Origin of the sequence: Campylobacter sp. BCW_6460, assembly GCF_001762705.1 — a bacterium.
GTDB classification, from domain to species: domain Bacteria; phylum Campylobacterota; class Campylobacteria; order Campylobacterales; family Campylobacteraceae; genus Campylobacter_D; species Campylobacter_D jejuni.
Genome location: NZ_MJXI01000002.1, coordinates 57,672 through 114,243 on the forward strand (window position 1 = coordinate 57,672; position 56,572 = coordinate 114,243).

Below are 56,572 nucleotides of genomic sequence, written 5' to 3' on the forward strand. Positions count from 1 at the left end.
CTCATAATATTTTCAAGACGCGCTGTGCTTGTAGGATCAAAATAATGCAAGTCAATATACTCACTAGAAATATTTAAGTTATTTTTTTCACTATTTTGACACACTACTGTAAAAAAGTAACCTAAGCCTTTTTCAAAACAAAGCCTTTCTAAGAAATGCTTTGCTAAAATACCGTCTATTATAATTAAAATATTATTCATTTTAAACTCCAAAAAGGAAATTATAACAAATGGAATTTAAATTAAAGCATAAAGATGGAATGGCAAGGGTTTGTGAAATCACTACCGCACACAGCACTTTTTTAACCCCTGTTTTTATGCCTGTTGGCACAGTAGGAGCGGTTAAAAGTCTTGATGCTAATGATATAAAAAACGAGCTTGATGCAAAAATTATTTTAGCAAATACCTACCACATGTACTTGCGTCCAACTTCCAAAGTGGTAAAAGATTTTGGAGGTTTGCATGGTTTTACGAAATTTGATAGAAGTTTTTTAACCGATAGTGGTGGTTTTCAAGCTTTTTCTTTAAGTAAAAATTCCAAACATTTTAATGAAGGCATAGAATTTAAAAGTCACATCGATGGGAGTCGTCATCTTTTTACTCCAAAAAGTGTTTTAGATACTCAATATGATTTTAACTCTGATATTATGATGATTTTAGATGATTTAGTAGCTCTACCCGCAACCAAAGAAAGGGTTAAAATTTCTGTTGATCGTACTATATTTTGGGCAAAAGAGGCTATTGCTTATCATAAAAGTATGCAAAATAAAGGTATAGGTATAGGGCAAAATATTTTTGGTATTATCCAAGGTGGTACAAATTATGAAGAAAGAAAGCGTTGTGCTTTAAGTTTAAACGAAATGCCATTTGATGGTTTAGCTATAGGTGGGCTTAGCGTGGGCGAAGAAAACGCCTTGATGTATGAAACAGTACAAAACTTAAACCCTTATCTAGATGAAAATCGTCCAAGATATTTAATGGGTGTAGGAACGCCTGAAGATTTGGTGGAAAATGTTGAGCGAGGAGTAGATATGTTTGACTGTGTGATGCCAACTAGAAATGCAAGAAATGGAACATTTTTCACAAGTTTTGGAAAATTTAATATCAAAAAAGCAGAATTTATCAACGATCATGAAGCCATAGATCCTACTTGCTCATGTTATACTTGTCGTAATTTTTCAAGGGGTTATTTAAACCATCTTTTTAAAGCTAAAGAACTTACTTTTTTTCGTTTGGCAAGTTTACACAATCTACATTATTATCTTGAACTTGCAAGAAAGATGCGTGAGGCAATTTTAAACAATTCTTTTACGCAATTTAAAAGAAATTTTTATCACTTAAGAGGCAAATAAAATGCTAGAGCTACACGAAAATCTAAAAAAAATCCTGCAAGCAAAGAATTTAGAAACTTTCTATAGCGAAATTTATGGACAAAAAATTTTTGTTTACGTGGGATTAAATTTGGAAACTTGGCTTTTTAACGATGAAAAAATTTATAAACTTCAAAATGAAGAATTTAAGCTTTCTAGCATAGAAGAATTTTCAAATTTTATTAAATCCATTTTAGAAGATTTTAAAGTACAAAATACTCATTTTCAAAACCTTTTAGAACACAAAGAAGGTATTATCTTAAAAGGTGGTTTTGTTAAAAATTTTTACAAAAAATCCTTTGTGTTAAGACAAAAAATCAACAAAAATCTAAAGCAAATTAATCTTCTAAGCGAAGCTTTCAATCTTTTGCTTAGTGAACAAGCACAATACAAAAAACATTTAAAAATTTTAAATTTATCCATCAGCATCTTAAGTAAAAACACCAAAGAACATCTAACAAGAGTTGATACTCTTTATACATTAACAAGTGCAATTAAAAATGAAAAAATGAATAAAAGTATTTATCTTTTAAGTATACTTTCTTCTATTTTCTTACCTTTAAATTTGATCGTAGGATTTTTTGGAATGAATACTAATAATCTTTTTTTTAAAGATAGCCCTTATGGTACACTTTATATTTTTTCTTTGATTTGCTGTATTTTGATTGTGGGTTTTATATTTTATCATTCAAAAAAGACTAAAGAATTTGATTTAGATGAAGGTAAAAAAGCTAAAAAACAAACAAAATAAGCAAAATTTTGCTTATTTTAAGAATATTTATATATAATTTTAACTTATTTTTGCGCTCATAGCTCAGCTGGATAGAGCATTTGATTGCGGTTCAAAAGGCCAGAGGTTCGAATCCTCTTGAGCGCACCATATTATTTATCTTCTTTAATTTTTCTTTTAGCTAATCCCATATGCTCGTAAGCATCAATTTCTTTTTTGTAAGATCCAGAAATTTTCTTAAGTTCTTTATTTAAGTAACTGACTGTTTGTGCACTTGCATTAATATTTGCAGCCAAAGCAGAAACAAATTCTAGTTTCTTTTTTGTTGCTTCATCTAATTCTTTAGAAGTTTTTGAACCAAGTTTATGTGTCTGCACATAAAGTTTGGCAAGTTCTTTTAATTCAACATCTGTTAGCTTAACATCGGAAGCAGCAATTATCATTTTATCTAAGTCTGTATCAAATTTTTTAGTCTTTTCAGCTACATGCTGCTTTTGGCTAGTTTTTTGCTTTTTAACTGTTTTTTTGCCATCACTTGTAATAAGATAAGCAATTATGCCTAAAAACAATAAAAGCGCTAAAGCAGCACAAAAAATAACCAAAAAAATATGGCTCATTTAAAGTTTGCCCACAAAATTTCGATTCCTTCTTGCAAAAAGAGCTAAAACCACCATCAACGCAAATCCCCAATAAACATAATTAGGAATTTGAGCCGCTTCGCCTGCAGCGTAAGAATGAAGTCCTGTTAAAAAGTAATTTACTCCAAAATAAGTCATAATAATAACCCAATAAGCAAACATACTCCATAAAGCAAACACAAATTGATTACAATATTTTGGAATCATTCTAAGATGCAAAATTGCTGCATAAACCAAAATGCTAACCAAAGCCCAAGTTTCCTTAGAATCCCAACTCCAATATCTCCCCCAACTTTCATTTGCCCAAATTGCACCTAAAAAATTTCCTACAGTAAGCAAACAAAGTCCAAAAATCATTGCCATTTCATTAATTCTTGTAGCCTCTGTAATATTTCTCAAAATATTAAGATTATATTTTCCATCTTTCTTAAGAAAACACATTAAGAACAGTGTAAAGATACCAAGTAAGGCACAAAGTCCTAAAAATCCATAACTAGCAGTAATAACAGATACATGAATACTAAGCCAATAAGAATTGAGCACAGGAACAAGATTTGTAATTTGCGGATTCATTTCGCTTAAATGTGCAACCATTAATACAACACCGGATAAAATAGAAGTTAATGACAAGGCTATAGGACTTTTTCTAGAGAAAAATATACCCGACAAAGACAATGCCCAAGCTATATACACCATACTTTCATAGCCATTACTCCATGGAGCATGACCTGATAAATAAGCACGAAGTCCAAGACCTAATGTATGAATTACAAAAGCTAAAACATTTAAAACATATACCACTTTAAATATAAAAGAGATTTTTAAATTCGGTATGACCATTTTAGAAAAAACAAGAATCAAAAGTAAAAAACCCGCAATTAAATATACAGGAGCGAGTTTAACGAAAATTTCAGCCTTATTAGAAAAAATTTCCATTTCAACCTTGGTTTTACTAGGCATGACTTTATATCCTATTTTTTCTTGATATTCTTTGATAAATTTCAAGCCTTCATCAGCTCTAGTCCAATTGCCATCTTTAAAAGCATTTTCCACGGCACTAAAATAATTCTGTATTAAAGCCCAAACAATATGCCCTTCATCCCCCTTAAGAGTAGTTACAGCAGAAAAAGGTGCAAGCCAAACATTATTTGGATTATTTTGAACAGGAATAAATTTAAATAATTCACCACTAAAAACTAAATTTACAACATTAGCTCTTTCATCTAGTTTTATAATTTCCTTATCAAAAACTCCTCTTGCATTTGGGTTTTTACGATTTGCATTTTCAACATATTTTTGAAGTTTATAGCGATTATTCTCATCAAAGAAATCTTTATAAGAAATATATTTAGCGCTAGGAATTTCTAAAATATTTGCAATAGCATCACGAACTGCTTGATTTTGTGGCATTAAAATAAAAGGTTCCATTTGCCATTTATTTACATCAACAAGCATGGAAAGCATAACAGCGTTAGAATTTTGACCCTTATAGCTATCGCTTTGATGAATTTTTTCTAAAATTTCTCTTGATAGCGTATCAAAAGGCACCATTCTTCCATCTGCTGATTTTTGAACTATTAAAGTAGCAAGAGCTTTAGCATGATTAGTATTTACCACAGGTAAGGTTGAATTTAAATCTTGAGCAAAAGTCTTTTCAGAACCAAAAGATAGCAATAAAATAAAAATAATCACACTTGTATGTTTTAAAGTGTCTTTATTGATTAATCTTGCCAAAGTTCTAAATCTAGAATGAGGATTTAAAAAATTCATAAACATTCCAAGACAAAGCAAAAAATAACCTATATAAGTTGGTATTTTGCCTGGATCTTTATTTACAGATAAAACAGTCCCTTTTTCATCTTGATCATAAGAACTTTGATAAAATCTATAGCCATCATAATCTAAAACATTATTCATAAAAATTCTATAATCAAAATTTTCATTATTATTTTTTACAGTAATTTCACTTGCATAAGAAGCTGGAGACATAGAACCTGGATAACGATCTAATACAAAATCTCTTAAATAAATATCAAAAGGCAATTGTTCATAAGAAAGTGCCCAAGAAATAAAGAATTTTTGACCTGCAAGTTCTATCATAATAGGTTTATTATATTCAAAAATATAAAATTCTTTACTTTCATTTTTATAGCTTAATTCTAATTTTAAAGCATTAGAGCCAGTTAATTCTAAGTTTTTATTCTCATTGCTTAAAGCAAAATCTTTAAAATGTAATAATAAAGAATTTTTCCAATTTTGAGGCTCGCCAAAAGTAGAAATCAACATAGTTCTACCCACTTCTAACCAAGCAGATTTAAACCATAACCAAAAACTTTCATCTTGAGGTCTATTGGAGCCTTCTAAAGCTTCTTGCGCATGCAAAGAAGCAGCTTTAACTACAAAACTAATATCATTAATTTCATAAAGCCTTCTTTCCTTAGCATTTGCCTTTTCTCCAATTTTAAGGTCTAAATTTTGTCCATCTAACATACTTAAAAAATGTAAGTTTTCACTTGAACTTAAAGTTAAATTTTCATCAATTTTTACAAAAGGTGCTTTAACATTATCATTCATAAAAGCAAAGTTAACCCCTTCTATATTCTTAACTTCACCTTTTTCAAATTTAACATCAACACCTTGAGATCCTTTTTGAGAAAGCATCAAAACCAATAAAGGATCAGAATTATTATTTTCTTTATAAGTATAATGAGCATTTAAAATTAAATCTTTATATTTTAATACAGCTTGATCATCACCTAAATTAAGTTTTAGTTTAAAAGAATTAGCAAAAGGCAAATTTCCTATATAACGATCATTAACCGCACTATAGCGTTCTCCATCTTTTATAGCAGCAATACGCAAAGAAGTCTTAGAACTTTCTATAAGTGAATTTTGAGTATGCTCTCTAATAGGTAAAATACCTTCAAAACCAGCATATCTTGTCATTGCAGAACCCACTAAAATAAATAAAAAAGAAATATGAAAAATCATTAAAGGCAATTTTTTAAGCCCAAACATTTTATAACGAAACATCCCGCATAGTAAATTAATACCAAGTAAAAGTTGTATATATTCAAACCAAAAAGTATCATAAACCATTGCCCAAGCCGTAGGAGTTCCATAAGCACTTTCAATAAAAGTTGCCAAAGCACAAAAAAGCGCGAAAAGCAAAAACAATACAACCGAAACTCTTAAATCCCCTATGCTTTTTATTATATTTTTCATTCTTTTTCCTTTAAATTTTAAAGCCCTAAATATTTCTTTCTAATCTCATCATCACCTATTAAATTTTTAGCCTCGTTTTCCATTACAATGCGACCATTTTCCAAAACATAAGCATAATCACTTATTTTTAATGCAGAATAAGCATTTTGCTCTACCAAAAGAATAGTTATACCCTCTTCTTTTAAACGCACAATAATATCAAAAACTTCGCCCACAATCTTTGGAGCAAGTCCCAAAGAAGGCTCATCCAACATCAAAAGTTTTGGTTCGCTCATTAAAGCCCTTGAAATCGCAAGCATTTGCGCTTCCCCTCCACTCAATGTTCCAGCTAAAGCATGCTTTTTGCTTGCAAGTCTTGGAAAAAGTTTATACATTTGCTCTCTTAAATGCTCATAATTTTCAGCATTATTAAAAGCACCTATTTTTAAATTTTCCTCTACGCTTAAATTGATAAAAACACGCCTTCCTTCAGGAACTAAAGCTATACCTTTTTGAACTAAAGTATGAGTTAAATGTCTTTTAGTATCATAACCTAAGAAATTAACCTCACCAGTTCTTTTAACTGAATTTAAAAGCGCATTTAAAGTTGAAGTTTTACCTGCTCCATTTGAACCTATAAGAGAAACAATATGACCTGTTTCCACTTTAAAATCAATCCCTTTAACAGCTTCAATTAATCCATAATAAACATGCAAATCTTTAACTATTAGCATCAAAATCCCCTAAATACGCAGCAATTACTTCTTTATGATTTACAGCATCGCAAAGTTTACCTTCAAAAATTGTTTTTCCATAATCAAGCACCAATACGCGATCACACAATTTATTTACAAATTTCATATCATGCTCTATAAGTAAAACGCTAATTTTATAATCTTTTCGTAATTTAAAAATGAGCTCAGCAAGTTCATCGCTCTCAGAGCTATTCATCCCAGCGGCTGGCTCATCAAGCAATAATAATCTTGGCCGAGTAGCCATTGCTCTTGCAATCTCAACTTTTCTTTGTTGTCCATAACTTAAGCTAGTAGCCTTTTCATGAGCAAATTCTGCAATACCAAGTTCTTCTAATATTGCATAAGCCTTCTCTTTAAATACTTGTTCTATTTTTCCAAAACGTCCTAAATGCAAAAAGGCTTCAAAAATATTATATTTCATTTGTTTATTAAAACCAATAAGAACATTTTCAAGCACATTCATACTTGAAAAAAGTCTAATATTTTGAAATGTTCTAGCTATTCCTAAATGCACAATTTTATGAGGTTTTAAGTGATCAATTCTTTCTCCTAGAAATTCAACCGAACCTGAACTAGGTTTATAGTTACCTGTTATAATATTAAAAAGAGTTGTTTTACCAGCCCCGTTAGGTCCAATTAAAGCAAAAATTTCACCCTCATTGATTTTAAAAGAAGTTTCATTGATAGCCCTAACACTACCAAAACTTTTTGAAATTTGTTTTAGTTCCAAAATCATTTTTTACTCCTTTTAAAACGCTTTTTAATCCCTCTAATCACATCACTCAACTCGTAATAACCCATTATGCCTTTTCTTGCAAAAAGCATTACTAAAATCAGAACAATAGAAAAAACAACCATTCTAAGTCCTGGCGTTGATTGGATATCAATATTTAAAGAATCTATTTTTATATTTAACTCATCTAAAAATCTAAGCCACTCACTTCCACCAATAACCAATATCGCACCTATAATAGCACCTGTAGTAGAACCAAGTCCACCCAAAACAATAATAATCAAAAGCTGAAAAGTAAGTAAAAAATCAAATTGAGTTGGAGATACAGTAGTCAACAGACAAGCTAAAAGTCCTCCACCTACACCTTCTAAAAATGCTGAAGTGCTAAAAGCTAAAGTTTTTATCCAAAAAGTATTTATTCCCATAGCACTTGCAGCATCTTCATCATCTCTTATAGCCTTCATTGCACGACCATATTTAGAATAAACTATATTTAAAATTAAAATAACCGCTACAATAGCAATACCGCCTGTCCAATAGATCGTGGAAAATTGTGGAATATCTACCAGTCCTCTTGAGCCATTAGTAATAGAAGGAAAATTAATAGCAGCTATTTTAATAATTATTCCAAAGCCTAAAGTTACAATAGCTAAATAATCCCCTCTCACGCGAAATACAGCAAAAGCTAAAATCAGGGCAAGCAAAGATGAACAAATTCCAGCTACGATTAAAGCTAGAATAAAGGAATTTGATTGGATAGCTAAAATAAAAGAACTAGGACCATCTAAAAAAAACTGATCATTTTTTGCATCAGCACTTAAAAGAACTAAAGCAGCCGCATAAGCTCCAATCGCAACAAATCCATTGGGTTCTAGTGAAAATTGTCCAGTTACACCATTAATAAGGTTGTAACTCACAGCCAAAATAATAAAAATAGCAATTTGATTAACAATGTTTAATCCATAGTCCCCAAAAATATAAGGAGAAGTGAAAATAAAAATAATTGAAGCAATCAAAAAGATTAAATGCGAAACCTTAATTTTAACCATCATTAAAACCTACTCTTTTCAAAATTTATACCTAAAATTCCCGTAGGTCTAAATAACAATATAAACACCAAAAAAATAAAAGCAAATGCATCTTTAAAGCCTGATAAATCTGGAAAAAAAGCCACAACAACAACTTCAGTAAATCCTATAATAAGTCCACCTAAAACTGCACCTACTACAGAACCTATACCTCCTAAAACTGCAGCAGCAAAAGCTTTCAAACCTATTAAAGTTCCCATAGTAGGTTCGACAGAGTAATAATTTGCGGCCCAAAAAACACCCCCAACTGCTGCCAAAGCTGAACCTAGGGCAAAAACTATAGCAATAATACGATTTGCATCTATACCCATTAAATTTACTGTTTGTATATCAAATGCCAAAGCACGAATAGCTATACCATATTTGCTTTTATACAAAATCCATAACACTGCTATTAAAATAACAAATGTAAGAGCAGGAACCATTAAAGAACCATAAGTTGTTATCACTCCACCAAAATTAACACTTTCCTCAAAATAACTTGGCGGTGTAAAAGTTCTAGGTGTTGAAGTAAAAAGCATATTAAAAAGATTTTGCAAGAAAAAACTAATACCAATTGCTGTAATCAACAATGAAATTCTAGGAGCCTGTCTTAAAGGTTTATAAGCAATTCTATCTGTAGCTATTCCAACACAGGCAGCAAAAATCATTGCTAAAGACAAAGCTCCTAGAAAAGGAACATTTAGATTAGTCATGCAAAAAAGAGCTGCATAAGCACCAACCATCATAATATCGCCGTGAGCAAAATTAATAAGTCTTAACACGCCATAAACCATAGTATAGCCAACAGCAATAAGAGCATACATACTACCCAAACTAAGCCCATTAACAAGTTGTTGTAAAAATAAAGTAGAATCCATAATTTTTCTATTTTTCCTTTAAGGATTGATAATATCTTTATAATTTTGCTTTTGATTTTTAATTTCTTTAACCACTACAGAACGAGTTGCATTTCCTGTTTGATCAATACTGATAACACCAGAAACACCTTGATAATTTTTAGTTTGGTGAATTTTTTCATTGACACACTTACTAGTAAGATTTTCAACGCAAGCATTCATAGCATTTAGCATTACAAAATACGCATCAGCACCCATAGCCGAAAAATTTGGAACTTCTTTTGTTCCTTTAGCTTTTTCATAAACACTAATAAATTCTTTGCTTAATTTTGTAGTTGGATTATTAGCATCAAAACTATCTGTGAAAATATAACCCTCGCTTGCATCTCCAGCTAAACTAATAAAAGTTTGATCAGCAACTCCATCTGCAGAGCCCATAGGAATATTTAAACCTGCGAGTTTTGATTGTCTTGCAAATAAAGAAGCTTCACTATAATAAAGCGGTAAAAAAATAAATTCTGGATTTAAACTTTTAACTTGAGCTACAATAGCTCTAAAATCTTTATCACCTGAATTAACTCTTAAAATTCTAAGAATTTGACCACCATTAGACTTGTACTGTTTTTCAAAAGCTTTTGCTAAACCTAAAGAATAGTCAGTGCTTTGATCTACCACAATAACAGCACTTTTGTAATTAAGTTTTGAAAAAACATATTTTGCTAAAGATGAACCTTGAAAACTATCCATAAAACATACTCGAGAAGAATATATTTTTTTATCAAGCAATCTATCGCCAGTTGCAGCAGGAGCGATCAATGGAATTTTATTATCTTCTGCTACGCGCATAACTTGCAATGTATTAGCAGTAACCATTTCCCCTATAAGACCTATAACTTTATCTTGAGAAATTAAACGATTTGCTCCACTCGAAGATTCTAATTTATCACCCTTAGTATCAATAATAGCAAGAGAAACCTTATCTCCATTACTTAAAGTTGATTGCATTGAATTTGCAAGTTTAATCCCTTCTAGTGCACTTTGTCCATATGCTGCAGTAGCTCCGCTAAGTGGTAAAACAACTCCTATTTTGACTTCCGCAGCACTTAAACTTAAACCTAGAATACTTGCTAAAATTAAACTTTTTTTCATTCTCTACCTTTATTTTAGTAATTATGGATTTATAATTGTTTTATAATTTTGTTTTTGATTTTGAATTTCTTTAATCACAACAGAACGAATAGCATTACCGCTTTCATCTATGCTAATCACACCACCAACAGCTTGAAAATCTTTAGTTTGATGAATTTTGCTATTAATACATTCACTGCTAAGATTATCAACGCAAGCATTCATAGCATTCAACATTACAAAATACGCATCAGCCCCCATAGCCGAAAATGCTGGAAGTTCTTTTGTTCCTTTAACTTTCTCATAAGCTGCAACAAAATCTTTTCCTAATTGTGTAAATGGATTGTTATAATCAAAACTATCAGTGAAAATTACTCCATTAACAGCACTCCCGCCAAGATCTATAAAAGTTTGATTATTAACACCATCTCCTGCTGCTAAAAGTTTATCAAAACCAATTTGTCTTCCTTGTCTCGCAATTAAAGCAGCTTCAGGATGATAAATAGGCATATAAACAAAATCAGGATTTAAACTCTTAAGTTGAGAAACCACAGCTCTAAAATCTTTATCTCCTGAATTAATAACAAGTTTTTTTATAATTTTCCCACCATTATTCTTAAAAGAATTTTCAAAAGCTCTTGCCAAACCTAAAGAATAAACATTGCTTTGATCTATGATGATAACAGCATTTTTAAGCCCTAAATCCTTAGATACATAAGTAGCAAATTTATCTCCTTGAAAACTGTCTTTAAAACAAACTCTACTTGCATATTTCTTTTTATCTAGCAATTTATCTCCAGATGCCACTGGAGCTATTAGGGGAATTTTTTTCTCTTCTGCTATAGAAATAGCTTGAATAGTATTTGGAGTTGTAGCTTCACCAATAATCCCAAGGACTTTATCTGTTGCTATTAAACGATTAACTCCGTTTGAAGTTTCAAGCTTATCTCCTTTTGTATCTATTGTGATAAGTTTAATAACATCTCCATTTGAAAGTTTTGGTTGTAGCTTATTAGCCAGTTCAATTCCGTTAAAAACATCTTGCCCATAAGCTGCCACAGTTCCAGTTAAAGGTAAAACTACTCCTATATTAATATCCTTAGCATATAAGCAATTTACCATAGTTAAAACACTTAAAGTTAAAGTTAGTTTTTTCATAGCATTCCTTTTAATTATAGTTTTTACATTTTATTTTAGAAATATATTATGTTTTGTTTTTTGCGCAGGTTCTTCTTCAAGAAGGTCTTTTACTTGCAAATCAAGCGCAAAATTTCCACCTTTAATATAAGCAATAATATTATCTATATCCTCGTGGCTTAAATTTCTAGCATAAAAAGCCATTTGAGAAGCTGTTGTAGAACTGCTACTATCAAGAGCATAACCTATCAAAGCTCCTTTAATATCCTCAGGAGACATATCTTTTAAAATTCTAGATCCTATAACACTCTTTTCAGCATTATCTCCATGGCAAGTATTGCATTTATTTTGAAAATACAAAGCCTTCGCTTTTTCCATATCATATTGCTTATTTGCATCAAAGGTATAAGTAAAAAATGATTTCAAGTTAATACCAAAAAGCGCAACAACAAATATTGAACTAATAAACAACCATCGTATAATCATGATTTTCCTTATTTTATTGTAATTTCCGTTTGTGTTTTATTTTGATATCTATGTGTTTTTTTGTTGTATTTTTTTTCTTTTTTAATATCATAGCGATAACGAACAGTCCCTGAAACTTCTATATCTTTAAAGACTTCATCTAACGGAGCTGCAAAAACAAAATGATTTAAAATCATACCAATTAAAAACATTTTTTTCATTTTTATTCTTTAAACACAAAAAACGATTATATCAAAAAAAGATAATCCTTGTTAATGACCACCTTTATGTAAAAAATAAAGTCCTACACAAAGAGCTAAAATCGATCCAGCAAGAAAAGCCATATCCACAGGAGTAGCAAATTTCATCTGTAAAACCCTTTGAAAGAAATTTACCACTAAGACCATAATGATAACTTTTGCAAGCTTGTCTTTTAATTGATCTAAGCTATGCACCTCTAAAACCTTGCTTTGTTTTGTTTGTTTAAATTCTTCTATTTCACTGATAAAAAGCTCATAAACTCCAAAAGAAAAAATAAACAAAACTAAAGCCATAAGATAAAGATCAACAGCTCCTATAATCAAAGCCACCACATCCTCATGCAAATCCACATTAGAACCTGCATCAAAAAAATAATTATAAGTATAAAATATAACTTTTAAAACATCATAACTTGCAATAAAAAACAATACAAAAGCTCCAATTAAACCAAAAATTACGGGTAAAATTGTAACAATACGACTTCTAACAAGTAAAGATTCAAATATTTTCTCTAACATTTTTTTCCTTATTTATTTTTTAATTCTAACCATTTTTGCGCAATACGCACAGCATTTGTTGCAGCACCTACACGAATTTGATCCGCCACACACCAAAGATGGAGTATTTTTTTATCATACATGTCAGCGCGAATTCTTCCTACATAAGTTTCATTAGTATCACTAGTCATTAAAGGCATAGGGTATTTTTTATTTTTAGGATCATCTATGACAACAACACTTGGTGCTTTTTCTAAAATTTCTTTAGCTTTTTTTACATCTATTTCTTTTTCAAAATGCATAGTAATGGCTTCGCTATGACTTCTTAAAACAGGCACTCTTACACAAGTTGCCGAAACTTCTAAATTTTTATGTAAAATTTTTTGAGTTTCATTAATCATTTTAAGTTCTTCTTTAGTGTAATCATTATCCATAAAAACATCAATTTGTGGAATAAGATTAAGTGCCAAAGTATAAGGAAAAGTTTGAGGTTCAAATTCATCAAGTTTAAAAGCAAAAAAACTTTGCATAGCTTCAACCAATTCTTGCATTCCTTCTTTTCCTGCTCCACTTGCAGCCTGATAGGTACTTACATCAACACGCTTTAAATTAAATGCATCATTTAAAGGTTTTAAAACTTGCACCATTTGTATAGTAGAACAATTTGGATTAGCAATAATCCCTGTTTTTTTCCAATCTTTAATATCCTCAGGATTGCATTCAGGAACCACCAAAGGAACATCTTTTTCCATTCTAAAATGACTTGTATTATCAATAACAACAGCACCAGATTCTACTACAAATTTAGCATATTTTTCACTCACACTTCCACCTGCGCTAAAAAAAGCAATATCAATAGGATTTTCTTTAAATACATTTTCGGTAAGTTCTTTGACTTTATAAGCTTTGCCTTTAAATTCTACTTCACTACCTACACTTTTTGCACTTGCTAAAGGTAAAATACTTTCCACTGGGAAATCAAGTTCATCTAAAACATTTAAAAGCTCTTCCCCAACCGCACCAGTAGCACCCACAATGGCTATTTTTTGTTTCTTTGACATTACTTATCCTTTATTTGATATTTTTTAATTTTTTCATTTAAAATTTTTATATCCATACCTAAAATTTGAGAAGCTTGATCCTTGTCATAATCTACACTTAAAAGAACTTCACAAATCAATTCTTTTTCTAAATTCTTTACATCTTTTTTTATACTTCTAGCTTCTAAGAACAAATCTTCACTTGAAATTTCATCATTTTCACTTAAAATACAAGCTCTTTGTACAACGGATATTAATTCTCTAATATTACCAGGAAAATCATATTCAAGTAAAGCATTTTTAGCTTCTTGGCTGAGCTGTTTTTCCTTAAAATCATATTCTTTACAAGTATCTTCTAAAACCTTTTGAGCTATACCTAAAATTTCTTCTTTACGCTCTCTTAAAGGCGGGATATTAATAGGAACAGTGTTTAAACGATAATATAAATCTGAACGAAATTCGCCATTTTTTATTTTTTCATCTAAATTTGCATTAGTTGCACTGATAATTCTTACATCTATTTTGATGCTTTTCGTACTTCCAAGTCGCGTAATTTCTTTTTCTTGCAAAGCTCTTAAAAGTTTGGCTTGAATTTCATAAGGCATTTCGCCAATTTCATCTAAAAACAAAGTACCCTCATTAGCCATTTCAAAAAGCCCTATTTTAGTTGCATTGGCATCGGTAAAAGCACCTTTTTCAAAACCAAAAAGCTCACTTTCAATCAAATTTGCAGGAATGGCTGCCATATTAATAGCAACAAAAGGCTTATTAGAGCGTTTAGAATGAGTGTGAATATAACGAGAAAATACCTCTTTTCCTACTCCACTCTCTCCAAAAAACATTACAGAGGCATCAGTTTTAGCCGCTTTTTGACTTAAATTTAATGTTTTTTCTAAATTAGGAGAAGTTGAAAAAAAATCTTTATTTTCTTCTTTTTTTTCATTTTTTTTGCTTTTTTTATCGGCTGTTTTTTCTCTTATGATTTTAGCACGCTTAATAGCCTCGACTAAAGTATCAACATCAAAAGGCTTGGTTAAAAAATCTTTTACTCCCAAACGAACCGCTTCTATAGCACGACTTAAAGTAGCATTTCCTGTCATAATAATAAAATCATATTTATTTTCACAGGCTTTAACAAATTCTATGCCATCAATTCCTGGCATATTAATATCTGTAATAATCAAATCTGTATTCTCATCTATTTTTTTTAAAGCTTCAGTAGCAGATTTATAAGATTTAATATTAAATTCTTCATACTCTGCTAATGCAATTTCTAAGGATTTGCGCATATTAATATCATCTTCTACTATGACTAAATTCATCCTAAGCCTTTTAAAAAATTTCTGCTATAGTATCCAATTTGCGCTTAATTTTGAATTTACTTTTTTTTAAGATAATAAATTATCGCATTTTGTTCGCCAAATTCCACGGTAAAACGCAAAGGTAAAATTTTAATATAAGTTTCACTTTGAGCACGTAATAAGTCGGTATTAACAATATCCTTAACACTGATTTTAGCTCCTATAAAGCAATCACTTAACTCATCTTTATGAGAATTTAAAAAATTAAATTTAATTGTTTTTAGCATATTATCATCAATTAATCCTAAAGAAGTTCGAGGTAAAACTTTTAAATCTTGATCACTATAAGAAATTTCACATACCCATTGTTCTTCAACATTTTCGCTTTGCGTCATTGCTAAGGATAAATTTTGATTTTGATGAAAGAGAATGAAATTTTTACTAGAAAGCTCTGCCCAAAAAATAAATTCATCTTGGGCAAAAAGCTTAAAGCTAAGAAAAATTAATAAGCAAACAATTCTTTCCACTTGTCTGCATCGATTTTAAGTTCTAAGTTTACTCTATAAAGCCCTTGATTAAAATTCTCATCAATAATACTTGCATTTTTTATCAAACCATTTACTTGCGCAGTAATAGTTGAACTTCTAAGCATTGCATCTTTTACAGTGTCTTTACCATTCACTTTCACACCATAAAGCTTACTTGCAAGCTGTCTGTAAGCATCGGTAATCGCTGCTCTTTTTGCTAAAGCTAGGGCTTGAGCAGTAGAAACTGTATTCATCGGAGCAATCCCTTCACCAACTGCTGTAAAACTAAGTTCCGTTTCACTAGCGTCTGGAGCTAACATTTTTTCTTCTCTGATAATATCACGCACATCATCTTTGTCGACTTTTTGCACGATAACATCTTGAGATGGAGCAGTGCTATTTGCACTTGAATTTTTAGTTGTACTGTTTGCACTTGGTACACAACCAGCGAAAATTCCTGCTATTGCTAGCATAAAATAAATTTTTTTCATTTTTACACCTTCAAAATATTGTAATTAGTAAAATAAAAAGCAATAAGCGTTCCAACTTTAAACTTATTACAAATCTAAACCAAAGTTTTCATCGCTTAACTCATCCTCATCATTTTCCTCTTTAGGACACTTAGCGATGCTAACCACCTCGTCATTTTCCACATTAACAACGATGACGCCACTTGTATTACGCCCTGCTTTTCTAATACTTTGCATATCAACACGTATCATCTTGCCTGAACTTGTAAGAGCCATCAAATCCATAGTTTCATCTACTATAACTACGCTAATAAGATCTTTGGTTTTTTCTGTAAGTTTCATGCAAATTACACCCTTACCACCTCTACTTTGCAATCTATATTCTCCAGCATTGGTGCGTTTTCCTATACCTTTTGCACTTATGCTTAAAATTTCTTGCTCATCATTTTCTATAACAACTGCACCTACTAATTCGTCATTTTTCTCTTTAAACTTAATAGCGGTCACCCCACGACTTACACGGCCGATTTCACGCACTTTAGCAAGTGGGAATTTGATACACATACCTTTTTTGGTTACTGCAAAGAGCATTTTACCTTGTGTGTTTACACTTTCTTCATTTTCAAAATTTTCATCATCTAAATTTTCAATTTCTTGATTTTCTAAATTTTCTTCACCACCACTGGCAAAAATTTCATTTTCATCTCTTTGAACAATAATAGCAGTTACCAACTCATCATTTTCATCCAAGTTGATCGCTCTAACTCCTACACTTCTGATATTTTGATATTCACTCAAATTTGTACGCTTTACAATACCATTTTTAGTAAAGAAACATAAAGATTTGTTCTCATCAAAATCCGTGGTTGGAATAATAGCCATGATTTTTTCTTCAGCTTGTAAATTGATAAGATTTACCACTGCTTTTCCTTTAGCCGTTCTTGAGCCTTCAGGAATTTTATAAACTTTAAGCCAATAAAGCTGTCCACGATCTGTTACAAACATAAGCGTATCATGTGTATTTGCCGTAAAGAAACTTTCTATAAAATCATCATCATAAGTCGTAACGGCTAATTTTCCTTTTCCACCTCGTTTTTGTTTTTCATATTGTTTACTAGGCACACGCTTAATATAACCACGATGTGTGATAGTTACAACCATATTTTCATTAGGAATCAAATCTTCAATATCAATATCATCGTAATCATCTTCAATTTGAGTAATACGTGGCACATCAAATTTACTTCTAATTTCTTTTAATTCATCGCGAATTAAATTTTCAAGCAAGGTTTCACTTTTTAAAATTTCTTCAAGTCTTGCAATTTCTTTCATTAATTCTGCAAGTTCATTTTCGATTTTTTCTCTTTCAAGTCCTGTTAAACGACCAAGTTTCATATCCAAAATAGCATTGGCTTGAAGCTCACTAAGACCAAATTTAGCTACTAAAGAATCTCTTGCGGTATTATTATCAGAACTATTTTTAATTAAAGCAATCACTTCATCTATATTATCAAGTGCAATTTTAAGACCTTCTAAAATATGAGCTCTTGCTCTTGCCTTTTGAAGTTCAAAAATCGTTCTTCTAATAATAACTGTTTTTCTATGAGTTAAGAAAAGATTTAAAAGTTCCAACAAAGAGAAAATTTTAGGTTCTTTATTGTGAATTGCCAACATAATCACACCAAAAGTACTTTCCATAGTGGTAGATTTAAATAGATTATTTAAAACAATTTCACTCATAGCCTCACGTTTAAGCTCTATAACAACGCGGATTCCTTCTTTATTACTCTCATCTCTTACTTCAGATATTCCTTCAATTTGCTTTTCTTTAACAAGCTCTGCAATCTGCTCTATAAGCCTAGCTTTATTGGTTTGATAAGGAAGCTCATCTATAACAATAACATCTTTATTTGTCTTTTTTTCAATATGAGTTTTAGCTCGCACTTTCACACGACCACGCCCTGTGCGATAAGCTTCTATAATACCTTTTTTACCATAAATTATTCCACCTGTTGGAAAATCTGGACCTTTAATAAACTGCATAATCTCTTCTAAGCTTGCATCTTTATTATCAAGCAAATATAAAAGCCCATCTATCAACTCATTTAAACTATGAGGCGGGATGTTTGTTGCCATACCTACAGCTATACCACTTGAACCATTTAATAATAAATTTGGAACCCTAGAAGGTAAAACATCAGGTTCACTTTCTGAACCATCATAATTTGGAACAAAATCGACCGTATCTTTATCTATATCTTTTAAAAGCTCATGAGAAAGTTTACTCATTTTTGCTTCAGTATAACGCATCGCAGCGGCGCTATCACCATCTATAGATCCAAAGTTGCCTTGTCCTGTAATACTTGGATATCTCATAGAAAAATCTTGAGCCATTCTAACCAAAGCATCATAAACTGCTGTATCTCCATGTGGGTGATAACGACCTATAACAGCACCCACTATACGGGCTGATTTGACAAAATCTGTTCTACTTTTTGCCTCATCATTTTGCATAGCATATAAAATTCTTCTATGAACAGGCTTTAAACCATCTCTTGCGTCAGGCAAAGCACGACCTATAATAACACTCATAGAATAGTCTAAATAACTACTTTTTATAGAATTTTCTATATCTACAAGTTCAATATCAGAATCTTTGCTAAAAATATTCTCCATAAAAATCCTTCTATTAGTTCAAAGTTTTGATTATAGCATATTAAACTTTTGCATCAGCTAAAACAAGAGCAAAAAGTACAGAAATTTTATTTTCTTCTAAAACTTTTTTAGCTTCCAAAAGGCTAGAACCAGTTGTTACAATATCATCTACTAAAATTACAGGTTCGTGAATGGTTTTTAAGAGTTTGTAATTTCTTTTATGTTTTTGACGAAATTCTAAACTTTTTCCGGAATATTTAATATGATTTTGTGCTTTTAAAACATTAAAAACAGGTTTTACAAATTTTGTTTTAAGATATCTAGCTAAAATAGCAGAATGTGAATAAAGCATATCTTCAACCTTATCATCTAAAGCTATAACATTAATTGTCATTCTAGGATCAAAAAAATCTTTAAATTTTGCAAAACTTAATTTAGCAAGCATTTTATAAACGAAATAACCATAAAAATAATGTTTAGAGTGAAGCAAGTGTTGTATCTCATGGTATTTATAAAAAGAATAGACTTTGAAATTATTATCAAGCTTTCTTACATTTAAGGAAAATTCAGAAAGCTCTAGCTCACATAAATCACAAAAGCAAAGCAGAGCAAAAGCTCCGCAATTTATACACCTCAAAGTTCAGAGATTAAACTAGCTGCTTTATTTGCCATTTGTTTTATTAACAAATGAGTATAAAAAGTTGTTTCTTTTAGATCATCGAAACCTTGTACATCTTGCTTGGTGCGGATTGTAAATTTCTTATTTTTGTTTATATCGCTAACTTGTAAAACTCCTACTAGTTTTGAATGTAATCCTGTAGTATCTTGAGTTGCTCCATAAGATATAAATTCTAAATCAATCTTACTCACATAAGGTGAATTTTGATCGTTATTGTCAAGCACAACTATTCCTCTAGCTTCAAGTTCTTGTTTTAAATAAGTATAAAATACCGCATTAAAATTCACATCAACAAATAACTTTTTCCCTTTAGCATTTAAAACTTTTTGTCCTTCTTTTAAATCATAAAATCTATGCAAATAAACCTTTTTTAAAGCAATACCAGTGTCTAAAGTGCGTTTATTGGCACAACATTGAATTCCAACATCGCTAATGTATAAAAGCCCTTTAATCTTTGCTTCAAAGCCATCAGGACTTTCACAAGAACTGCATTGAGAATTTTTAGAAATTTGATTAACTTGAGCAAAAGTATCTTGTTTAGTTGCACAAGCACTCAAAAATAAAATAGGCACTATAAAAATCAAAAATTTTTTAAACATTTTTTCTCCTTAGAAAATTATTTTAAAATTGTATTAAAAATACAAGCAAATTTCAAGCCAAGTTTTAAATTTATCATCAATCTATCTTTAAAACACTCAAAAAAGCTTCTTGAGGTAAATTTACCTTACCTATAGCTTTCATTCTTTTTTTACCTTCTTTTTGCTTTTCTAAAAGCTTTCTTTTTCTAGTAATATCCCCACCATAGCATTTTGCTGTCACATTTTTACCCATGGATTTAACAGTCTCCCTTGCGATGATTTTATTTCCAATACTTGCTTGAATGGCCACTTCAAAAAGCTGTCTAGGAACTATTTCTTTCATAGCGCTAACAAGCTCTCTTCCTTTACTTTGTGCTTTCTCATTAGGCACGATAATGCTTAGCGCATCAACATTTTCACCCGCCACTTTAATATCAAGTTTTACCAAATCCCCTACTCTAAATTCTATAGGTTCATAATCAAAACTCGCATAGCCTTTTGTTAAGGACTTTAATTTATCATAAAAATCCATCACAATCTCATTTAAAGGTACATCATATTCTAGCAAAACACGCTCAGGTGTGATATAGTCCATTTTAACCTGCACTCCTCTTTTGCGATTTAAAAGAGTGATTAAATTCCCTAAAAATTCACTTGGAGTAATGATAGTGGCTTTAACATAAGGCTCTTTTATATGATCGATTTTATTAACAGGAGGAAGTTCGCTAGGATTTTGAATTTTAACAAGCTCTCCATCGGTTTGATAAATTTCATAAGTCACAGTTGGAGCTGTAGCAATCAAATCAAGATTAAATTCTCTCTCAAGCCTTTCTTTAATCACTTCCATGTGTAAAAGTCCTAAAAACCCTACCCTAAAGCCAAAGCCTAAAGCCAAAGAAGTTTCAGGCTCATAGGTAATAGAACTATCGTTAAGCTTTAGCTTATCCAAAGCATCTCTTAAATCTTCAAATTTATCCGTTTCTATAGGATAAAGTCCTGCGAACACAAAAGCTTTAGCCTTTTCAAAACCGCCTATGGCTTCTTTAGCTTTGTTTTTTACTAAAGTAATAGTATCGCCTACTTGTACATCGCCTACAGTTTTAAGCCCTAAAACCACCACGCCTACTTCACCTGATTGTAAAGATTGAGTTTTAATTGGACTTAAAGGGTGGGGATAAAAAAGATCTTGAACTATATGTTTTTTATCTGTACTCATGACTAAAACTTCATCGTTTTTAGCTATACTTCCCTCGTAAATCCTAACCAAAGCCAAAGCACCCAAATAATTATCAAACCAAGAATCATAAATTAAAGCCTTAGTAGGAGCTTCATCATCTGTTTTTGGTGTAGGGATTTTAGTAATAATTGTTTCTATAAGCTCTTTTATACCCACTCCTGTTTTTGCACTCACGCAAACGGCGTCTTTACAATCTATGCCTATAATATGCTCGATTTCATGCTTGACTTTTTCAACATCAGCATTAGGTAAATCGATTTTATTAATCACGGGAATGATTTCAAGATTATTTTCAAGCGCTATATAAACATTAGCTATAGTCTGTGCTTCAACACCTTGAGAAGCATCTACTACAAGTAAAGCCCCTTCACAACTTGCCAAAGAACGACTCACTTCATAAGAAAAATCCACATGGCCAGGAGTATCAATAAGATTTAAAACAAAATTTTCATTATTAAATTTATAATTTAAACGCACCGATTGTGCTTTTATAGTGATACCACGCTCTTTTTCTATATCCATAGTATCCATAACTTGTGAACTCATCTGCCTATCACTAATAGCACCACACTCGCTAATAATCCTATCTGCAAGAGTAGATTTTCCATGATCTATATGAGCTATAATAGAAAAATTTCTAATATTTTTTACCGACAAAATTTCATCCTAAATATAAAATTTTAAAGCTAGGATTTTAACAAAATTTATGTTTAAAACAAATAAATTTTATTTTATATAAAAAACTTCAATTGAAATTTATATAAAGCATACTAAAATATCAAATGTTTGAAAAATATTTAAAATCAGCTATATTTTTAGCTCTTTATCCCTTAGCAATGTTAGCTTCTAATTTGCACGAATTTATAGCACTAAGTCAAAATAACGAATCCTATCTCATTAAACAAATGCAAAGCGAACAAGCAAATTTGGACAAAGAACAAGCTTTTAGAAATTACCTACCCTCTCTTAGTCTAAACTCAGCTTATGTAGCCAACAATAAAGATCGCTTCATTATCGATCCACAAGAAAGTTTATTTGCTAAAGTTTCTCTTAATTTTTTACTTTTTGATGGGGGTGCTAGAGAGGCTAATTTAAGAGCTTTAGAAAGCAAAGAAAAATTAAGCCTTTTAGACAAAGAACAAAATAAAAATTACCTTGCCCTAAATGCAATCACACTTTATTTTAATACCTTAAGTCTTGAAAAAATTTTACTAGCCAATCAACAAAAAATAGCTTTTTTAAAATCAACTTTTGAAAGATTGCAAAAATTTTACGATGCAGGACTTAGCCCTAAAGATGAACTTGAAAGCATTAAAGCCAAATATCATTTAAGCTTATTAGAGCTCAGTCAAAATGAATTAAAACTTGCCAATATACAAAAAGAGATTAAAATTTTAAGCGATACAGATTTTAAAGTGCAAGGGAATGCTTTTTTAGAAAATCCGCAACAAGAAAAAAGTCAAAACTATGAAGTAATGATAGCTAAAGAACAAATCAATCTTGCTAAAGAAAGTGTAAATTTAGCAAAAGCTGAATATTTTCCAAAATTTTATATTCAAGATAATTTTAACTTTTATAAAAACAATTATAATCCAAAAGTTCCAGCTCCTTTTGTAAACTTAGCAGATCAATTCTTAGAAAAATATTCTCAAGGTAATCAGTTTATTTTAGGTATGGAATGGAAAATTTTTGATTTCAATGCAAGGGCTAAAGAAGTTGAAAAAGAGCGTTTAAACGTTCAAATAGCCAATGCAAACGCAAGGTTTAGTGAGAGAAAAAATAAAGAAGAATTAAATTATTTAGACAAAAGTTTAAAAGTTTTACAAGAACAAATTTTAGCTCTTAATCTTAGCTTAAATGCTGCAAATTTAGCTTTTGAAAGTGTAGATAAAAAATACCAAGCAGGACTTGTTTCTTATGTGGAATATCTTCAAGCTTTAGAGGCTAAATTTAAAGCACAAAGCGATTTAGAGCTTGCTAAAAATGAATTTGAAATTACTAAAGCAAATTATTATTTTAATGCAGGTATAGATCTTAATTCAAAGGTTAAAGAATGAAAAAAATTCTATTTTTACTTCTTGCTTTTAATTGCGCCTTTGGCGAAGAAATTTACGCAAGTTTCAATGTAGAAGCATCAAAACAAAGCAAACTTGCCCTTGAAAGCATAGGTTTAGTTCAAAAAATTCCTGTAGAAATTGGACAAAAAGTCAACAAAGGAGAACTTTTACTTGCTCTTGATCAAGAAAGTGAAAAAATAGCTCTTCAAAATGCTCAAAATTCTTATCAACTTGCCCTTGTAGAATACGAAAATACCAAAAGTAGGATGCAAAAAATCAAAGCTGTAGAAAATGTTATAGACAAACAAAGCTATGAAGATATGAAAGCTAAGTTTGATGCTGCTAATTTAAATTTAAACAAAGCAAAAATCAATATAGCTTATTATAAAAATATCATGGCAAAAAAAGAATTACGCGCACCTTATGATGCTATTATCGCAAACAAATTTATACAAGTGGGCGAAGGAGTAGGAGGAGTAGCTCAACCTTTAATAGAAATTTTTTCCTATCCACAAAGCAAACTGATTTTAAGTTTTGATGAAAAATATAAAGATAAAGTTAGATTAGGCGATGATTTCTTTTATAAAATCGATCAAAATGGTACAGAATTGAAAGGAAAAATTAGCCTTATTTATCCAAGTATAGAAGTAAAAACAAGAAAAGTTTATGCTGAAGTGCAAACCACAAATCTAACACCAGGGCTTTTTGGTGAAGGTAGAATCATCACTAAAGATTAAAAATGTTTAAACTAGCTATAAACCGACCTATTACCGTGCTAATGTTTTTCTTAGCTCTTATGATTTTTGGGCTAATCTCTGCTTTTAGCATGAGTGTAAATTTATTTCCTAATGTTTCCATACCTCTTATAAAGATTACAAGCAAGGTAAATGGGGATTTAAATTTCGTAGAATCAAAAATCACTAAAGAAATAGAAAATGCTCTAAGTGAGATTGATGGAGTAAAGACCATAACCTCAGCTGCGTATGATAATTTTAGTGTGAGTGTAGTCGAGTTTAAACTAGGTAAAAATCTTGAAGTAGCTGCTAATGATGTGCGTGATAAAATAGGAACTTTAAGCCTACCTTCTAAGCCTGAAATTGAAAAAATCAGCTCAGATTCTGGTTCTGCTATTTCGCTTTTTTTATATTCTAAAGATAAATTACAACTCATGCGCGAAATCAATGATAAAATAAAACCTTTTTTGCAAAGAGTTGAAGGAGTAGGTAAAATCGAAGCTAAGGGTTTTTTAGAACCCCAAATTCGCATAGAATTAAAACCAAATGAACTTAGAAAATACAATCTTAACGCCCTTGATGTAGCAAATATCATCAAAAGTCAAAATTTTAAACAAGCCCTAGGCGAACTTAATAACAATCAAGATAACTATATCATCAAAGGCTATTTTGAAGCCACAAATTTAGAAGAACTTAGCAATCTTCGCATAAAAACAGGAGTATTTTTAAGCGATATTGCTAATATTTCAAGCCTTTATGAAGATGAAAAACAAAGTGCTTTATACGAAGGTAAAGAAGGGGTGCTTTTAGAACTCGGAAAAATCACAAATTATAACACCCTTGAAATGATTAAAAATGTCAAAAATGCCTTGCCTATTTTAGAAAAACAAATTCCAAAAGATATAAGCATTAATGTGCTTTACGATAAAAGCTTAAATATCCACAAGCATCTTTCTCAAGTGATTTTTGATATGGTTTTGGGGATTTTTCTAACCCTTGTAATTGTATTTTTATTTTTAAGAAATTTAAGTGCAACTCTCATTGCTTGCATAGCTATACCTACTTCTATCATTTCAACTTTTTTTATTATCGATCTTTTAGGCTATGATTTAAACCGCTTAACTTTCATAGCTTTAACCTTAAGCATAGGAATTTTTATCGATGATGCTATAGTAGTGATTGAAAATATTGCTAAAAAACTAAAAACTTATCCGCCTTTACAAGCTGCTTTTTTAGGTATCAATGAAATAGGTTTTAGCGTTTTAAGCATCAGTATAATTTTACTTTGTGTTTTTATCCCTATTTCTTATATGAACTCTATACCAGGGCTTTTTTTCAATGCTTTAGGCATAAGCGTTGCAAGTGGGATAGTGATAAGCTTTTTGGTTTCTGTATTTTTAATACCTAGTATTGGAGCAAGATTTTTAAATCCAAAAGAAAGCAAGTTTTATGAAAAAACAGAAGCTTTTTTTGAAAAAATAGAGCAAAAGTATGAAAATTTACTCTATAAAATTTTACAAAATAAAGCAAAATTTATCCTAGCCACTCTTGTTTTTGTAGGGCTTTCTTTTGCTTTAGCTACTCGCATAGGGCTTGATTTTTTACCTATGGAAGATGATAGCGAAATTCAAGTTTTACTTGAAAGCAAAAAGGATTTAAGTTTAGAATCCATGAAAGAAAAAAGTTTAAATTTGCTTGAAAAAATCAAAAATGATAGCAATGTCAAATACGCTTTTTTACTTGTAGGCTATGATGATGCCAAAGATGCTACAAAGGCTAAAATTTATGTTAAACTTAAAAATTTAGACGAAAGAAATTTAAGACAAAGTGCTATAGTAAGTTTATATCGTCAAAAATTTCAAGATGAAAGTTTAAAAATCAAAATTTTAGAACTTCCAAAGATAGAGGGTGCAGGCATTGATGATCCCGTGCAGTTTTTAATCTTAGGAGATGATTTAAACACTCTAAAAGAAGCAGCTTCTCGAGCAAAAGAAATTTTAGGCACTAATGCACGCATTGTAGATATAAGCGATAATGCCAATGCTACAAAAGATGAAGTAGCCTTACACATCAACAAAGAAAAAGCCAAACTTTTAGATGTCAATCCTCAATATATCGCTGGGGTTTTAGGGTATTCTTTCTCGCAACTTAGTGTAGGAAGTATGGATAGAGGCAATTCAAAAGATGATATTATCCTAAGTTTTGCTCCAGAATTTAAAAAAGACATAGAAGCTTTAAAACGCATTAGCATTAAAAATAACCAAGGTGTAAATTTAGAACTTTCAAGCGTGGTGGATTTTATATACAGTAAGGATTTAAAAACTATCAATCGTTACAATAAAAACCGCTCTGTAAAAATCACAGCTGGAGTAAATGATCTTTCCTTAGGAGCGGTGCAAAAACTTTTACTAGATAATATGGATAAAATTTTAAATAATAATGCAAGTCTTAGCTATGCTTTTTCAGGCTTTATCAATCTTTTAGGTGAAACCGTGCAAGGTTTTGCTATGGCAGTAGTACTTGCTTTTGTTTTAATTTATCTTGTTTTAGCCGCACTTTATGAAAGCTTTATTTTACCTTTAATCATCATGATAACTATGCCTTTAGCCTTTGGAGGAGCATCTATAGGGCTTTTTATCACAGGGCATAATTTTTCACTTTTTGTGCTTATTGCCATCATCTTACTTTTTGGTATGGTGGGGAAAAATGCTATTTTACTCGTAGATGTGGCTAATAAAAAATGTCATGAAGGTTTAGATCCTGATAAAGCTCTTTTAATCGCTGGAAAATCACGCTTAAGGGCTATATTGATGACAACTTTTGCTATGATTTTTGCTATGCTCCCACTTGCTCTTTCAAGGGGTGCGGGCTATGAAGCCAATTCTCCTATGGCAATAGCCATTATCTTTGGGCTTATAAGTTCGACTTTGCTTACCTTACTCGTAGTACCTGCACTTTTTAAATTTTGTTTTAAACTAGATAGCAAATTAAGAAAAATTTATGAGAGAGAAAAATTAAATTAACCAAAATGATTAATTTATTTTTTTTAAGTATTATTCTTATAAAGTGCTTTTAAGTTATCATAGGCGATTTGTATTTTTTCAAACTGTTCTCTTGCGTAAGCTTTTTCTATTGCACTTTTTCCTTGATGAAAATCAGGATGATAAAGTTTTACCAAAATCAAATATTTTTGTCTGATTTCACTAAGATCATTTTGCGGAGTACATTCTAAAGTATTAAAATAATTACTAAAAAGCTTAGCTAAAGCATTAAATTTCCATTTCATATTTTCTTTATTGTGAATATTTTGGCGAAATTTTTTATACTCTTCGCGGTCAACTTCAAAATTCACGCAATATTTTAAATGCTCGCTCTCATCCGCAAAAGCTTCAAAAAGTTCAAGGGTATTCTCGTTTTTATATTCTAAAATTAGAATATTTGTCATTTCATTGTATTCTATATTATGATCTTGAAAATAATTTCTTATATAAGTAACAAATAATTTTTCATTAGAGCTTAACTTCATCAAAATTCTACCCGCAGCAAAATCAATCTTGATAAACAACATAGGCTTAAGCATATTATTTTGCTCAAAATTTAATCTAAAAGTTTTAAAATGAGCATCTTGTAAATTCTCTATACCTTCATTTGTACTTTTGCGATATTTTTGATCTAAAACTTTTAAGAAATAACGACGCTGTGGAATTTCATTTTCTTCAAAAAAAGAAAAAATTTTATTTTTTCGTCCTATGACCTTTGTGAAATTTTTGGTAATCAAGTCTTTAAAATACTGAAATACGCTAATATCATCTGTATTAACATTGATAGTTTCTAAAGTTTGCACGATTTGCATCTATTTCTCCCATAAAACCTCATTTTCAAAAAGCTCTTTAGTGCCTTTTAAAATTTCATTGGGTGTATAATCGGCTTTATAAGATAAAGATTGACACTTTTTTACAAAATACCCAAGATAAATATAATCTAAGTTCATTTTTTTAGCTATTTGTATTTCATTGAGCAAAGAAAATTTACCCAAAGAAAAATACGAAAAATCAGGATCATAAAAACAATAAATGCTTGAAATTCCATCCTCTAAAATATCAATCAAATCAACACAAACGAGCTTATCTTCTATATAAAATGCAAGCTCATATCCAAAATTCATAAAACCATCGACATAAAGATTATAATACTGCTTAAAGCTTAAATCATAACGCTTCCAGTTCTTTTTTTCTTCCATAAAACGATGGTATTTATCATATAAAAACAAATGTTCATTGCTTAAATTGGGTGTTCTAAGCATAACTTTGGTGTTAATATTTTTATTTATAACCCTTCTTTCACTTTTTGAAAAATTATATTCATTAACTAAAATTCTAAGACTTAAACATTCATCACAATCTTTACAAATAGGGCGTGAAAAATACCTACCAAAACGACGCCAACCTCGTTTTATTAGCCCATTATTGATTTCTTTAGGGCAATTTTCAATGTATTTATACTCTATTCTTGAGCGTTTATCTTTTAAGTAAGGACACTGATCTTCAAGAGTACAAAAACCAATCTCAAGCATTAAATTTTCTTAATATCTGCATTTTTGATAAATTCGGAAAATTCATCCTGTAGTTTTTCTTGCTTTAAGAAAATTTCTTGCATTTCCTTATCTATGTTTGTTTCTTGATTTTTTTCGCGAATATCTTTAGCTAGTTTTTCTAAATTTTTTACACTTGCACCACTCTTGCTTGATTTCTTCGCTAATTTTGGAGTATTGGCGTTAGCTTGCATTTCTTTTTTAATACTTTTAAGACTGTCTAAAAAATCCATCTATTATTCTCTACTTTCTCGTATTTTTTTAAGCGTAGCAGCTATTGCAGCTATAACTTCTTCTTTGTTTTCTTGATGACGATCTTCTGTTTTTTCTAATAATTCTTGCATATGTGTTTCTATGAAAGAGGTGTCTAAATACCCTCTTCTAAATTCTCTTGTTTTTGTAATGGCAATTAAAAATGGTATCGTTGTTCTAATATCATCAATCACAAATTCCTTCAAAGCACGCTCAAGTTTATTAACCGCTAAATCATAACTTGTTGCTTTAATAATAAGCTTTGCAAGCATGGAATCATAATAAGGCGGCACAGTATAGTCTTTATAAATATGACTATCAACCCTAACAGATGGTCCAAGAGCTGGGTAGTATTCTCCTATTTTTCCAGGACTTGGAATAAAATTTTTCCATACATTTTCAGCAGTAATTCTAGCTTCAATAGCAAAACCCCTAGGTTTAATATCGCTTTGTTCTAAGTCCAAAATTTCTCCTGCTGCAATACGAATTTGTCTTACAATAAGGTCAATACCTGTAATTTCTTCAGTAATTGGATGCTCAACTTGAATTCTTGTATTCATTTCCATAAAATAAAAGCGATTGTAATCATCAAGCAAAAACTCTATAGTTCCAGCATTTGTATAACCTACAGCCTTAGCAGCTGCCACAGCTGTAACACCCATGGTTTTTCTAAGATTATCTGAAATTCCAGGGCAAGGTGCTATCTCAATTACCTTTTGATGTCTTCTTTGGATAGAGCAATCCCTTTCACAAAGATGGATAATATTTCCATAGTTATCTCCTAAAATTTGAAATTCTATATGCCTAGGATTAACTACATATTTTTCCATAAATACTTCATCATTATTAAAGTATGTTAAAGCTTCTCTTTTGCAAGATTCAAAAGCATTTTCAAGATCTTGTTCTTTATGAACAACGCGAATTCCACGTCCACCTCCACCACCTGAAGCTTTTAAAATAACAGGATAACCAATCTTCTCAGCAAAAATTTTAATTTCTTCCATGCTATAGGAATTTAATTTTTCAGTCCCTGGAACAATAGGTATGCCATTTTTAGCCATTAACTTACGAGCGATATTTTTATTTCCCATCTTATGGATTACTTCAGATTTTGGACCTATAAAAATAATTCCAGCATCTTCACAAGCCTTAGCAAATTCGTAATTCTCACTTAAAAATCCATAACCAGGATGGATCGCATCAGCACCACAAGCCTTAGCAATCTCGACAATACGAGCAACATCTAAATATCCTCTTATAGCATCCGTTCCTATGCGATAAGCCTCATCTGCGATTTTTACATGCAAACATTCACGATCAGGTTCTGTAAAAACTGCAACACTTTTAATATGTAAATCTCTACAAGCACGGATTACTCTAACAGCTATTTCAGCTCTATTTGCTATGAGAATTTTATGGATTTGATTCATAATTTGCCTTTTTTATTATATTTTTATTGTTAATTTTAGCAAATTTTCCTTACAAAAACTTAGCAAAAAATTTAATTTATTTTAGTTATAATAAAACTTTTTAAAATTTTAATTCCAATAAAGAAAAGTTATAATTATAATGGTTGCTGATAAAAGATTATTTTATTTAAGTTGTATTTTAATCACCATAGGAATAGTATTTTCATACTCTCTTACAGCTTTTACTGTTCTTTTTCTTGACTATAGCGAGTTTCATTTTTTTATTCGTCAGCTTTTTTTTGGAATTAGTGGCATACTTATAATGTTTTTTATTTCTCGATTGGATCCTGATAAAGCACTTTCTAAAAAAATTATTTTAGCTATTTTGATTATTTCTTTTATCTTTATTATCATTTTACCATTTTTACCTTCTGCATTAGCAACAGCTAGCGGAGGAGCTAAACGCTGGATACGCTTAGGCCCACTCTCTATCTCTCCTGTGGAATTTTTTAAAATAGGATTGATTTATTTTTTAGCATGGAGCTATACAAGGCGTATTGATGATAGCAAAAAAGCTATCAGACACGAGGCTTTAATTCTTCTACCTTATTGTATCTTAGCTTCTATAGTTATAGGATATATTTATATCACTCAAAACGATTTAGGACAAAGCGTAATTTCTTTCTTTTTGATTCTAGCTTTAGCTTTTTTTGCAGGAGCTAGTAAAAGGCTTTTTGCTTTTGGAACTTTAATCATTATGATGATAGGTATAATGGTAATTTTTAGTAACCAAAGAAGAATTCAAAGAATCGCTTCTTGGTGGGGGAATATACAAGATGCTTTTTTACCTATGCTTCCTGATTGGCTAGCAAATGCTTTAAGAGTAAGTAGCAACAGCGAACCTTATCAGATTTCGCACTCTTTAAATGCTATAGCCCATGGAGGAATGTTTGGTGAAGGCCTAGGACTTGGAACTTTTAAATTAGGCTTTTTAAGTGAAGTGCATACTGACTTTGTTCTTTCAGGAATTACTGAAGAAATAGGACTCTTAGGTCTTGGAGTTATTTGCTATATTTATCTTTGGATGATTTTAAGAATTTTTAGAATTGCAGGAAGATGCGAAGCTAAACAAGATTTTATTTTTTGTTCAGGCATAGCCTTACTTTTACTTTTTTCCTTTTTTATGAATGCTTTTGGTATTATTTCTCTTACTCCACTAAAAGGTGTAGCGGTTCCACTTTTAAGCTATGGAGGAAGTTCAATGTGGGCAATTTGCATAGGCATAGGATATGTATTAATGATTTCAAAAAAGGTTAAATTATGACAATAGCTTTAACAGGTGGCGGAACTGGTGGGCACTTAGCCATAGTGCGTTGCTTATTAGAAAGTGCGATTAAAAAAAATATAGAATGTGTATACATAGGTAGTCAAAATGGTCAAGATAAAGCTTGGTTTGAAAATGAAGTACGCTTTAAGGAAAAATTTTTTTTAAGCTCTAAAGGAGTGGTTAATCAAAGCAAATTTGGCAAAATCAGTTCTTTACTCCACACCTTAAAACTCTCCAAAGATTGTAGAGAAATTTTTAAAAAATACCACATCCAAGCCGTTTTTAGTGTAGGTGGATATAGTGCAGCTCCTGCATCTTTTGCGGCTTTATTCTCACATTTGCCTCTTTTTATACATGAGCAAAATTCAAAAAGTGGCTCTTTAAATATGCTTTTAAAACCTTTCGCTACGAAATTTTTTAGCGCCTTTGAAAAAGAATTCAGCCCTTATCCTGTAGCAAATAAATTTTTTGATAATGCTAGGATTCGCAAAGAATTAAAAAATATTATTTTCCTAGGAGGATCACAAGGAGCTAGTTTTATAAACGAACTAGCTTTAAATCTCGCCCCAAAGCTTCAAGAACAAAATATCAAAATCATCCATCAATGTGGAAAAAATGATTTTGAAAAATGCAAAAAACACTACCAAAGCTTAAATATCCAAGCTGATGTTTTTGACTTTAGTTCAAATTTGGAAGAAAAAATGAAAAATGCAGATCTAGCTATATCAAGAGCAGGTGCAAGCACCCTTTTTGAACTTTGTGCTAACACCTTGCCTGCTATTTTCATACCTTATCCTCATGCAGCTAAAAATCATCAATACTTTAATGCTAAATTTTTACAAGATCAAGCTTTATGTCAAATTTTCACGCAAGATTCGATCAATCTTGATGATTTTTTCAAAGCAATGTTAAAACTTAACTTAGAAGATATTTCCACAAGATTGCAAAATATAGCACAAAAAAATGGTGGGGATATTTTACTAGAAAAAGCACTATCTGATAACTTGGCTTTTATACGATAAATATCCAAAGATATTTACCAAAATCCCTACAAAAATCAACATCAAAATAGCAAGTGAAAAATTTTCAAATTTGTCATGCAAAAAACCTATAATCCATTGTCCTTGTGCTGCGATTAAATACCCAAAACCCTGAGCTAAAGCAGAAAGTCTCGCTGCTATTTGAGCATTAGAGCTTTTTTGTGCAATAAAAAGCAACGCAATGCCAAAAACTCCACCCCATGGAAAACCCATGATAAAAGCACTGATGATAATAGAAATTTTGCTATCAAAAATAAAGAGCATACCAAAAGCGATCACATACATACTGCACAAACTAGCTATGTAAAAAGTATGTAAATTTTGCCTTAATTTTCCTAAAAGTAAAGGGCCAAAAAGAGACACTGGAGCTGCAACAAGTTGAGCAAATAAAACCATACTTGTAGAAAATTCTTTATCAAATCCTTTTTCTACAACAATTTGAACATACCAAAAAAACAAAGAATAAGCTAAAAAACTTTGAAATCCCATAAAAAGAGTAATTTTCCAAGTTGTTAAATTTGTAAAAAGATTGATTTTTTTATAAGCTTTTTTCTTAATGCGAAAAAATCTACCATTTTTAGCTTGAGGATAGTAAACTACTAAAGCTACAAAAGAAAAAATAGCCCAGAAAAACATAGCTCTAGCTAAATCAAATACACTAAGCAAAGGTATAGCTAAAGCAATACCCATAATCGAAGAAATACTCAAAACAAGACTATAAATTCCCATTATACTTGCCATTTTTCTTGGAAATTTTTCTTTAATAAAACTAGGAAGTAAAACATTTGCAATTGCTATACCACAGCCCATTGCTAACATTCCTAAAAATAAGCCATATACACCAAAATAAGAACGAATAATTTCGCCTAAAAAAATTAAAAAAATTCCAAAAACAATAGCACGAATAGGAGAAAAATACCCCACAATAAAAGAAATACTTCCAAAAGCTATCAAAGGAAGACTTGTAAGTATGCCCGCTACGGTTGAGTTTAAATAATACTTATCTTTAATAATATCAATAATAGGCCCCACTGCAGTAATTGGGGCTCTAAGATTAAAAGCTACAATAATAACAATAATAACATTAATCCAAAATATCTTTTTAAAAGAAGCCATAAAAGCCTTATTTGTTAAGTTCTACTTTGAATATTTTACCTTCTGCCATCTTAGGAATCCATAAAATATTACCTTCAATAAATATATCTGCAGGACCTTTCATCAAAGGAAATTCAAGTTTTACAGATTTAACATTATCTAAATTATAAATATATCCATTTAGATTATTTCCCCAAGAACTTACCAATAAACCATCTTTATAAGGAACTATTCCATCATAAGATTCTTTTTCATTTTTAATTATACTGAGTTCTTTTGTATTTAAATCATAAGCCATTACAACACCGCCACTTACACCATCAGGATGATAACCAGCTATAAAAAGCTTATGTTTTTTTCTATCTAGATATAACCCATTTGGACCACCAAATTTTACTAAATCAAGTTTTAATAATTCATCATATTGCTTAGTTTTTAAATCAACCTTTAAAATAAGTCCTGTGCCAGTATCGCTAACCAAAAGCGTATTGTCGTCTAATTTTTCTATGTCATTTAAAAAGATTGCACCTTTAATAGGTAAATTAAAAATTTCTTTTTTAGTTTTAAGATCAAAACCGCGCAAAACATCGATATCTACCACATAAAGAGTTTTTCCAATCTCCATCATGCCTTTTGGTGCATTAAGATGGGTTAAAAATTTATATTCTAGCACTTTGCCATTTTGTAAGGGGTATTTTAAAAAGAACATGTAACTATCCCTAAATAATTTTAGCAAAACCCCCAAATAATAGGATTTTAAAGCTTGCAAAAATGACTTTTTATTTTTCTAATTTAAAGTGCAAAAAATCCCAAATATCCTAAAATGTTTGTTTTGTCCCTAAAAAGTAATTAAATATTGTTTAAAACGCAATTAAAGGCGATATTTGATTTTAAATTTTTATATCCCAAAAATGTTTTAACCCTATAGGATAGTTACATTTTTACTTAAAGTATTCTTATGTTTTCTTAATCATGTAACTATCTCTATAAAACACTATATAATCATATTTTAACCACTTTTTATATAAAAATAGCATGTAACTATCTATAGCTTTAAGGTTTGAAAGATAGTTACATAGAAAACTTAAAAACTTTTTTATTAAATTAAATAAGTTGAAAAATTTTTAAGTATGTTATATATAATTTCATTATATAATTCTAAAAAGAATAAAGTATTTTTTTATGAAAGAAAGTAAAGTAGTTGATTTATTTTGCGGTGTTGGTGGATTAAGCTGTGGTTTAAAACAAGCTGGATTTGAAGTAATAGCGGGATATGATTTGGATGGAACTTGCAAATATGCTTATGAAAAAAATATTAAAGCACAGTTTATAGAAAAAAATATAAAAAATATTTCTTCAAATGAGATTCAAGAGTATTTTGGTAATACAAAATATAAGATTCTAGTAGGATGTGCCCCATGTCAAACATTTTCTAAATACACTAAAGGCAAAAATAATGAAAATGATGAAAAATGGACTTTACTTAATGAATTTCTTAGATTAATAATTGAAATAAAACCTGAAATTATTAGCATGGAAAATGTACCTAATTTAGAAAAATATCCGATATTTAAAAATTTTATTAATACTTTAAAAAGACATGGTTATTTTATTGATTATAAAATTATATTTTGCCCAGATTATGGTATGCCTCAAAATAGAAAAAGATTAGTTTTATTGGGGTCTAAAATTAAAGAAATACAAATTATAAATAAAACACATTGTAAAGAAAACTATCAGACAGTAAGAGATGCAATTGGTTTTCTACCTAAAATTAAATCAGGAGAACAATCTAAAACAGATCCGCTACATATAGCCAAACCTTTATCAAGTTTAAATTTGGAAAGAATTAAGGCCACTCCTAAAAATGGAGGTAGTTGGAAAGATTGGCCTGAGCATTTAATACTTAAATGCCATAAAAAAGAATCTGGTAAAAATTTTGGTAGTGTATATGGAAGAATGAAATGGGAAGAACCTTCTCCTACAATGACTACTTTTTGCACGAGTTTAGGAAATGGTAGATTTGGACATCCTGAACAAAATCGCGCAATAAGTTTAAGGGAAGCAAGTTTATTGCAAACATTTCCTTTAGATTATGATTTTATTGATAATGAAGTCGGAATTAAAACATCTGTTATCTCAAGACATATAGGAAATGCTGTTCCTCCAAGACTTGGGGAAATAATAGGAATGAGTATTAAAAAGCATTTGGAGAATTTTTATGCAATATAGAATGAAAGTTAGTTTAAATATAATTGAACATTTAGGGATTAATTTATACAGCAATTTACCAGCTGTTTTATCTGAAATAGTTGCAAATTCTTGGGATGCAGATGCAACAGAAGTTAAAATGAATATTTATGATACTGATAAGATAGAGATTATAGATAATGGCTTTGGTATGAATAAAGACGATATTAATGAAAAATTTTTAAATGTTGGATATAAGAAAAGAGATGATAATTTTACGGAAACTCCAAGCGGTAGAAAAGTTATGGGTAGAAAAGGAATAGGAAAACTATCTTTATTTTCAATTGCAAATAAAATTACTGTTATCAGTAAGAAAAAAAATGAAACAACTAATGCATTTATTATGGATATTGAGGATATTAAAAAAGCAATTAATGAAGAAGAGATATATGAGCCAACTCCGCTAGATAGCAATAGTTTACCAATACAAATAGAATGCCAAGGAACTGTTATAGTTTTAGAAAATTTAAAAAGAGATCGAATTAAATATAATAATATTAGAATGAATTTAGCAAGACGATTTTCAGTTATAGATAATTCAAATTTTAAGGTAATTGTAAATGGGAAAGAAATTGGAATAGAGGAAAGAAACTATTTTAAAAAATTAGATTATATTTGGTATTTTGGAGAAAGTAGTAAAAAATTTTTGGATTTATGCAAAGAAAATACACAATCTACATTACTTCAAAATAATATAGGCGATAGCTACTCAATTAGTGGTTGGATAGGTAACGCTGAAGATTCTGGATTATTGCAAGAAGAGGATGGGGGTGAAAATTTAAATAAGATTTCTATTCTTGTTAGAGGAAAGCTTGCTCAAGAAGATATATTAGCAGAATTTAGAATTGGTGGATTGTATACAAAATTTTTAATAGGAGAAGTCAGTGCAGATTTTTTAGATGATGATTGCCTTGAAGATATAGCTACATCCAATAGGCAAAAGCTTAAAGAAGATGATCCAAGATATATTATTTTAAAGGATTTTTTAAGGAAACAACTTGGTATTATAAGCAATCAACGACAAAAATTTAAAGAGGAAATGGGTGTAAAAGAAGCACAGAAGTACAAACCTATTAAAAAATGGTATGATAACTTAGATAGAAATTTAAAAAAACAAGCAGATAAATTATTTGGAAAGATCAATCAAATTGCCAAAGAAGAAAAAGATAAAATAACCCTTATAAAACAAGGAGTATTAGCATTTGAAAATATGAAAATACGAAATGCTCTAGACTCATTAAATGAAATAAGTGATGATAATTTAGAAAAATTTTTAGAAATTTTTGACCATTATAAAGATATTGAAGCAGGGATTTATTATACAATCACTACTGAAAGATTAAAAATTATACAATCTTTAAAAGAAAAAATGCAAAAAAATGAAAAAGAGAGAATTTTGCAAGAACATATATTTGATAACTTATGGTTGCTTGATCCATCATGGGAACGAGGTACAGAGAGTGCACAAATGGAAGAAGTGATTCGGCTTGTAGCAGATAAAGAAACAGATGAAGTCAAAAAAGGAAGAATAGATATCCACTATAGAAAAACAGCCGGAGAGCATCTTATCATCGAGCTTAAAAGAGCCAATGTCAATATAACACTTCCACAAATTATACACCAATTGGAAGAATATAAGAGAGCATTAAAAAATAAATTAAAATTAATTAATAAGGAAAATGAAATAATTGAATGTATTTTTATATGTGGTAAAGTACCGAAAACATGGGAAGATTCAGATTCAAAAAGAGAAGATCAAGACGCATTAAAAGCAAAAAAAATTAGACTATTGACATATGATGAATTGATAGTTCAGTCATATAATGCTTATAAAGAGTATATAGATAGAGATCAAGAGAGTACAAGGGTTTTAAAAATACTTAAAGAAATTGACCAGATGGAAGAATAAATATCCATATGATCATTGATTATTTTTATATAAATATAAAAAGTTTTACTTTTTAACTTTTCTAAATATAAAATTTACAATGTATTTTTATTTAAAATTTATAATTTTAACCTAAAAACTACAACCTTTCATTTTAAAAGCTTTTTATTGTATTTTTAAATTTTATGTTTAAATTCTTTGAAATTAAAATCAAGGAATTTTTATGCAAATGCAAGAAGTGATTGAAAAATTAAAAGATATACTTGCGAGTGAAGGCAAAAGAAATTTAAAAACAAAAGATATAGCCAAAGAATTAGGTATTAATCCTGATACTTTTAATTCTATGAAATTTAGAAACTCCATTCCTTATCCACAAATACTCAATTTTTTGCAAGAAAGAAATATAAGCATAAATTATTTCTTTTACGGAAGTTCTCCTAAGAATCAGCTAGAGTGTGAGAATAAATATAAAATTCTAAAACTTTATAAAACTAATGCTAGTTTGGGTGGTGGTGGAATCAATGATTTAATAAATTGCTCTGAACTTATCATAGATGAAAAACTATTAAGCTTTTTTGGAAGCAAAGAATGTGAGTTTATCACCTGTTATGGAGAGAGTATGGAGCCAATTATAAAAGATGGAAGCATTTGTGTAATAGACAGAAACAAGGCTTTTAAACATAAAAGCATTTGTGTGATTAATACTAGAGATGGTTTATACATAAAACAAGTTTTAAAACAAGCTGATGGAGTGATTTTGCATTCTTTAAATCCTTTGTATAAAGATATTTTTTATAAAAACGGAGATTTTTTGCTAATTGGAGTTGTAATTGGAGAACTTTCAAAGCTATGACAGCACACATTCAGCTAAACGAAGCTAATGTTGTCTCCATAAAAACAAAAGGAGATAAAAATGAGTAAATTAAAAGAAAAAATCATACAAGATTTAGAGAGTGAATTTAAGGCTTTATATAAAAAGCTTTTAAAAGAAAATGATTATCTTGCAAGGGATAATATATTAGAACTTATGACACTTTATAATTTGGGTATTCATTCTTATTTAATCGCTAATAAACTTGAAACAAATGAAGATGAAACTATCATACAAGTTCCTTTATTTGAAAGATATCTTGTGGGTAGAAAATTTGTAGTTAAATACAATGATAAAAAACAAAAATACGAACTAAAAAGCACTTTTTGTGAATTCTAAGGAGTAAAAAATGAAATATCCTAATATTTATGTAAAATTAGCAGGAGAAGATGGTAATGCTTTTAGTATTTTAGCAAGGGTGGCTACGGCTTTAAAAAAAGCAGGCGTGAGCAAAGAGGAAATAAACAAATTTAAAGAGGAAGCCACAAGTAGTGATTATACTCACTTATTATCTGTTGTAATGGAATGGGTTAATACGGATTAATTTTAAAAACAACAGCACACATTCAGCTAAACGAAGCTAATGTTGTCTCCATAAAAACAAAAGGAGATAAAAATGACATTAATTCAAAATGATATCAAAGCACATTTTACTAAAAGATTTGTGAGTGCAATTTGCAATCACGATAATGATCTTGTTTTAGAATATCTTAAAAATGGCATGAGTGCTACTAAAGAATGCATGGGAGATAAACCTATATTTTATGCTATTACTCATAATAATTTTGGAGCCATTTTACTTTTAATGAAATATGGTGCTACTTTAGAAAAAGAATATTTAGAAGATGAAACAAATGCGAGCAAAGAAATTTTAGAATTTTTAACTTCTTTGCTTTAAGAATTAGAAAATATTTTAAAAACATTTTCTAGTTGTAATTTAAAAATTCATAATCAAAAGCTCCTTACTCTCTTTTCTTTTTAAAACATTGTTATTTAGAGAATACCTTACTTTTAACTGCTTAAAATTAAAATCTTTATAGAGCTCTCTTACTAAATCACAATCATTATAAGAAAGCATAAATTTACCCTTGATATTTTTTAACAAATCACATAAAAGCTCGTGTTCTTTTAAGCCAAAACAAGGCACATTTTTATAATAACTCTCAGTTCCCACATAAGGCGGATCCAAATAAAATAAAGCTTCATTGTAATCATACTCTTTTAAAATATATTCAAAGCTTTTATTTTCTATGCTTGCATTTTTAATTCTTTTTGTATGCAAACTAAAGTCTCTATATAATCTTTTAGGTGCTCTTTGCTTACTCATAGCAAATTGTCCCATGCTTGATCCAAAAGAAGTATTGATAAGATAAAAATAAAAAGCAGCCCTTTCTAAGTCATTTTTTGGCTTGATTTCTTTGTTTTTCAACATACAAAAGATTTTTCTACTTATTATCATAGAATTTAAAATATTAGCTAAACTTTGCGGTTTGTTTCTTATACAAAGATGTAAATTGATTAAATCATCATTAATGTCATTAATCACTTCTATCTTTGAAGGACTTTTTTGATAAAACACACTTAAAGCTCCTCCAAATACTTCTATATAGCTTTTATGTTCTGGCATTAAAGCAATGATTTCTTTAGCTAAATAGTTTTTGCCTCCTACCCAAGCAAACGGAGCTTTTAGTTTAGTTTGAATAGGTTTAGTAAGTGTACTAGTTCTTAGAAATTTGTCTGCATTTTTCATACAAACTCCTTTCAAAATAAAATAAAAAAGTAAGCTTCTTTAAAAAGAAGTTATAATTTTTTTGCTAGTTCTTAGAAAAAGGGAGGCTTAAGGCTTTCCTTGCTTTTACTTTTTAATCCTTTGAATAAATTCTTTGGTATCTTGATAAATCACACTTCTTATATCTTTATGTAAAACTTTGTTTTTGTCTATAGGCAAAAAAGAACGTGCTGGAATATTTCTTTTTCTATTCCCACATTGATGAACATAGCCATACTTAAATCCTTTTTTACTTTGGATATTATTAAAAACTTTCACATGATTTTTTGAAGATTCAATTTGCCAATTATTTGGATTGCTAAGTTCTTTATCTCTTTTTAAAATTCCATTATTCTTTCCTTCTTTGATTTTTTGTTTGATTGTTTTGGGTTTTAAAGGCTTCCATTTTTCTCCAAAAGGACTCGTTTCTGTTTGAAAAGAATAAACAATAGAATTTCTTATACTTTCTCCTACGCTTGCCATTATACTTTCGCCGTGTTTATCTATATTGATTAATTTATCACAAGCTTTAAAAAAGTTTTCAAGCCCTTTAATCTCTACGTATTCACTCATAAATCATCCATAAATTGTAGTGTTAATTTTATTTTGTTCTTGTTTTTTTAAGGCATTAAAGACACTTTTTTGTATGGCTGCTGCAAATTCATTCATATTAAAATTTCCATCTTGCGTTGCTATATTAAAAGTGCCATTAACATTAACATTGATATTTCCATTATTAAAACTTGGATAATTATTATTTGAGTTTATTTTTGCTTGTGAAAATTCATTTGTATTAATAATTTTTTCTTTATCTTGCTTTATATTATTTGATTGAGCTTCATCATCACCTAAACCTATAAAATTAAGTGCATCTTTAATAAAACCGCCCATATAAGAAATTGCATCGCTCACCCATGAAAGTTTATCATTAAACCAATCAAACACTCCTCCAAAAATGCTATAAAAAAAATCTGTAGTGCTTTGCCAAGCAGAATTTAAAATCTCTATTAAAGGAGAGATAATGCTCATAATAGTATCTTTAAAAGTTATAAACACTCCACTGCATTTATCAAATACGGATTTAATAACATTATATATGGGCTCCCAAACTGGTCTAAGCCATTCTATAAAACCCATAAACCAAGACTTAACTTTATCCCAATTAGCAATAACAAGTCCAGCTACTATTGCAATACCTCCTAAAATAAGACCGATGGGATTACTCATCATAGCTATACCTAATGCTCTAACACCAATAGCTACAAGTTTAAAAACCTTACTAAGTCCTCCTAAAACAAAAGATAACACATTAAGAGAAGTTGTGTAAATGTTAGTAGTGATTGTTTTTGCTTTTAAGATGATGTTAGCTAAGTTGCATGATGAAGCAATCAATTTAAAACCAATCTGTGAATATAATAAAACATTTTGAAGCAAACGCCACGAATTAATAAGATAAGAAATTATAAATTTTGTCGTTAAAAAAATAGGTTTTAATGTTAAAAATCCAATACCAATGCCAACTATTGAGGTTGTAAGTTTTGGTGAGTTGATTGTAAAATCGGTTAGTTTATTTATCCAGTTTTGAAGCAATAATGCAGCATTACTAACAGGTTCTAAAAAATTATTTCCTATGGCAATAGATAACCCCTTTAACGCTGATTTCATTTTTGTAATAGAATTTTCAGTCGTTGCTGCTCTTACATCAAATTCTCTTTGTAAAGACCCTTTTTTTGCTTCATCGCTAGCATTTTTTAAAGCTTTTTTGTAAGTATCAAGTCCTCCAACAAGGGTTGCCATATCATCAGCAAATTCCCTACCAAAAATATCAACTAATACTCCCATTTGTTCCTTTTGATCCAATTTTTGAATTCTTGATAAAAAGGTGTCAAGAGCCTTTTGTGGATCTTTAAAACTAGCTTCTTTCAAAAATTTTCCACTAAGTCCCATTTTTGCGAAGGCGCTTTCTGCTTTATTTCCCATGCTATCAGCTGTAGCCAAAACTCGATATAAGCTATTAATAGCTGTTCCAGCAACTTCAGGTCCCTTACCTAAAGAAATAAAAGTGGAACTAAGAGCTGCAATTTGTTCTTTGGTAAATCCCACTTGCTTTCCAGCGGCTGCAGTTCGTTTCATAACTTCAATAATTTCTCTAGCTTTAGAAGCACTATTATCGGATAAATTATTAATACTATCTCCTAGATTTTCCATATCTTTTAAAGAGATACCTAAAATGTTCTTAATCTTTGCAACACTATCTCCAACATCTTCAGCACTCATATCAAACGCCACTTTCATTTTGGTTACAAGATGTGTAAATTCACGAACATCTTTTGAGCCTAGACCAATTTGCCCACCAGCTGCTGCAATAGCTGCTAATTCTTCAGCTGTTGCAGGAAGTACTCTTGTCATTTTGAGTATATCATCACTCATTTTTTTGATATTATCACCTTCATCAAAATTTACAACCTTTCTAACATCTGCCATAGCAGACTCAAATTTAATAGATGAGCCTATAGTTTGACTTATAAGTCCACCTGTTGCTAAAGTTTTTAAGCTTAAAATTTCATTTTTAATACTTTCTTTTTGTGCTTTAAGTTGTTCACTGATTTTTGAGTTTAGTTTTAGTTGATTAAGTTGTTTTTCAAAGCCTTTAATGCCGATTTTTGTTTTACTAAGAACCTCTTCTAATGATTTAAAATCCTTAGTCACTCCTTTTACTATATCTGTACCTTTTAATGCAAATCCTAAAACAACACCAATTCCAAGATTTCCTATATTTTCCACATTCAACCCTTTTTAAGCAATTGTATTTTAAAATCTTTCCCATGAATGAAAAAATACCTTTAACTAAAAGAGATTATCTTTATTCTCATGGCTTTTTAATGGCTTATTACATTGGCATTCTTTGTATTATCTATAATAATGAAATCTCTTTTTTTGCCAATCTTTTTATAACATTTTTTATAACTTTAGCTGTTATTCTCGTTGGCTATTTTATAGGCTTATCACAACTTCTTCAAGCCTTATTTATGATAAGTTGTGAAATTTTGTTTTTTACTTCAAAACTCATTTTTAAAATTTTTAAAAAGCTTTATCGATTAAATAAACAAGCACCTAAGCAGCTACCAAGTCCTAAAGAGCTTTAGCTTTTAAAAATTCTTTTGAAATTTCCAAAGCTTCTTCAAACTCATCCAAACTTAAATCTAAAACTTCATTAAATCCCCAATGTAAAGTATGACTAATTAGAGCTATTTGTCCGATTCCAAAAATCCTGCTTCTACCAAAAAATCCTTTATACCATCTTGCAAAGCCTTAAAATCTTTAATATCTAATTCTTCAATTTCGCTTTCTTGTTTATTGGTAAGTGTAGCAATCATATAAATAGTTTGCTCCATATCTTTATCACTTCTATTCTTAGCATTTTTTAATACACGCACAGTCGGTACTTTCATAGTTAATTCTTCGCCATTTTCTAATTTGATAATTTTTTCTTTCATTTTTTACTCCTTTTTTATGTGTTTAAATACTGATTAATCAACTTTTAAATAGTTAAATTTGAACGCACATCACTCATTAAATCAACACCATTAATCATTAAAATAGTGTTTTTATGATCATAAGTGATTATAGGTATATTATTTCTTTTTTGCATGTAAAAATGAACTGCCATCTTCACTTCTGCTTCAATTTCTTTTCCGCTCTCATGATCACTTTCGCTTATACTTATAAACTCTCCTAAAAATTCAGCACTTATGCCATAATTTTTACCGCCTTTATGCACGCTTTCTCTAAAAAATAAAGGAGCTTTAATTTCAGTATAGGTTGTATGAAAAAACGCTGTAAAAAGAACAGGATCAACAATTGCTAGTTTAAAGCTAATTTCTAAGGGCTTTAAAACACCTGTGCTATAGTTTGCTCCCAAAACCCCTTTAGTTTCAATCATTTCTTGCTCTATATCTGGAAGTTTTAAATTTCTTACCACTCCTAAATAACCTTGACCATCAACATAAACATTGGCTTCTTGGATTACTTCACCTATTAATCTTTTCATTTATCACTCCTTAACTTTCTGAAATACTTTTAACCAAATCATCAGCCCATTCATCACTATAGATAAGCTCGAGCGTGATTTGTTTTACTATAGGGTTATTCATCATCTTAATATTAAGATAAAATTTACCCGCACTGATATTTGCATTTGTATTACGCTCTTCATCCCAACTCACTTCATAGCCAATTAAGACTTTTGCTCCTTTTAAATCTCTTAAAAGCTCTTCCACGCTTATTTTGATAAAGTAAAGCTCACTTGCTTTTTTATCAATCGCTTTAAAACTTGCTTTTTGGGCAGCAATTGCAATACGATCAAAGGTTCTTACCCTTGCTAGATCTTGCCAAATCGTATCTTCATCACTTGTTTCTCCACCCCAAGAGCGATAACCTTCGCAAAGTATGCAAGTAGAAATATGATTTTTTCTAAGGCGATCTGCATCGCAATCCTCACCCATCACAAAATCAATAAAATGTTCCACTCCAGTAACGCCATTCATCACGCGATTAGAATAAGAATCGCTAAAGCCATATTCTGTATCTCCATCTGTATGAGCTATTAAACCTGCAATGATAGGAGATTGTGGAACATAAGCATATTTTCCTTGCGAGTTTAAAATTTGAACTTGAGGCCATGCGGCAACCAATCTTTTAGAACTAAAAGCTTCCATAGTGCTGATAGCTTCTCCTGTATTGTTAGCATATAAATCCACAATAGCAGTGATATTCATAGCACTTGCTATGCTTTCAAGTTTAGCTTTTATACCTGCTTCACTTGAATAATAAGGTGCTATGATAATATCAGGAGTAAAACCTGTGCGATGTTTGGCTTTTTTAAAAGCTTCTATTGCATTTAAACAATTTGTTAGGTTTGTAGCTTCCTCATCACTTTCTTCAAAGAAACTAATAATAATCACACAAGCAACATCTTGATTGTCTATACAAGTTAAAGAATCTAAGAGTCTAAAATCTTGCAAATTGTTTTCTTTGATTAAATCTTTTGTAAAATCAATTGCCTTGCTTACATTTGAAAAAGCAAAGATTGGCATTTCATCTGTGCTTTCGTATCCTGCTTTTGTATAAAGCATTTCTTTATTAGCACCTTTAATACAAGCAGCAATTCCTATAGGTGTATCACTTTGAACTTTAATAGGACTTGCCGCACCATTGCTAATATTATAATTTACTCCATATTGTGCCGCCATAATTTACTCCTTATTTAATTTTTTTTGTATTTTTAGGTTTTAATTTTTTATATTTTAAACTAGCAGAATCTTGTTCTTGTTTAGAAATTTCAAATAAGAAAGCGTAATCTCCATAAGTATTAGAATTAGCTTCTAATTTATTAACATTAAAATCTTCACTCTCAACTTCTTTTTTTCCTACAAAAATTGATTTTTTTGCTTTTACATTAGAAATTTCTGTTTGTCCATAATATCCATTGCCTCTAGCAAAAAGCTGATTTGGCATTTGTGTATTTTCAAGTTCTATGCTTACCTCTCTACTTCCTGAACTAGACCATAAGCAACACTCATCAGCACCACCATTGTATTTTTTAAATACATGAGCAATTTTGTGATAAGTTTCTTGATAAATACCACTTGTCTTAATTGTTCCTAAAATTTGGTTTTCTCCTGCAATAGGATTAGAATCTATGGTAAAATCGCTTCTATTAAGACCATTGCCATCTTTAGTCATAGTAAATTTTGCGTTTTCATATTCATCTTGGACTTTATTTGGAGTAGCAAAACCATTTTCAAAACCAAGTCTTAAATCACTCATGCAACCACCATATTGTCCACCTGTTGTAGTATTATCAAATGTGATGATGATTTTTTCTTTAGGGATAATATCATTACTTCCATCTCCCAATAAATCCACCCAATTTGTAAATTTTTCATCTTTAGAAATGCAAATAAATAATTGCTTTTTGCTTTCTAAAACAGCCCATATTTCTCCCACTTCAGCTTCGGTTTTATAGGTAGGTGGGGTTTTTGATATTTTTATGTTTGTATTTTGGAAATTTTGATCTTGTAAAATTTCCTCAATGAGACTTTTAAGCTCCTCTTTATTAACAAGCTCTTCTTTAAAAAGCTTTAGTTTTTTATCTATAAGTCCATTGACTTTTTGGATACTAAGCTTATCACTCACTATAGGTTCGCTTGGTTCTTTCGAATTTTGATTGGCATTTGGAATGTAAGAAATTCCGTAATCTTTCATTTTAACTCCTTTTTATGCTTTTACTTTGTGCGAACAAGTCCGCCCAAAGTCGCTTTTTCTAAATCCCCCGTCCCACTAAAGTGGGTAAGGCTCACCTTTTTATTTGCTTTTTATCAGGCATTTTGCAAAGTGAAAAGCATTGCAAGCATGGTAAAAAACAAAGCTTTTAAACTTAGAACATCCAAGCAATAGCATTGCTTCTTTTAAAGCAAGATCAGCAAGTTTGTAATCCTTTCTTGAATTGGCTTTTTCGCATAAATAATCATGTATCACGCAAGCGCTAAAATACTCACTTTTAAAAGGTGGATAAAAACTCCAAAAGATACGTGGGATACTCGCTCCATCAGTTTTAAAACCTTTTGGTATCACTCCATTAAAACTAGCTAAAGTAAAAGCATAATCATTTATCACTTCAAACCTGTCTTTATCAAAAGGTTTTACGCATACTCTTTTTAGCTCTGTTTTAGTCATTTTTAATCCTCCCATGTAATTGAGTTTAGTTCTTCCAAAGAAGTGGCGTTTCTAATTTTTTCTTTTAAGTCTTTTGCTTTAAAAATGGTTTGCTGAATAAAATAAGCCATGCTACTTGCAAAGAGTTTAAACTCTTCCACACTAAATCTTGTAGTTGTATTATCAAGTGCTATCCAATCTATATAAGGGATTAAATTAGGATTAACAAGAGCATTAGTTACTGCCCCATTAATTCTTAGCTGATCTTCATTAGAGCTTTGATAGATTTTGCCTTTAAATGAAAATCCACCATTTAAAATATTTTCTTTTTTTGCATTAATCTCGTTGATTTTTAACTCTTTTGCCTCGTTTAAAAGCTCCTCTTCGCTTTTAGGAGGATTTATTAAAGCGTTAAATTCTTCTTCGCTGATCGGAGTTAATCCTTCTTTGATTTGCTCATCTGTTGCTTCATCTTCATAAGCATAAATTTGATTATTTTGATCTATAAAATATTTCATTTTTTCTCCTTATCTAAGTTCCTTAAAATAATTAATTGATATGCTAGGATAAAGTCCAGCTCCTCTTTCAGAACTTATTCGATATTGTTCATTGGGTGGTATAATTCCGATACCATAATATATTGTCCCGTCGCCAGAAGGTTCATGTATTATTAAAAATTGAGTACTGCAAGAAAAATTATATCCCTTAAGAAAAGCTTCAAAAATTGCAACTATTGGTTTGTTTGTGTTATTAGTATAGGTGACATTAAAATTTCTAGAAACATTTTGCCAAGTTTGATTTACTCCCAATCCACCTGCTAGATTAGGGACTTGTTTTTTCAAAGTGCTCAAATTGACAAATTCCTCATCTTTGCTTGCTTGTAAATTACTTGTAGGTAATTTGGTAAAATTTTTAATTCCATTAATGTCTTGATCTGTAGCTAAAGTAACATATTTAGCAATTTCTGTGTTAAATTTACTTTCTAAAAGATATTTAGAAAACTCATTCCATACTCGTTTAAATGCATCATTATATTGTTGTATTAAAGCTTCAATTTCAAGTTTTAATTCTATCTTTATAGCATCCACATAATCACGACTCGCCATAATCACACTTGGATCTAGTTTTAAAATCACTTCTTCTGCATTAGAAAGCTCCATGACAATTTTTATCATAAGCTCTTTAGCACTACCTTCTTTTAAGATAGGTTTATAGGTGCGTGGTAAATTTCCTACAGCTAATAAGTCTCCCGCTTCATCATAAATGCCCACAGCATTAACTTCAAAGCCTCCTATATCGCTTGGCACATGACACATTAAATTAACGTAGTTTGGGTTACTCTCATCCACGCTTTTACTGCTTATATTTGCTTCATAAACAATCTCTTCCAAGCTTTGCATATCTTCATTGGGTAAAATCACTTTAGAACTTAGTTTAAAGCTTTTTAGATTAACGCCATTGCCACTAGCACGAGCTGCAATAAATTTAGCAATGCCGATTTTAGTTAAAATGGTATAGTATTCCATTAAGAAACTCCTTTAAAATCAATATTCGTTTTTGAAATTTCACAAACAAGTACACCAAAAGCATTAAAAGCGCTTTTGGATGCATTTTCTAAAGCAGTAGTTTGAAAAGGTAAAACTTCTATAGTTTCCCCATCAATTTCTATACAAGCATTAAAGCTATTATTTTTGCTTTGTATTTCTATTTCAATTGCTTCTAAAACACTTCTAACATTTTTAAAGTCTTTAATTAATCTTTCTAAAGCATTCAGTGTTCTTTCATCAAAGCTAACATTGGTTGTGCTTACTTTAACTTTAAAAAAATAAGGTTTTCCGTTGTATTCAAACCATTCCTTAACTACAGCAGTAGGAAATACCGCATATAAAGCTTCTTTAATGGCAAAGGCAGTGCCGTTGTATCTATCTAAAAGCAGGGCTTTAGATATAAGCTTTCTTGCTTCTTTTTCATTTAAGCCATCGATACTTACATCATAAGCATTAGCTAGGACACTTAGTAATCTTTCATCACAATTTAGAGCTAGATTTGTGATACTAGCTAAATTTAAATCTTCAAATCTTTTTTTAGCACTTAAATCAATGGCTTTGCTTTGAAGTGGATGATGATTTAATATTAGTGTATTCATAGCACAGCCTTTTCATAGCTAAGCTCAAAAGAAAGATGTGCAAATTCATCATCAGATATTTCAATATCTTTTAACTCAAGTTCTTTTAGCTCTTCGTCGATTTTTTCTTTAATGCTTAAAATTTCACTCTTATAAACTCCATCTTGATGTAAGCACTTATATAAAAAGCCAAGTGCCAAATCCACACTCAAATCAAAATCACTTTGTAAAGCATTGATCTTTTCACTGATTTCATTTGCACGGCTTAATTCTAAAAGTAAAAGCTTGGCACTTATGATAAATTCTCTTTTTTTGGCAAGTTCGACGCTCACTTCATCGGTTAAAGGTCTTACTTCGTCTGCACTTAAATATTTTTGGACTTCTTCTATAGTATTTTCATCTTCGCTTTTTATAATCACTCTAACTTTTCCAGCACCATTATTTAAAGCTTTTATGGAAGCGACTTTAGCACTTGCACTTAAAGCATGATAAATATAGCCTTTTTCGCTTCCAGCTGTTGAAAAGCGATGCACACTCATTACAGCTCTTTCTCTTAAAGCCTCGTCACTTTCTTCACTTGCTCCACCACTAAAATTTTCAAGTTGCTTGATCTTGGCTACAAAAGGAAGTGGGGTTTGTAAAAATTCAGTTTTACTTTCTTTGCTTTGTACAAATTCATCAAGTTCTAAAACACCTACAGCTTTGCTTTCTCCTTTTTTGATTATCACTTCTTCTTTTAAGGTAGCAATATCAGCTTTTTCATTTGAAAAAATGGCACCTTTTGGAATAATGACATCATAATTTAATAAGGTATTTAATTCAAACTCTACTTTGGCAGTAGGTTTAACCCCTTTTAATCTTTGGATTAAATACCCATTTGCCACAACGTTATCTAAATCGCTTCCGCTAGCATAATGCAAGTAAGTCGCTTTGATACTTTCATTTATTCTTGCTCTTATAATCATTTCTCTATAAGCAAGAGCTTCTAAAATAGCTTTGAAAGGATCAGATTCTAAAAGTTCTACTTCCTCTTTTAAAAAGTTTTTAAAAAGTTCTTCATAATCTTTTAAAAGTTTTTCATAATCAAGCTCTTCTATGATTTTTGGGTAGGGAATATCTTTTAAAAAGCTTTGTTTAAAATATGAATTATTGGTGTTTAAAATTTCACTCATTTATTAAGCTCCAAAGAAAAATCCTTATAATCTTCAAAAAGCAAAGTAATACTTAATTTACCTTCTTGCATTTTATTAAGCCTAGCACCCTTAAGCTTTACTCTTTTTTCCCACTTTGAAATAGCTTCTGCTGTGTATCTAGTAAGTTTTACTCTAAAATCATCATCGATTTTTCTATCTATGAGCGTGTAAAGCAAAGAGCCATACTCGGGTCTCATTACACGAGATCCTAAAGGAGTGGTTAAAATATCTTTAATACTTTCTTCTATGCTGATTAAATAACTCATTTTATATCCCATTCTCCGCCATCTGCTGTATCAATTGCTTTGGCATTTTCTTGTATTTCTTCAACCACTGCAGCAGCAATAGCTCTTAAAAAAGGCATAGAATATCTTCTATAACCTCTGCCATTATCTTCATCTTGGACTTTTGTGTAACCTTCTTTTGCTAAATATTTTTCCATTTTTGAAACTAAAGAATTTTGACTGATTGCCATGTTTAAAGCCCTATATAAAAATCAAAAATTATTTTTAATGTTTGTAAAAATCCTAAAAAGGTAAAACCTAAAATAAAACCAATAAAAATACTTTTGGCAAAAAATTTTAATTTTAAAAAGGCGTAGAATGGCTGCCATAGCATAAAAAATACAAGGGAATTAAAAACTAAAAACCATTCTTTCATATCTTACTCCTAGTATTATTTGATCCATGTGGGTGAGCACTTCCTGTAAAAGCACAAATACATTCAGTAGTAACTACACCTTTTCCGCCAAGTCCTAAGTCAATATTAGGACTATCAATATTGACTTTATTCGCTTTTATGTTGGCATTTTCACAAGTGATGTTAATATCCTTAATCACATCAAGCTTTAAAGTACTTGTTTTAGAGTTGTATTCTAAATGGGTACCATCTTCAAAATCCACATTAAAAGTATTTGTATCTGTATTTTTAGCCTTGTATTTTTCTTGATAAAGTCCGCGTAAAATCACACCTGAATTTAAATCACCTCTTATAGGTAAAACCAAAACTTGCTCTCCTATACGTAAAGGCGAAAAACTCACAGCATAAGAATTGGATATAGCTTGAAATACACTTAAAAAGTCAGTCACCATTTCGCCAATAGCAACCTTAGCTTTGCCCTCTTTAATGTCGCAAATGATACCTAGTTCATTCATCATAGCTTATCCATTTTTCTATTTATAAGCTTTTCTACAAGCTGTTCTATCTTAAGCAAGGCATCAGTTCCCATGTAAGCTGCAAAACCCCCAAAAGCTACACTTAGTTTTAATCCAAAGTCTAGATAACTTGCTATTTCAAATACAAGATAAGCTACAAACATAGAACCTAGCATTCCTTTTACAAAGGTTAAAAACTTACCTTTTAAGCCTTTGTAAGGTTTTAATTTGTCTTTTGTTACTATACCTACAAGTCCAGCAAATACACTCACAATACTTAAAATGCAATAGATAAATATATCTTCAAATTTCATATGCTAGTTCCTTGTTAAAATTTCAAATGCATAAAATAAAATCAAAGCAAAACTAGAAAATAAAAGAGCTATGAAAAGTTCTTTTATAAAATCTTTTTTAATTGATTTGTTATTTTCTTTCATTTGTTATCTCCGGTGCATTGCTTTGCTATATTTTCAACTTCAAGATAATAAGAGCTGATTTGTTTTGCACTTTCTAAATCACCCTTATCAAAAGGCTTTAAAGGAAGTTTCAAAGGGCACTTTATAGGAATTTTTACTTCTTGATACTGCGTTTTAATTAATAGCTCTTTAGGAGCACAAGCTGTAAAAACAAAAGGCATAAAAATATAAAAAAGAATTCTCATTGCTTAGCTCCTAAAATTTTAAAAAGATCTTTATAAGCTTTAAGCTCACTTTCGCAGCTTTTATCTTTGATAAAAATTTCTTTTACCTTTGAAACCTCCTTTAAAGTCTCTTTGGGTTTTAACTCAAGCTTTAAATTTTCAAATGCTTTATTTTGTTTTAAAAGTTGCTCTTTGTTTGTTTTGATTTCATTTTTTAAATATTCTTTTGTGAGTTTTAATTGATTGTTTTCAAGAACTAAAGAATGATTTTCATAATACAAAAACCCACAAACACTTAAAAGCAAAACAATGATAATGTTTGAAACACCAAAAAACTTTTCCAAAATAAAGCTAAACATTTTTATTCCTTAAGAATAAGTCCATCGGGCTTTTTTCCCTCTGGTGTCGATATGCACAAAACCACCAAAAGGATCTTCAAAATTATGTTTTATAGCAATTCCAAAAGGTTTATTGCCATATTTTTCTAAAACGTATTGATGCACTTCTTCAGTTTTAACACCTTTAACCACAAAATCAGCCGCACTGCCGATGGTGTGTTGGCTTTTAGCAGCTCCACCTACTTCTGCGTTATGCTCTTTACAACGATAACCGCTATTTATAATAATAGGTGCATCATAATACTCTCTGATTTCACAAAGCACATCGACTAACTCATCACTTGGAACGCCTTTTGGTAATTCGCATTTACCACATTTGCATTTAAATTCACTTTCTTTAAAATAGGGATTTTCTTTCATTCTATATTCCTTGTTAAAAATTGATGCAAGTTTAATAAGAAAGCCACACCAAAAGCTAGAAAAATATTGTTTCAAAACTCTTTATTAAAAATCTTTGTTTGAAAAAAAATATTTAAGTTTTTAAAATGTCGCATTTTTAAAAGGAAGATGATGCTTTGTAAATTTGAAGAAGAGCTTTTGAAATTGCTAGAACCTTTTAATGCAAAAGTTTACCTTGGAGAATTTGAAGATACGCAAAATATAGCCTCTTGTATTAATGGCTTAGAACCTTGTGTGCTTGTAGATTTTGAAAGTGAGAGTTATAAGGACTTAGAAAATAAAACAGGTATTTGGAAACTTTACATTTTAACCCATACAAGTTCTAAAAATCCAAAACATAGGATTAATGCAAAACATAAGCTTTTTAAAACTTTAGAACAAATTGATGATGTGTTAAAAAATGCAGAGCTTGATAATGGATTTAGAATAGAACCAAAAGATCTTAAAAAAGTTTTTGAAGGAGTGAGTGATCATGGTTATTTAAATGTATATGCAAGAACATTACAAAGTAATTTTTTGCCAAAAAATGATTTTTTAAGGATATAAAATGCTTTTTATAAATAAAGAAAATTTAATTGAATTAAGTCAAAACAAACCTTTAAAAGTTGCAATTGTTGGAGAATGGAAAGGGCATCATAATGGTAGTTTTAAAGTGTGTAAAGAAGATTTGCAATCTATGATGGATTATTTTAAAAATAAAAAAATTGATTTGGTTATTGATTATGAACACCAAAGTTTAAAAAATGAAAAAGCACCTGCTGCAGGTTGGATTAAAGACCTTTATATAGAAAATGATGCACTTATGGCTAAGGCTGAATTTAACGAAGAAGCAAAAAAATATATTGCAAACAAACAATATCGCTATTTATCGCCTGTATTTGAATTCAATTCAAAAGACAATAAAAGCGGTGGTTTAGTGCGTGCAAAAATTCATTCAGTAGCTCTTACAAATACGCCATTTATAGACGAACTTGGAGAGCTTATTGCAAATAAAAATCAAATTAAAGGAGAAACAATGGACGAAAAAATCAAAGAACTTGAGTCGCAAATTGTGGCTTTAAAAAATGAAAAGGATGTTTTATTTAAAGAAAATGAAACCCTTAAAAAACAAAATGAAGACGATCAAAAAGCTCTTGCTGATGCTTTAGTTAATCAAGCTTTAAATGATAGAAAGATTGCTAATTCTCAAAAAGAGTGGGCAATGACTTATGCGTGCAAAGATTTACAAGGTTTTAAGGATTTTTTACAAAGTTCTAACTTAAATCAAGTTCCGCAAAATAATATGTTTGCTAATAAAAATACTGCATCCAATGCAAACGATACAGATGTTGTAAAACTAATGTTAGGAGAATAATAATGGCAAAAAATTCAAATAAAACAGATAAACAAAATAAAGAACAAGAAGCACAAGCTACAGAAAATTCAGACGAAGCAAAAAATGAAACTAAAGAACAAGGAGCACAAATGGCAAAAGCAAAAATGCTAGAAAAAAGTATCAGTGATGATCCTTTACTTGCCTTACCAAGAGGGCTTGAAAATATTGTAAATGAAGATTTGCTTTCAATCAATGCTAAGGTTGATATCGAAACAAATCCTAATTTGACTATTGGAACTTTACTTATCAGTGAAGATTATGGTCAAACTTTTAAAAAATGTCCTGATGAAGATATTAGCACAAAAGAAAATATCAAACTGGGTATTCTCAAAGATTTTGCATTTCAAACTGGAACTTATGCGGTTTTAATAGAAGGTAAAGTTATTTTAAGTAGTACTCATGAAAGTGCTATTAAAAAGGCTTTTTTACAAAATTTAATCATTCAAACTAAGGAGTAAAAATGGATTTAGAACAACTTTTAGAATTATTTTCTAGTACAAAGGTTACTGAAGTTATTAATCAAACCAAAGCTTCACCTCGCTTTGTAAGTGATACTTTTTTTAAACAAAGAATTCCAAGTCTTGAAAGCACAGCAAGAGTTGAAATTATTAAGGGTGCAGGTATAGTTTTAAACAGCGTTTCTGAAAATGGAGAGCACAGCCTTGAGGAAACAAAAAATGCTTATATTTTAAACATACCTTTGCCTCGCTTTGCATTAGTTAAAAGAATCTCTGCTAGCGAAATCAATTCTTTAAGATCTCTAGCTTTACAAGAAGCCCAAATTAAAAGTTTAAGCGGTGCTATTGGAGTTTTGGTTAAAGAAATGAAAGAAAGCTTTAATACCACTCTTGAATATATGTCAAATGGTGCTTTATTTGGCAAAATATTGGATGGAAGTGGAAACGTTCTTTTTGATTTTGGCAGTGCGAATAAAAGCGTTGTGGAAGTTAAAAAAGATGGCTCAGTAAAATTATCTAATGTTTGTGATGCAATCGAATCAAAAATCATTGATGAATTTGGAACGAATACAGATTATGAAGTGCTTTGCGGCAATGAACTTTTTGCAAGTATTTCTAACCTTGCCTTAAGTGAAGATTTGTATAAAAACAATCTTGCTAGCAGAGATGAAAAAGATAAATCCTTAATCCTTTATGGAACAAAATATCGTCGTTATAGTGCAAAGTATAAAAATACTAAAGGTAAAAATGTAGAGTTCTTATCAAGTAATGAAGGTATTGTCGTGCCAAAAGATAATTCCAATCGTATTTATTACACAAGAGCTAATCATACTGAAGCTTTAGGAAAAGCTCCAACCTTAATGTTTGTTTCAAAACCTGAAATCTTACAAAGAGGAGCTGGAATTGAAATCGTAGGTGAGATGAGAGCTATGCCAGTTTGTACGCGTCCAAATGGTTTAATCAAGTTAGCATTACAATAAAATCAAAATTAAGCCTTAAAAAGCTTTTTTTGGTTTTTTAAGGCAAAAGTATTAAAGAATAATTTTTAAACGATTTTAACCATATTTTAACCACATTAAAAAAGGTTTTTATGAATTATCAAAACACATTAGAAAATCAAAACATTAAAAAAGATAAATTTATGATTGATGAAAATGATTTAACTCAAGAATTAAGCATTTATGAAATAGCCCAGCTTAGCGATTTAAATGCAGATGGGGTTTGCAATCAAGAAGTGATTAATGATGCCATAAAAGATGCACAAAGTTTTATTGCAAGTTTTATAAAGATACCTAAAAATCCAACACTTCTTTTAAAAGATATCTGTGTAAAGCTTACAATCATGGAATTGAAACGTCGCAATAATTTTCCAAAAGATACTTTAAATGAAATTATAGAATGGGCACAAAATTTACTTTTAAAAATGGCTAATAAAAAGATTCCAATAGAAATTAACGATCAAGAGAATTTTGAACCGCAAACAAAAATGAGATCATTTAA

General features: G+C 30.2%; 63 protein-coding genes, 1 tRNA gene and 2 pseudogenes (2 of these 66 only partly in view). 20 read left to right on the plus strand and 46 right to left on the minus strand.

The genetic code is table 11. From position 1 onward, the window contains the following. A protein-coding gene (locus AJ881_RS00900; protein WP_002861745.1) for a COG3400 family protein crosses the window boundary here: on the minus strand, positions 1-200 show its beginning. It extends 1,201 nt beyond the left edge of the window; the window shows 200 of its 1,401 coding nt (coding positions 1-200); it begins with the start codon at positions 198-200; the stop codon falls past the left edge of the window. 29 nt (positions 201-229) lie between these two features. Between AJ881_RS00900 and tgt the strand changes: the two genes are divergently transcribed. The 3 genes from tgt (at position 230) to AJ881_RS00915 (ending at position 2,249) form a co-directional block, all read left to right on the plus strand. After that, complete coding sequence (gene tgt / locus AJ881_RS00905) at positions 230-1,351, plus strand: tRNA guanosine(34) transglycosylase Tgt (RefSeq protein ID WP_002861746.1); 1,122 nt, start codon at positions 230-232, stop codon at positions 1,349-1,351. 1 nt (position 1,352) lies between these two features. Next, a complete protein-coding gene (locus AJ881_RS00910) occupies positions 1,353-2,120 on the plus strand; it encodes a magnesium transporter CorA family protein (RefSeq protein WP_070282484.1) in 768 nt (255 codons plus the stop codon). A 52-nt stretch (positions 2,121-2,172) separates the two neighbouring features. Further along, a tRNA-Arg gene (locus AJ881_RS00915) sits at positions 2,173-2,249 on the plus strand. Between the two features lie 2 nt (positions 2,250-2,251). On the opposite strand, the gene AJ881_RS00920 is transcribed toward AJ881_RS00915, so the two are convergent. From AJ881_RS00920 to lepA, 19 genes are all read right to left on the minus strand, one after another. Continuing rightward, complete coding sequence (locus AJ881_RS00920) at positions 2,252-2,701, minus strand: hypothetical protein (protein ID WP_074470042.1); 450 nt, start codon at positions 2,699-2,701, stop codon at positions 2,252-2,254. A gap of 15 nt (positions 2,702-2,716) precedes the next feature. Next, on the minus strand, positions 2,717-5,962 hold the full coding sequence (gene ccsA, locus AJ881_RS00925) for a cytochrome c biogenesis protein (protein ID WP_070278090.1): 3,246 nt from the start codon (positions 5,960-5,962) through the stop codon (positions 2,717-2,719). Between the two features lie 17 nt (positions 5,963-5,979). Next, positions 5,980-6,675 carry an ABC transporter ATP-binding protein gene (locus AJ881_RS00930; protein WP_002852965.1) on the minus strand — a complete coding sequence of 232 codons (696 nt, stop codon included), beginning with the start codon at positions 6,673-6,675 and terminating at the stop codon, positions 5,980-5,982. After that, positions 6,662-7,432: an ABC transporter ATP-binding protein gene (locus AJ881_RS00935; RefSeq protein ID WP_053872352.1), complete on the minus strand. Its 771-nt coding sequence runs from the start codon at positions 7,430-7,432 to the stop codon at positions 6,662-6,664. The genes AJ881_RS00930 and AJ881_RS00935 overlap by 14 nt, the downstream gene beginning before the upstream one ends. Next, positions 7,429-8,481 (minus strand): branched-chain amino acid ABC transporter permease, encoded by a 1,053-nt coding sequence (locus AJ881_RS00940; protein ID WP_070282482.1) that lies wholly within the window; start codon positions 8,479-8,481, stop codon positions 7,429-7,431. Before AJ881_RS00940 ends, AJ881_RS00935 begins: the two co-directional genes overlap by 4 nt. Continuing rightward, positions 8,481-9,377: a branched-chain amino acid ABC transporter permease gene (locus AJ881_RS00945; protein WP_002852952.1), complete on the minus strand. Its 897-nt coding sequence runs from the start codon at positions 9,375-9,377 to the stop codon at positions 8,481-8,483. The genes AJ881_RS00940 and AJ881_RS00945 overlap by 1 nt, the downstream gene beginning before the upstream one ends. A gap of 18 nt (positions 9,378-9,395) precedes the next feature. Further along, complete coding sequence (locus tag AJ881_RS00950; RefSeq protein ID WP_052949351.1) at positions 9,396-10,505, minus strand: ABC transporter substrate-binding protein; 1,110 nt, start codon at positions 10,503-10,505, stop codon at positions 9,396-9,398. A gap of 21 nt (positions 10,506-10,526) precedes the next feature. Beyond that, positions 10,527-11,642, minus strand: coding sequence for an ABC transporter substrate-binding protein (locus tag AJ881_RS00955; protein ID WP_070282480.1), 1,116 nt, complete (start codon positions 11,640-11,642; stop codon positions 10,527-10,529). Positions 11,643-11,672: 30 nt separating this feature from the next. Next, complete coding sequence (locus tag AJ881_RS00960) at positions 11,673-12,107, minus strand: c-type cytochrome (RefSeq protein WP_070282478.1); 435 nt, start codon at positions 12,105-12,107, stop codon at positions 11,673-11,675. Positions 12,108-12,115: 8 nt separating this feature from the next. Next, positions 12,116-12,307 carry a mini-MOMP protein gene (locus AJ881_RS00965; RefSeq protein ID WP_002861753.1) on the minus strand — a complete coding sequence of 64 codons (192 nt, stop codon included), beginning with the start codon at positions 12,305-12,307 and terminating at the stop codon, positions 12,116-12,118. A gap of 51 nt (positions 12,308-12,358) precedes the next feature. Further along, positions 12,359-12,865, minus strand: a complete 507-nt coding sequence (locus tag AJ881_RS00970) for a YqhA family protein (protein ID WP_002852919.1) — start codon at positions 12,863-12,865, stop codon at positions 12,359-12,361. A gap of 8 nt (positions 12,866-12,873) precedes the next feature. After that, a complete protein-coding gene (locus tag AJ881_RS00975) occupies positions 12,874-13,905 on the minus strand; it encodes an aspartate-semialdehyde dehydrogenase (protein ID WP_070247885.1) in 1,032 nt (343 codons plus the stop codon). Beyond that, entirely contained in the window at positions 13,905-15,206 is a 1,302-nt protein-coding gene (flgR, locus tag AJ881_RS00980) for a fla regulon two-component system response regulator (RefSeq protein ID WP_002867162.1), read from the minus strand. Before flgR ends, AJ881_RS00975 begins: the two co-directional genes overlap by 1 nt. Before the next feature lie 56 nt (positions 15,207-15,262). Then, positions 15,263-15,712, minus strand: a complete 450-nt coding sequence (gene flgQ, locus AJ881_RS00985; protein WP_002882648.1) for a flagellar assembly protein FlgQ — start codon at positions 15,710-15,712, stop codon at positions 15,263-15,265. Then, a complete protein-coding gene (gene flgP, locus AJ881_RS00990) occupies positions 15,688-16,203 on the minus strand; it encodes a flagellar assembly lipoprotein FlgP (protein ID WP_002882646.1) in 516 nt (171 codons plus the stop codon). The genes flgQ and flgP overlap by 25 nt, the downstream gene beginning before the upstream one ends. A 66-nt stretch (positions 16,204-16,269) precedes the next feature. Then, the gene (gene gyrA, locus AJ881_RS00995) at positions 16,270-18,858 is read right to left on the minus strand and encodes a DNA topoisomerase (ATP-hydrolyzing) subunit A (RefSeq protein WP_070282476.1); all 2,589 of its coding nucleotides are present in this window, start codon (positions 18,856-18,858) and stop codon (positions 16,270-16,272) included. Positions 18,859-18,898: 40 nt separating this feature from the next. Next, a complete protein-coding gene (locus AJ881_RS01000; protein ID WP_002870583.1) occupies positions 18,899-19,474 on the minus strand; it encodes a ComF family protein in 576 nt (191 codons plus the stop codon). Further along, positions 19,471-20,115, minus strand: a complete 645-nt coding sequence (mapA, locus tag AJ881_RS01005) for an outer membrane lipoprotein MapA (protein WP_002870582.1) — start codon at positions 20,113-20,115, stop codon at positions 19,471-19,473. The genes AJ881_RS01000 and mapA overlap by 4 nt, the downstream gene beginning before the upstream one ends. Positions 20,116-20,191: 76 nt before the next feature. Beyond that, positions 20,192-21,988 (minus strand): translation elongation factor 4, encoded by a 1,797-nt coding sequence (gene lepA / locus AJ881_RS01010; protein WP_070282474.1) that lies wholly within the window; start codon positions 21,986-21,988, stop codon positions 20,192-20,194. A gap of 125 nt (positions 21,989-22,113) precedes the next feature. On the opposite strand from lepA, the gene cmeD reads away from it, so the two are divergent. From cmeD to cmeF, 3 genes are read left to right on the plus strand one after another with little or no spacing between them, the layout of a single operon-like run. Then, the gene (gene cmeD / locus AJ881_RS01015) at positions 22,114-23,388 is read left to right on the plus strand and encodes a multidrug efflux RND transporter outer membrane subunit CmeD (RefSeq protein WP_070282472.1); all 1,275 of its coding nucleotides are present in this window, start codon (positions 22,114-22,116) and stop codon (positions 23,386-23,388) included. Then, positions 23,385-24,125 (plus strand): multidrug efflux RND transporter periplasmic adaptor subunit CmeE, encoded by a 741-nt coding sequence (gene cmeE / locus AJ881_RS01020; RefSeq protein WP_070282470.1) that lies wholly within the window; start codon positions 23,385-23,387, stop codon positions 24,123-24,125. The genes cmeD and cmeE overlap by 4 nt, the downstream gene beginning before the upstream one ends. 2 nt (positions 24,126-24,127) lie before the next feature. After that, on the plus strand, positions 24,128-27,145 hold the full coding sequence (gene cmeF, locus AJ881_RS01025) for a multidrug efflux RND transporter permease subunit CmeF (protein ID WP_070282468.1): 3,018 nt from the start codon (positions 24,128-24,130) through the stop codon (positions 27,143-27,145). Between the two features lie 23 nt (positions 27,146-27,168). On the opposite strand, the gene AJ881_RS01030 is transcribed toward cmeF, so the two are convergent. Genes AJ881_RS01030 through AJ881_RS01045 form a run of 4 tightly spaced genes read right to left on the minus strand, consistent with a single transcriptional unit; the run spans position 27,169 to position 30,395 of the window. Continuing rightward, positions 27,169-27,975, minus strand: a complete 807-nt coding sequence (locus tag AJ881_RS01030) for an adenylosuccinate lyase (RefSeq protein ID WP_002861764.1) — start codon at positions 27,973-27,975, stop codon at positions 27,169-27,171. Then, positions 27,976-28,695 carry an arginyltransferase gene (locus tag AJ881_RS01035; protein WP_002870578.1) on the minus strand — a complete coding sequence of 240 codons (720 nt, stop codon included), beginning with the start codon at positions 28,693-28,695 and terminating at the stop codon, positions 27,976-27,978. Further along, positions 28,695-28,946, minus strand: coding sequence for a hypothetical protein (locus AJ881_RS01040; protein WP_002870577.1), 252 nt, complete (start codon positions 28,944-28,946; stop codon positions 28,695-28,697). The genes AJ881_RS01035 and AJ881_RS01040 overlap by 1 nt, the downstream gene beginning before the upstream one ends. Positions 28,947-28,949: 3 nt before the next feature. Beyond that, positions 28,950-30,395 (minus strand): acetyl-CoA carboxylase subunit A, encoded by a 1,446-nt coding sequence (locus tag AJ881_RS01045; protein ID WP_002856595.1) that lies wholly within the window; start codon positions 30,393-30,395, stop codon positions 28,950-28,952. 139 nt (positions 30,396-30,534) lie between these two features. Between AJ881_RS01045 and ftsW the strand changes: the two genes are divergently transcribed. Both ftsW and murG read left to right on the plus strand, forming a co-directional pair. Next, positions 30,535-31,698: a putative lipid II flippase FtsW gene (ftsW, locus tag AJ881_RS01050; RefSeq protein WP_002853553.1), complete on the plus strand. Its 1,164-nt coding sequence runs from the start codon at positions 30,535-30,537 to the stop codon at positions 31,696-31,698. Further along, on the plus strand, positions 31,695-32,723 hold the full coding sequence (gene murG, locus AJ881_RS01055) for an undecaprenyldiphospho-muramoylpentapeptide beta-N-acetylglucosaminyltransferase (protein ID WP_002861768.1): 1,029 nt from the start codon (positions 31,695-31,697) through the stop codon (positions 32,721-32,723). Before ftsW ends, murG begins: the two co-directional genes overlap by 4 nt. On the opposite strand, the gene AJ881_RS01060 is transcribed toward murG, so the two are convergent. After that, positions 32,694-33,857, minus strand: a complete 1,164-nt coding sequence (locus AJ881_RS01060) for an MFS transporter (protein WP_070282466.1) — start codon at positions 33,855-33,857, stop codon at positions 32,694-32,696. The two genes, murG and AJ881_RS01060, sit on opposite strands and share 30 nt — an antisense overlap. 7 nt (positions 33,858-33,864) lie before the next feature. Then, positions 33,865-34,521, minus strand: a pseudogene (locus AJ881_RS01065) (YncE family protein); the annotation flags it as partial. 497 nt (positions 34,522-35,018) lie between these two features. Here AJ881_RS01065 and AJ881_RS01070 point away from each other — a divergent pair. The 6 genes from AJ881_RS01070 (at position 35,019) to AJ881_RS01095 (ending at position 39,743) form a co-directional block, all read left to right on the plus strand. Next, the gene (locus AJ881_RS01070) at positions 35,019-36,068 is read left to right on the plus strand and encodes a DNA cytosine methyltransferase (protein ID WP_070282464.1); all 1,050 of its coding nucleotides are present in this window, start codon (positions 35,019-35,021) and stop codon (positions 36,066-36,068) included. 1 nt (position 36,069) lies between these two features. After that, complete coding sequence (locus tag AJ881_RS01075) at positions 36,070-37,995, plus strand: ATP-binding protein (RefSeq protein WP_186820732.1); 1,926 nt, start codon at positions 36,070-36,072, stop codon at positions 37,993-37,995. A 202-nt stretch (positions 37,996-38,197) separates the two neighbouring features. After that, entirely contained in the window at positions 38,198-38,827 is a 630-nt protein-coding gene (locus AJ881_RS01080) for a S24 family peptidase (protein ID WP_070282460.1), read from the plus strand. A 60-nt stretch (positions 38,828-38,887) separates the two neighbouring features. After that, positions 38,888-39,184 carry a hypothetical protein gene (locus AJ881_RS01085; RefSeq protein WP_070282458.1) on the plus strand — a complete coding sequence of 99 codons (297 nt, stop codon included), beginning with the start codon at positions 38,888-38,890 and terminating at the stop codon, positions 39,182-39,184. Between the two features lie 10 nt (positions 39,185-39,194). Then, positions 39,195-39,389, plus strand: a complete 195-nt coding sequence (locus AJ881_RS01090) for a hypothetical protein (protein WP_070282457.1) — start codon at positions 39,195-39,197, stop codon at positions 39,387-39,389. Between the two features lie 72 nt (positions 39,390-39,461). Further along, positions 39,462-39,743: a hypothetical protein gene (locus AJ881_RS01095; protein WP_070282456.1), complete on the plus strand. Its 282-nt coding sequence runs from the start codon at positions 39,462-39,464 to the stop codon at positions 39,741-39,743. 39 nt (positions 39,744-39,782) lie between these two features. On the opposite strand, the gene AJ881_RS01100 is transcribed toward AJ881_RS01095, so the two are convergent. From AJ881_RS01100 to AJ881_RS01110, 3 genes are all read right to left on the minus strand, one after another. Further along, complete coding sequence (locus tag AJ881_RS01100; RefSeq protein WP_070282455.1) at positions 39,783-40,595, minus strand: DNA adenine methylase; 813 nt, start codon at positions 40,593-40,595, stop codon at positions 39,783-39,785. 105 nt (positions 40,596-40,700) lie between these two features. Then, the gene (locus tag AJ881_RS01105) at positions 40,701-41,186 is read right to left on the minus strand and encodes a phage virion morphogenesis protein (RefSeq protein WP_070282453.1); all 486 of its coding nucleotides are present in this window, start codon (positions 41,184-41,186) and stop codon (positions 40,701-40,703) included. Between the two features lie 3 nt (positions 41,187-41,189). Further along, positions 41,190-43,397: a phage tail tape measure protein gene (locus tag AJ881_RS01110; RefSeq protein WP_070282451.1), complete on the minus strand. Its 2,208-nt coding sequence runs from the start codon at positions 43,395-43,397 to the stop codon at positions 41,190-41,192. 98 nt (positions 43,398-43,495) lie between these two features. On the opposite strand from AJ881_RS01110, the gene AJ881_RS01115 reads away from it, so the two are divergent. Further along, on the plus strand, positions 43,496-43,759 hold the full coding sequence (locus AJ881_RS01115; RefSeq protein WP_180339401.1) for a hypothetical protein: 264 nt from the start codon (positions 43,496-43,498) through the stop codon (positions 43,757-43,759). A 102-nt stretch (positions 43,760-43,861) separates the two neighbouring features. Here AJ881_RS01115 and AJ881_RS01120 read toward each other — a convergent pair whose 3' ends face one another. The 17 genes and pseudogenes from AJ881_RS01120 to AJ881_RS01200 all read right to left on the minus strand — a co-directional run bounded on the left by AJ881_RS01120 (position 43,862) and on the right by AJ881_RS01200 (position 53,200). Continuing rightward, positions 43,862-44,110, minus strand: coding sequence for a phage tail assembly protein (locus AJ881_RS01120; RefSeq protein ID WP_070282447.1), 249 nt, complete (start codon positions 44,108-44,110; stop codon positions 43,862-43,864). Positions 44,111-44,154: 44 nt separating this feature from the next. Further along, positions 44,155-44,664: a phage major tail tube protein gene (locus AJ881_RS01125; RefSeq protein ID WP_070282445.1), complete on the minus strand. Its 510-nt coding sequence runs from the start codon at positions 44,662-44,664 to the stop codon at positions 44,155-44,157. 10 nt (positions 44,665-44,674) lie between these two features. Further along, positions 44,675-45,865 carry a phage tail sheath family protein gene (locus AJ881_RS01130; RefSeq protein WP_070282443.1) on the minus strand — a complete coding sequence of 397 codons (1,191 nt, stop codon included), beginning with the start codon at positions 45,863-45,865 and terminating at the stop codon, positions 44,675-44,677. Positions 45,866-45,875: 10 nt separating this feature from the next. Continuing rightward, positions 45,876-46,880, minus strand: coding sequence for a hypothetical protein (locus AJ881_RS01135; protein ID WP_070282441.1), 1,005 nt, complete (start codon positions 46,878-46,880; stop codon positions 45,876-45,878). Positions 46,881-46,979: 99 nt separating this feature from the next. After that, on the minus strand, positions 46,980-47,351 hold the full coding sequence (locus tag AJ881_RS01140; RefSeq protein ID WP_070282439.1) for a DUF1353 domain-containing protein: 372 nt from the start codon (positions 47,349-47,351) through the stop codon (positions 46,980-46,982). A 2-nt stretch (positions 47,352-47,353) separates the two neighbouring features. Next, positions 47,354-47,848: a DUF4376 domain-containing protein gene (locus AJ881_RS01145; RefSeq protein WP_070282437.1), complete on the minus strand. Its 495-nt coding sequence runs from the start codon at positions 47,846-47,848 to the stop codon at positions 47,354-47,356. Positions 47,849-47,857: 9 nt separating this feature from the next. Continuing rightward, positions 47,858-48,856: a phage tail protein gene (locus AJ881_RS01150; protein WP_070282435.1), complete on the minus strand. Its 999-nt coding sequence runs from the start codon at positions 48,854-48,856 to the stop codon at positions 47,858-47,860. Further along, positions 48,856-49,476, minus strand: a complete 621-nt coding sequence (locus AJ881_RS01155) for a phage tail protein I (RefSeq protein WP_070282433.1) — start codon at positions 49,474-49,476, stop codon at positions 48,856-48,858. The genes AJ881_RS01150 and AJ881_RS01155 overlap by 1 nt, the downstream gene beginning before the upstream one ends. Further along, positions 49,473-50,627 (minus strand): baseplate J/gp47 family protein, encoded by a 1,155-nt coding sequence (locus AJ881_RS01160; protein WP_070282431.1) that lies wholly within the window; start codon positions 50,625-50,627, stop codon positions 49,473-49,475. The genes AJ881_RS01155 and AJ881_RS01160 overlap by 4 nt, the downstream gene beginning before the upstream one ends. Further along, positions 50,624-50,914, minus strand: a complete 291-nt coding sequence (locus AJ881_RS01165; RefSeq protein ID WP_070282532.1) for a GPW/gp25 family protein — start codon at positions 50,912-50,914, stop codon at positions 50,624-50,626. Before AJ881_RS01165 ends, AJ881_RS01160 begins: the two co-directional genes overlap by 4 nt. After that, positions 50,911-51,123, minus strand: coding sequence for a hypothetical protein (locus AJ881_RS01170; protein WP_070282430.1), 213 nt, complete (start codon positions 51,121-51,123; stop codon positions 50,911-50,913). The genes AJ881_RS01165 and AJ881_RS01170 overlap by 4 nt, the downstream gene beginning before the upstream one ends. 2 nt (positions 51,124-51,125) lie before the next feature. Beyond that, positions 51,126-51,308 carry a hypothetical protein gene (locus tag AJ881_RS01175; protein ID WP_070282428.1) on the minus strand — a complete coding sequence of 61 codons (183 nt, stop codon included), beginning with the start codon at positions 51,306-51,308 and terminating at the stop codon, positions 51,126-51,128. A 29-nt stretch (positions 51,309-51,337) separates the two neighbouring features. Next, a pseudogene (locus AJ881_RS01180) lies at positions 51,338-51,802 on the minus strand (phage baseplate assembly protein V); the annotation flags it as partial. After that, the gene (locus AJ881_RS01185; RefSeq protein ID WP_070282426.1) at positions 51,802-52,116 is read right to left on the minus strand and encodes a phage holin family protein; all 315 of its coding nucleotides are present in this window, start codon (positions 52,114-52,116) and stop codon (positions 51,802-51,804) included. The pseudogene AJ881_RS01180 and the gene AJ881_RS01185, both read right to left, overlap by 1 nt. 119 nt (positions 52,117-52,235) lie before the next feature. Next, positions 52,236-52,463, minus strand: coding sequence for a hypothetical protein (locus AJ881_RS01190; RefSeq protein WP_070282424.1), 228 nt, complete (start codon positions 52,461-52,463; stop codon positions 52,236-52,238). Next, positions 52,460-52,801, minus strand: a complete 342-nt coding sequence (locus AJ881_RS01195; protein ID WP_070282422.1) for a hypothetical protein — start codon at positions 52,799-52,801, stop codon at positions 52,460-52,462. The genes AJ881_RS01190 and AJ881_RS01195 overlap by 4 nt, the downstream gene beginning before the upstream one ends. 9 nt (positions 52,802-52,810) lie before the next feature. After that, on the minus strand, positions 52,811-53,200 hold the full coding sequence (locus AJ881_RS01200) for a D-Ala-D-Ala carboxypeptidase family metallohydrolase (protein ID WP_070282420.1): 390 nt from the start codon (positions 53,198-53,200) through the stop codon (positions 52,811-52,813). A 150-nt stretch (positions 53,201-53,350) separates the two neighbouring features. Here AJ881_RS01200 and AJ881_RS01205 point away from each other — a divergent pair, with 150 nt between their 5' ends. The 5 genes from AJ881_RS01205 to AJ881_RS01225 form a co-directional block, all read left to right on the plus strand. Beyond that, on the plus strand, positions 53,351-53,785 hold the full coding sequence (locus tag AJ881_RS01205) for a hypothetical protein (RefSeq protein ID WP_070282418.1): 435 nt from the start codon (positions 53,351-53,353) through the stop codon (positions 53,783-53,785). A gap of 1 nt (position 53,786) precedes the next feature. Beyond that, positions 53,787-54,593 carry a phage protease gene (locus AJ881_RS01210; RefSeq protein ID WP_070282416.1) on the plus strand — a complete coding sequence of 269 codons (807 nt, stop codon included), beginning with the start codon at positions 53,787-53,789 and terminating at the stop codon, positions 54,591-54,593. A gap of 2 nt (positions 54,594-54,595) precedes the next feature. Next, on the plus strand, positions 54,596-55,072 hold the full coding sequence (locus tag AJ881_RS01215; protein ID WP_070282414.1) for a hypothetical protein: 477 nt from the start codon (positions 54,596-54,598) through the stop codon (positions 55,070-55,072). Positions 55,073-55,074: 2 nt separating this feature from the next. Further along, positions 55,075-56,052: a major capsid protein gene (locus AJ881_RS01220; protein ID WP_070282413.1), complete on the plus strand. Its 978-nt coding sequence runs from the start codon at positions 55,075-55,077 to the stop codon at positions 56,050-56,052. Positions 56,053-56,162: 110 nt separating this feature from the next. Further along, positions 56,163-56,572, plus strand: partial view of a phage protein Gp36 family protein gene (locus AJ881_RS01225; RefSeq protein WP_070282411.1) — the 5' portion only. Its footprint extends 43 nt past the window's final position; 410 of the gene's 453 nt are visible here — the first part of the coding sequence; it begins with the start codon at positions 56,163-56,165; its stop codon lies beyond the right edge, outside the window.

Excerpts from the sequence above, each read along its gene's own strand:
- AJ881_RS01130 (WP_070282443.1), bottom strand. The coding sequence starts at position 45,865 with ATGGCGGCACAATATGGAGTAAATTATAATATTAGCAATGGTGCGGCA.
- murG (WP_002861768.1), top strand. The coding sequence starts at position 31,695 with ATGACAATAGCTTTAACAGGTGGCGGAACTGGTGGGCACTTAGCCATA.
- AJ881_RS01090 (WP_070282457.1), top strand. The coding sequence starts at position 39,195 with ATGAAATATCCTAATATTTATGTAAAATTAGCAGGAGAAGATGGTAAT.
- tgt (WP_002861746.1), top strand. The coding sequence starts at position 230 with ATGGAATTTAAATTAAAGCATAAAGATGGAATGGCAAGGGTTTGTGAA.
- AJ881_RS01060 (WP_070282466.1), bottom strand. The coding sequence starts at position 33,857 with ATGGCTTCTTTTAAAAAGATATTTTGGATTAATGTTATTATTGTTATT.
- AJ881_RS00955 (WP_070282480.1), bottom strand. The coding sequence starts at position 11,642 with ATGAAAAAACTAACTTTAACTTTAAGTGTTTTAACTATGGTAAATTGC.
- AJ881_RS00960 (WP_070282478.1), bottom strand. The coding sequence starts at position 12,107 with ATGATTATACGATGGTTGTTTATTAGTTCAATATTTGTTGTTGCGCTT.
- AJ881_RS01100 (WP_070282455.1), bottom strand. The coding sequence starts at position 40,595 with ATGAAAAATGCAGACAAATTTCTAAGAACTAGTACACTTACTAAACCT.
- AJ881_RS01040 (WP_002870577.1), bottom strand. The coding sequence starts at position 28,946 with ATGGATTTTTTAGACAGTCTTAAAAGTATTAAAAAAGAAATGCAAGCT.
- AJ881_RS00950 (WP_052949351.1), bottom strand. The coding sequence starts at position 10,505 with ATGAAAAAAAGTTTAATTTTAGCAAGTATTCTAGGTTTAAGTTTAAGT.
- AJ881_RS01125 (WP_070282445.1), bottom strand. The coding sequence starts at position 44,664 with ATGAAAAGATTAATAGGTGAAGTAATCCAAGAAGCCAATGTTTATGTT.
- flgR (WP_002867162.1), bottom strand. The coding sequence starts at position 15,206 with ATGAATTTAGTCATAGTAGAAGATGATATTAATATGCGCAAATCCTTA.
- AJ881_RS01045 (WP_002856595.1), bottom strand. The coding sequence starts at position 30,395 with ATGAATCAAATCCATAAAATTCTCATAGCAAATAGAGCTGAAATAGCT.
- AJ881_RS01165 (WP_070282532.1), bottom strand. The coding sequence starts at position 50,914 with ATGAGTTATTTAATCAGCATAGAAGAAAGTATTAAAGATATTTTAACC.
- AJ881_RS01105 (WP_070282453.1), bottom strand. The coding sequence starts at position 41,186 with ATGAGTGAATACGTAGAGATTAAAGGGCTTGAAAACTTTTTTAAAGCT.
- AJ881_RS01035 (WP_002870578.1), bottom strand. The coding sequence starts at position 28,695 with ATGCTTGAGATTGGTTTTTGTACTCTTGAAGATCAGTGTCCTTACTTA.
- cmeE (WP_070282470.1), top strand. The coding sequence starts at position 23,385 with ATGAAAAAAATTCTATTTTTACTTCTTGCTTTTAATTGCGCCTTTGGC.
- AJ881_RS01170 (WP_070282430.1), bottom strand. The coding sequence starts at position 51,123 with ATGGCAATCAGTCAAAATTCTTTAGTTTCAAAAATGGAAAAATATTTA.
- AJ881_RS01175 (WP_070282428.1), bottom strand. The coding sequence starts at position 51,308 with ATGAAAGAATGGTTTTTAGTTTTTAATTCCCTTGTATTTTTTATGCTA.
- cmeD (WP_070282472.1), top strand. The coding sequence starts at position 22,114 with ATGTTTGAAAAATATTTAAAATCAGCTATATTTTTAGCTCTTTATCCC.
- AJ881_RS01030 (WP_002861764.1), bottom strand. The coding sequence starts at position 27,975 with ATGCAAATCGTGCAAACTTTAGAAACTATCAATGTTAATACAGATGAT.
- AJ881_RS01150 (WP_070282435.1), bottom strand. The coding sequence starts at position 48,856 with ATGGAATACTATACCATTTTAACTAAAATCGGCATTGCTAAATTTATT.
- AJ881_RS01075 (WP_186820732.1), top strand. The coding sequence starts at position 36,070 with ATGAAAGTTAGTTTAAATATAATTGAACATTTAGGGATTAATTTATAC.
- AJ881_RS01120 (WP_070282447.1), bottom strand. The coding sequence starts at position 44,110 with ATGAAAGAAAAAATTATCAAATTAGAAAATGGCGAAGAATTAACTATG.
- ftsW (WP_002853553.1), top strand. The coding sequence starts at position 30,535 with ATGGTTGCTGATAAAAGATTATTTTATTTAAGTTGTATTTTAATCACC.
- AJ881_RS01085 (WP_070282458.1), top strand. The coding sequence starts at position 38,888 with ATGAGTAAATTAAAAGAAAAAATCATACAAGATTTAGAGAGTGAATTT.
- AJ881_RS01140 (WP_070282439.1), bottom strand. The coding sequence starts at position 47,351 with ATGACTAAAACAGAGCTAAAAAGAGTATGCGTAAAACCTTTTGATAAA.
- AJ881_RS01095 (WP_070282456.1), top strand. The coding sequence starts at position 39,462 with ATGACATTAATTCAAAATGATATCAAAGCACATTTTACTAAAAGATTT.
- AJ881_RS00975 (WP_070247885.1), bottom strand. The coding sequence starts at position 13,905 with ATGTCAAAGAAACAAAAAATAGCCATTGTGGGTGCTACTGGTGCGGTT.
- AJ881_RS01210 (WP_070282416.1), top strand. The coding sequence starts at position 53,787 with ATGCTTTTTATAAATAAAGAAAATTTAATTGAATTAAGTCAAAACAAA.
- AJ881_RS01145 (WP_070282437.1), bottom strand. The coding sequence starts at position 47,848 with ATGAAATATTTTATAGATCAAAATAATCAAATTTATGCTTATGAAGAT.
- AJ881_RS01115 (WP_180339401.1), top strand. The coding sequence starts at position 43,496 with ATGGCTTATTACATTGGCATTCTTTGTATTATCTATAATAATGAAATC.
- AJ881_RS01190 (WP_070282424.1), bottom strand. The coding sequence starts at position 52,463 with ATGAGAATTCTTTTTTATATTTTTATGCCTTTTGTTTTTACAGCTTGT.
- AJ881_RS01220 (WP_070282413.1), top strand. The coding sequence starts at position 55,075 with ATGGATTTAGAACAACTTTTAGAATTATTTTCTAGTACAAAGGTTACT.
- AJ881_RS00940 (WP_070282482.1), bottom strand. The coding sequence starts at position 8,481 with ATGATGGTTAAAATTAAGGTTTCGCATTTAATCTTTTTGATTGCTTCA.
- AJ881_RS01195 (WP_070282422.1), bottom strand. The coding sequence starts at position 52,801 with ATGTTTAGCTTTATTTTGGAAAAGTTTTTTGGTGTTTCAAACATTATC.
- AJ881_RS01155 (WP_070282433.1), bottom strand. The coding sequence starts at position 49,476 with ATGAATACACTAATATTAAATCATCATCCACTTCAAAGCAAAGCCATT.
- flgP (WP_002882646.1), bottom strand. The coding sequence starts at position 16,203 with ATGAAAAAAATTTATTTTATGCTAGCAATAGCAGGAATTTTCGCTGGT.
- AJ881_RS01205 (WP_070282418.1), top strand. The coding sequence starts at position 53,351 with ATGCTTTGTAAATTTGAAGAAGAGCTTTTGAAATTGCTAGAACCTTTT.
- gyrA (WP_070282476.1), bottom strand. The coding sequence starts at position 18,858 with ATGGAGAATATTTTTAGCAAAGATTCTGATATTGAACTTGTAGATATA.
- AJ881_RS01070 (WP_070282464.1), top strand. The coding sequence starts at position 35,019 with ATGAAAGAAAGTAAAGTAGTTGATTTATTTTGCGGTGTTGGTGGATTA.
- AJ881_RS01160 (WP_070282431.1), bottom strand. The coding sequence starts at position 50,627 with ATGAGTGAAATTTTAAACACCAATAATTCATATTTTAAACAAAGCTTT.
- AJ881_RS01215 (WP_070282414.1), top strand. The coding sequence starts at position 54,596 with ATGGCAAAAAATTCAAATAAAACAGATAAACAAAATAAAGAACAAGAA.
- AJ881_RS01200 (WP_070282420.1), bottom strand. The coding sequence starts at position 53,200 with ATGAAAGAAAATCCCTATTTTAAAGAAAGTGAATTTAAATGCAAATGT.
- AJ881_RS00930 (WP_002852965.1), bottom strand. The coding sequence starts at position 6,675 with ATGCTAATAGTTAAAGATTTGCATGTTTATTATGGATTAATTGAAGCT.
- AJ881_RS01080 (WP_070282460.1), top strand. The coding sequence starts at position 38,198 with ATGCAAATGCAAGAAGTGATTGAAAAATTAAAAGATATACTTGCGAGT.
- AJ881_RS00965 (WP_002861753.1), bottom strand. The coding sequence starts at position 12,307 with ATGAAAAAAATGTTTTTAATTGGTATGATTTTAAATCATTTTGTTTTT.
- ccsA (WP_070278090.1), bottom strand. The coding sequence starts at position 5,962 with ATGAAAAATATAATAAAAAGCATAGGGGATTTAAGAGTTTCGGTTGTA.
- AJ881_RS00970 (WP_002852919.1), bottom strand. The coding sequence starts at position 12,865 with ATGTTAGAGAAAATATTTGAATCTTTACTTGTTAGAAGTCGTATTGTT.
- AJ881_RS00935 (WP_053872352.1), bottom strand. The coding sequence starts at position 7,432 with ATGATTTTGGAACTAAAACAAATTTCAAAAAGTTTTGGTAGTGTTAGG.
- AJ881_RS01135 (WP_070282441.1), bottom strand. The coding sequence starts at position 46,880 with ATGAAAGATTACGGAATTTCTTACATTCCAAATGCCAATCAAAATTCG.
- AJ881_RS01185 (WP_070282426.1), bottom strand. The coding sequence starts at position 52,116 with ATGAAATTTGAAGATATATTTATCTATTGCATTTTAAGTATTGTGAGT.
- mapA (WP_002870582.1), bottom strand. The coding sequence starts at position 20,115 with ATGTTTAAAAAATTTTTGATTTTTATAGTGCCTATTTTATTTTTGAGT.
- AJ881_RS00945 (WP_002852952.1), bottom strand. The coding sequence starts at position 9,377 with ATGGATTCTACTTTATTTTTACAACAACTTGTTAATGGGCTTAGTTTG.
- AJ881_RS00910 (WP_070282484.1), top strand. The coding sequence starts at position 1,353 with ATGCTAGAGCTACACGAAAATCTAAAAAAAATCCTGCAAGCAAAGAAT.
- cmeF (WP_070282468.1), top strand. The coding sequence starts at position 24,128 with ATGTTTAAACTAGCTATAAACCGACCTATTACCGTGCTAATGTTTTTC.